Raw genomic sequence first — 57,671 nt, 5'->3', positions numbered from 1 at the left:
CTAACACGAAAATACCACCAACGATAAATGTGATACTTTTTTGATTGTCTTGAAAAGATGAACCTTGTGAAGGTTTATTCGCTTGCCCAGCGGTATTTTGGTTTTGATTCTTAGACATTATTATTTAATGAAAATATAGAGTGCAAAAATACAATTTTACAGTAAATATGCAAGTTTTTGTTATATATAATAAACGTTAACCTTTATTAATGTAGTTGTTCTCTGCCTCAAGTTCTTTATCTATTTGTTCGTAGATAGAGTTTTGACTTTTAAATTCAGGTACAATTTTCTTCATTTCTAAAACAATATCATGCTTATTTTGAAGTTTAATACCCGCGATTAAGATTTCAATATGGTTGTTAACTAGTTTAAAATCATTTTCCCGCACTTTAGCAATCATAATCTTTTTATGATGGGTTGGCATGGTATTTTCTAAATCATTGAGAAGTTCTTCGTATAATTTTTCTCCAGGGCGTAGACCTGTAAATTTAATTTCAATATCCTCATTTGGAACATACCCAGATAGTTTAATCATTTTATTCGCCAATTCCACAATCTTTACTGATTTTCCCATATCAAAAACGAAAATTTCTCCCCCTTCACCCATTGAGCCAGCTTCTAATACCAGTTGGCAGGCTTCAGGAATAGTCATGAAATAACGTGTAATCTCAGGGTGTGTAACCGTAACAGGTCCGCCTTTTTCAATTTGGTCTCTAAACCTTGGGATAACGGATCCATTTGAACCCAATACATTTCCAAATCGAGTGGTAATAAATTTAGTTTTTGCACTTATATCAGCGTTATTCTGAAGGTAATGATTGAAAGATTGCACATATATTTCCGCTATTCTTTTTGTAGCTCCCATAATATTGGTCGGATTCACCGCTTTATCTGTGGAAACAAAAACAAACTTTTCACTGTCATATTCAACAGCTAGATTAGCAATGTTTTTCGTTCCAACAATGTTTGTATGAACAGCCTCGATAGGGTGATTTTCCATCATCGGAACATGCTTATACGCTGCAGCATGATAGACATAATGAGGTCTAAATGTTTCAAACATCAATTTCATTCTTTCTATCTCACGGACATCTCCTATAAAAGAATGATAAACCTGATGTGGAAACTCATCTTGTAAGTCCAATTGCAAGTTATGAAGTGGCGATTCTGCTTGATCACACAGAATAATCATTTGTGGTTCAAATTTTCCTAGTTGTCGCGCGATTTCACTACCAATAGAACCTGCTGCGCCAGTAACTAAAATACGCTTTCCTTTTAATTGATTCAGAATGTTGTCATTGCTGATTTTTATTGGAGCTCTTTCTAAAAGATCTTCAATTTTTATTTTCTGTATTTGATTTGGATTTAATTCCCCATTCATTATTTTCTTAACAGGAGGCAATGTTAAGATGGTTACTTTTTTCTCCAAACAAATGTCAATAATATCGTTTTTTGCTTCCAAAGGAATATTGTGAGAAGCGAAAATAAGCTCTTCAATGTTCAAATTGATAATTACCTGTCCAAGCTTTTTGGGGTCAAAAATCTTGATCCCATCGATCACTTTTCCGATTTTGTATTCATTATCATCTAGGTATCCTACAATTGAATTTTTAGATCGCACATCATGATCTAAAGTTCTTTTAACAGCAATCCCTAAATCTCCAGCGCCGTAAATCAACGTATTTCTTCTTTCGGTTTTTACATTTTTTGTATAAACAAAAAATATTTTGACAAATGTTCTATAGGTTGTCAGTAATAAAAAACAAAATAACGCATATAAAATGATGAGCGAACCAGGTAAGGAGTTCATGTCACCTGTAGCCAGTAATATTGTTTTAATAGTAAAGAAGACAAGGACTGAGAAAACAATGGCAGTAAGGATACGAATGGAATCAACGGCACTTGTATAACGTATAATCCCTGTATGCATCTTAAATAAATAAAAAGAGGCTGCTGTGACGCCTATACAGTAGATTAATCTGATCGCAAAATCAGTCGTCTGTAAAAAAGCGAAATCAAAACTATAATAGATGATATTTGCGAGTATGAAAGCAAAGATTACAGTGAAAATATCTAATACAAAAATAATCCAACGAGGAACAATATTAAGTTTATTAAACATAGTTTCTTTTAGTGCTTAGTTGTACAAATGTAGTTTTTTTTTCTAAACGTAAAAGTATGAATTGGTTTAATTTGTTTTGCCTAGCTTAAATAAAAATAGTAAATTTAAAAAGTAATGAATAGAAGAAATGAGTGATTTAAGTAAATTGGCAAGTCAGGCAATGATGCAGCCTCAAGAGACTTTATTAGCGACCGCTTCCCGAGAAAAAAGATTATATATTGGGATACCAAAAGAAATTGCATTTCAGGAAAGAAGAATTTGTTTAACACCTTTGTCTGTCGGTCTTTTAGTAGAGAATGGGCATGAGGTTGTTATTGAGACTGGGGCTGGGACTGGTTCCAATTTTTTAGATCATCATTACAGTGAGCAGGGGGCTCGGATTGTTTCTTCAAGAGAAGAAGTATATCAGGCAGATTGTATTGTGAAAATATGTGCCCCCACTTTAGGAGAAGTAGAAATGATGAAGAATAATCAAATTTTGATGTCTTCACTCCAACCTTCTCTCTTGGAATTACCCGTTCTCCACGCGCTTATTCAAAAAAAGATCACGGCTTTATCTTATGAATACTTACGGGACGAAGGTGGCTGCCTGGCTGTTGTTCGCGCCATGAGTGAAATTGTAGGTGCCACATCTACACTGATTGCTTCAGAATATTTAAGCAATAGTTTTGGTGGTAAAGGGCTTATGTTGGGCGGAATAACTGGTGTACCACCTACAGAAATGGTTATTATTGGAGCGGGAAGCGTTGGAGAATATGCTGCACGAACGGCAATTGCCTTAGGTGCACAAGTAAAGGTCTTTGATAACTCAATTTATAAGTTAAGACGGTTACAAAATAATTTAGGTAGTCGAGTTTATACATCCATTATACAGCCTACGATTTTAAATAAGGCGGTGAAAGGATGTGATGTGGTAATTGGTGCTTTGCGTTCAAAAAATGGTCGGACTCCCTGTGTAATCTCAGAAGAAACTGTTTCTGAAATGAAACCAAACTCTGTTATTATTGATGTCAGCATAGATCAAGGAGGATGTTTTGAGACATCTGAAATAACATCGCATGATACACCAACTTTCAGGAAGTATGATGTTATTCACTACTGTGTCCCTAATATCGCATCTCGTGTTGCACGATCTGCTACGTATGCTTTGACGAATATATTTACACCAATATTATTAGATATTGCGGAGCAAGGAGGTGTTAAAAACGTGATATGGAAAAATGCTGGAATTAGATGTGCCACGTATTTGTATCAAGGAATATTAACAAATAAGGATATTGCATCCAAATTTGATATGACCGCTAAAGACTTAGACTTGATTATTGTGACCAGTTTGTAGCCGATGAAATTCCCTTTAATGATTGTTTTATTTTCACTTATTTTTCAGACTTCTACGCAAGAAAGGTTAGCCTTATATCAAGATGAGATCCCAAATGCTATTCGGAAAGATACCGCAAAATATAATGCTAATATTCCCGAACTATTTGTTTATAAACCCAATGATAAGAAAGGTAATGGTTTTGGCGTATTGATTATTCCTGGTGGAGGATATGCGCATATCGCAATGGACCATGAGGGACACGATGTGGCAAAGAAATTGACTCAGGCAGGGTTTACGGCTTTTGTACTTAAATATAGATTACCATCGCCTAATATCATGGTCGATAAAAGTATCGGTCCAATACAAGATGCACAACGTGCCATGCAGCTCATTCGAAGCAATTTTCCGTCATTAAGTAAAGTTGGCGTAATTGGTTTTTCTGCTGGTGGTCACCTGGCGTCTACGCTCATTACGAAATCTGATCACCCCTTTATTGCCAACCCGGATCACTTATCTTTAGCACCGGATTTTGCAGGATTGATTTATCCCGTTATTTCGATGACTGATGCTGTTACCCATAAAGGGTCTAAATTAAATTTGTTAGGAGAAAATGCTTCTTTGGAAAAAGTAAATGAATTTTCTGCTGAAAAGAATGTAAACAAAGACGTTTGTCCTGTATTTTTTGTTCATGCAAAAGATGATAAAACAGTTCCTATTGAGAACAGTTATTTAATGATGCGAGCACTTGATCAGGTGCACGTTAAAAATAAATTGTTAACCTATGAAGAAGGAGGACATGGTTTTGGTTTGTTTAATAAAACAAGTTCAGTTGCTTGGCTGGATAGCTTTATCGATTGGACGAATCGCTTATAAAACAGATAGAAATAACCATCATATACCTAACGTTAACAAACTGTGATGAATATTCGACTTATGGTAGCTTCTCACGATTAAAGAACAAACTGAGTTCATTTATGCCGTTGAAAACATACACTTGTAAATAATTATTCTGATGAAAAATATTTTAGGTCTTATTTTTAGCTTCTTGTTTTTTGTAGCAGAAGCACAGATACCAGAAAGTGGGTGGAAAGTAAAGTTGAATGAACCATCTCCTGCATTCGTGGTTCCGAAAAAGAATGGGGAACAGATCACTAACATTGATTTGAACGGAAAGGTTGTATTACTTAATTTTTTTGCCACATGGTGTCCTCCGTGTAGAGAAGAGTTGCCTAGGTTGCAAAAAGAGATTTGGGAAAAATATAAAGACAATCCAAAATTCGCATTATTAGTATTGGCTCGTGAAGAAAATTGGGAAAAGATTGAACCTTTTGTGGCTAAGCATGCGTTTTCTTTACCAATTTATCCCGATTTAAAGCGAGGTGTATTTGGTCTTTTTGCAGAACAAGGGATCCCTCGAAATGTCATTGTAGATACTAAAGGTAATATCGTTTATCAATCCGTTGGCTACGAAGAAAAAGAGTTTAATAAACTGATTTCATTCTTGGATGCTTTGCTTAAAGACTGATATAATGATTGGTCGTGATCTGTACAAATGTACCGATTGGAGGTAAAATAGGAGCCATACTAATAGCATGCAAGTGTACATCATGACCAACAATGACTAATTCATTGTAAAATCCCCTATAACGAATGTCTATCAATTGAAAATCATTGTTCCCATTCGAAGGGGCAACAGTTAACCACTCTTGGTGAATGATGATTGTCGAATCACTCTGGATATTCAATCGCTTGGCTTGTTCGCTATTTAGAATATTACTTTTTGCCAATAATTGTGCTGTATAAGCATTCGTCGGTTTTTCGTAAAGCTCACGTGGATGACCTTGACCTAATATATGACCATTTTTCATGACAATTAGATCGTCTGCTAGCGCCAAAACTTCTGTTGGGTCATGAGAAACAAGTATAATTGTAAGGCCTGTCTCTAACACAATTTGTTTAATGTCTTGCTGTAAAGTATCTCTAAAGGATGCGTCTACCTGATTGAAAGGTTCATCCATTAATAAAACTTGCGGATCATTAACTAAAGCTCTAGAAATGGCTACACGTTGCTTTTCTCCACCACTAATATCTGCAATTCTTTTTTTTGCCAGATGATCAATACGTAATCTTTTTAAAATTGCTGAAGTTTTATCGTGTTTAGCTTCTAAGTTGGTGTTCGGTAATTGTGAGGCAACATTGTCCCAAACATTTGCAAATGTATTCAAATCATCAAATCCTTGTGAAACGAGTTTCATTTCCTGATGACCAGGTATTAGTTTATCTTTTCTTGTAGGAACCAGCCATCCTTTGTACCGAACTTCTCCGGTTGACGGTTCCAAAAGGCCATAAATCAATCTCAATAATGTACTTTTTCCACTTCCAGATTCACCAATAATAGCGGTAATCTTACTCTTTTGTATGGCGAGATTGGCATCTTCTACAGCAAAAAGATCTGACTTTTCTGAAAAGCAAAAACTAAGATTTTTAATATTGATGTAGGGAAGTCCAAGGACCTCCTTATCAAAAGGTACGTATTGACAAGAAGACTGTAACATGTTGTGCAAATAAAAAAGCCGAACGTTTTAATTCGGCTTAAAAATAAGCAATTAATATTATTCTAGCTTAAAAAGCTAAAGTTAGTCAAATGTAAAACGATTAAAACGTCCTGACTGGGTTTATTTTAATAGCTTATTTGTTGACTAGTCGTTGTAAATAAGGTGAAGGAGCTGAAGTCAAGAGAAATAAATGCACAATCAGTTGCTTCGAGTGGAAACTATTTAATCGTTATTTTTCGACTGTTAGGCGAAGTAATTTCAATCTGAATTATTTTAGCATCCTCAGGTAATAGATTTGGTATTTTCTCAGGCCATTCTATAAAACAATAATTTCCTGAGTAAAAATATTCTTCATAACCAAAATCGTAAGCTTCTTGCTCTTCTTTCAATCGATAGAAGTCAAAATGAAAGATCGGTCCTTGGGCGGAGCTATATTCATTAACAATAGAAAAAGTGGGACTTGATGTATTATCCTCGACTTGTAAAGCTTCACACAGAGTTTTTATAAAAGTAGTTTTTCCGGCTCCCATATTTCCATAAAACAGGAAAACGCGATCGCTTGGATATGACTGTAAAAGTAGTTTTGCAGCATGATTTAATTCGGACAGTTGATTGACTTCGATTATCATGCTGCAAAATTAATTATTTGGATGTATAAGTGGCAAAAGGAATAATCATTTCTTCCAATGATATTCCCCCATGTTGAAATGTTTCATTAAAATAATTGACAAATTGATTGTAATTATTGGGGTATACAAAATAAGAATCCTCCTTTGCGAATACAAAACATGAACTCATATGTAGTTTTGGTAATTGTGCATCATGTGGGTTTTTGATTAGGAATACGTCCTTATCAATAAAGTTCAAATTTTTACCTTGTTTATACCGTAAGTTTGTATTGGTGCTTCTATCGCCAACTATTTTACTTGGTTTTTTTACTTTGATTGTTCCGTGATCTGTTGTAATGATAACCCGTACGTTCCGTTGAGATAACCATTTTAATGCTTCAAATAGAGGCGAATGCTCAAACCAAGACAATGTTAAAGAACGATATGCAGCTTCATTATTTGCCAATTCACGAATCATAGCCATATCAGTTCTGGCATGAGATAACATATCGACAAAATTGTAAACCAAAATATTTAAGTTATTTTGGATTAGATTACTCAGATTATCTACGACATCTTTACCTTGATCTAACGTCAATACCTTGGTATAAGAGTGTTTAATCGGTTTACGATAAATACGATTGATCTGATCTTCTAAAAATTTGTCTTCATATAAATTTTTACCTCCTTCATCCTCATCATTTTGCCACATTTTAGGGAATCTTTTCTCCATCTCTAAAGGAGTTAAACCACTGAAAATAGCATTTCGAGCATATTGAGTTGCTGTGGGCAGAATACTGTAAAAAGTATCTTCTTCTTCTAATCTAAAATAATCTGTAATCACTTCGTTAATTACCTTCCATTGGTCATAACGTAAGTTGTCAATCAAAAAGAAAAATGTGGGTTTATCTTCTGTTAATAGTGGGAATACTTTTTTCTTAAATAATTGATGGGATAAGATGGGAGCCTGATCTGGATTTTTCATCCAGTTAATATAGTTCCGCTCAATAAATTTTGAGAACTGTACATTAGCTTCCGACTTTTGCATGGTCAAAATCTCATGCATACCGGCATCTTCTAATTTTTCTAGAGAAAGCTCCCAATAAATTAGTTTTTTATAAGCTTCTGTCCACTGTGTGTAATTCAAGTCATCATTAAGGACCATTCCAAGACTTCTAAAATCTTGTTGATAAGCCATCGATGTTTTTTCGTTTACAAGTCGTCTATTTTCCGTTAGTTTTTTAATTGTCAATAGAATTTGCTTCGGATTTACAGGCTTGATGAGGTAGTCATCGATTTTAGATCCTATGGCATCCTCCATTACATGTTCTTCTTCGTTTTTAGTAACCAGCACTGTTGGAACAGTTGGGTTTATGGATTTTAAGATTGCTAATGTTTCCAATCCTGTTAATCCAGGCATATTTTCATCCAAAAACACAAGGTCAAAAATCCCTTCTTTGAAAGCTTCTACTGCATCGTTCCCGTTGTTTACTGTCTTTACCTTATAACCTCTTTCTTCAAGCAAAAGAATATGAGGTTTTAGAAAATCAATCTCATCATCTGCCCAAAGGATATGTGTTTTTTGCATATTATTTTATTTTTTATAATAAAAATGATTTTATTTTCAACTCTTTTATTATTCAACGAGTTATTTAAAAATCACTTGTGTTGTAGACTTATTTTTTTGAATCCATACGAACTTAAATAAAAATGACTCTATACGTATTCTTTTTAACACTTCTTAACGAGTAATCTAATATATTTGTGTTAATATTTTCCTCTAAGAAAAGGAAAAGAAGCTGGCTCAACTTTAATACATCTTAAAACAATGATATTGAGCTATTGTTTTGTGGCAATTAAAGTAATTCGTTCAAGATTTGAATAAGAAAAAAATAATAAATGATCCTGTTTATGGTTTTGTTTCCATTCCATCAGGTTTAATATTTGAGCTTATACAGCACCCTTATTTCCAGCGACTTCGGTATATTAAACAAGTCAGTATGACACATTTGGTGTATCCTGGCGCATTACATACACGTTTTCAGCATGCTATAGGAGCGATGCATCTCATGTCGCTTGCTATTGATACGCTAAAAGGAAAGGGGATCGAGATTAGTGTAGAGGAAGAAGAAGCTGCCCTTGCTGCTATTTTATTGCACGATATTGGGCATGGACCCTTTTCTCATTCCTTAGAACACACGATTATAGATGGGGTTTCTCATGAACTATTATCGTCTCTTTTAATGGATAGAATAAATAAGGAATTCAATGGTAAACTCGATTTGGCAATTACCATTTTTAATGATCAATATCATCGAAAATTTCTACATCAATTAGTATCAAGCCAATTGGATACAGATCGAATGGACTACTTGAATAGAGATAGCTTTTTTACAGGAGTATCAGAAGGAGTGATTTCATTTGACCGTATCATTACGATGCTTTATGTGATGAATGATGAGCTTGTGGTAGAACAAAAAGGTATATATTCTGTAGAGAAGTTTTTAATCGCACGTCGATTGATGTATTGGCAAGTTTATCTGCATAAAACAGTTATTGGAGCCGAACAATTATTGATTAAAATATTGCAGAGAGCAAAATACCTGTCCAGTATGGGTGTTGAGCTGTTTGCTACTCCAGCATTTCGCTGGTTTTTAACACAAAAAATTGATAAAGATAATTTTTTAGCAGAAGAGTCACACCTCAACTGGTTTACACGTTTAGATGATACAGATATTATGTCTGGGATAAAGACATGGACGCAACATGAAGATCCAATTTTAAGTATGATGTGTCAAAAATTAATGAGTCGAGATCTTTATCGTACTGTCATGAGTGATGAACCATTCTCTGAAGAATTAATGAATGAGGTATATCATCGTGTAAAAACATATTTTAAGCTAAAAGATGAGGACTTACAATACTATGTATTTACGCAAGCGATTCAAAACAGTGCTTACGATACTCATCATGATAATATCAAAATATGGATGAAGACAGGTGAAATTAGGGATATCACAGAGGCATCAGATTTGTCAAATTTAGAAACTTTGGCGAAAAAAGTTCAAAAGTTTGCCTTATGTTATCCAAAAGAGCTCGGATATATAGCAAATCCAGCTAAAAAATAATTAAAATATAATAAAAAAACATAGATTTGTAGCATGCAATTTACTGCTCAACAAATAGCATCCTTATTAAATGGATCAATAGAAGGAAATCCGGATATCGAAGTTTCAAATTTAGCAAAAATAGAAGAAGCTTCTTTGGGAGATTTATCTTTTCTATCGAACCCTAAATATGAGCATTTTTTATACGAGACAAATGCTTCAATTGTTATTGTTAATGAAGAGCAGCAATTATTATCTGCTCTTAAATCGACCTTGACTATCATTCGTGTAAAAAATGCTTATGCGGCATTTTCAACCTTATTAAATATCTATAATGAGGTGCGATTAGATCGAAAAGGCCGAGAAGAACCCTCATTTATTCATTCGAGTACTGAGATAGGAGAGGATGGATATATTGGCGCATTTGTTTATATTGGAAAAGACGGTAAAATTGGCAAAAATGTCAAGATTTACCCACAAGTTTATATTGGCGATAACGTCGTAATAGGAGATAATACGACGTTATTTCCGGGAGTTAAAATCTATCAAGACTGTATACTGGGCAAAAATGTGATTGTACATTCAGGAACTGTTATTGGTTCTGATGGTTTTGGTTTTGCACCCCAAGAAGACGGGACATATGCAAAGGTCCCACAGATTGGTAATGTGGTTATTGAAGATGACATCGAAATAGGAGCAAATACAGTTATTGATCGTGCGACTATGGGATCCACGATATTACATCAAGGTGTTAAATTGGATAATTTGATTCAAATAGCACATAATGTAGAGTTGGGTAAGAACACGGTAATTGCGGCTCAAACAGGTGTTTCCGGAAGTAGTAAAATTGGTGAAAACGTTGTCCTCGGAGGGCAAGTTGGAGTTGTTGGTCATATCAGTGTGGCCGATAGAAGTCAGGTGCAAGCGCAGTCTGGTATTAATAAAACGATAACAGAAGAAAACAAAAAATGGGCAGGTAGCCCTATTTTAGGTTATCAATCCAATATGAGATCGCAAGTAATCTATGCTAAATTACCTGATTTGGAAAAACGCATAACACAATTAGAGCGATTGTTAAAAGAAAAGTTGAAATCTTAAAGAACCGAAGGGTCGTTTTCGATTAAATATATGTTAGAAATGAATGTAAAACAAAGAACCATTAAACAAGATGTGGTTATATCTGGAGTCGGTTTACATACAGGTAAGACTGTATCGATGAAGATAAAGCAAGCTCCTGAAAATCACTGGTATAAATTTAAAAGAATTGATTTAGAAGGTGAGCCTGAAGTATTGGTAGATGCTGAAAATGTAACAGATACATCTAGAGGTACCACCATTTCAGAAAATGGAGCGAGTGTAAGTACGATTGAACACTTGATGGCTGCTTTAGTTGGTTTACAGATTGATAACGTATTAATTGAGATAGATGGACCTGAAGTGCCAATCTTGGATGGTAGTTCAGCAATTTTTGTTGAAAAGTTAAAAGAAGCAGGTTTTGAAGAGCAAGATGCCGATCGGGATTATTATGAAATACCGAGCAATATTCATCATATAGAAGCTGAACGTAAAGTCGAGATCATGGCCATGCCATTAGACGGATATCGCCTTACCTGTATGATTGATTTCAATTCTCCTGTTTTAGGAAGCCAACATGCAGCTATTAATACCATTGAAGATTTCTCAAAAGAAATCTCCTCTTCCAGAACTTTTTGCTTTTTGCATGAGTTAGAAATGTTGGTTGATAATGGATTGATTAAAGGTGGTGATCTGAGTAATGCGATTGTTATCGTTGATAAAGAAACTTCAGCAGAAGAGTTAAAAAAATTATCACATTTGTTCAATCGCAACGATGTGTCAGTAGCAAAAGAAGGTATTTTGAGTAATATTAAATTGCGTCATCAAAATGAACCTGCACGTCACAAGTTATTGGATATGGTGGGAGATTTGGCTTTAGTAGGTCGACCGTTAAAAGGACATGTTATGGCCGCAAGACCAGGACATGCTGCTAATGTTGCTTTTGCTAAAAAAATCAAAGAGCAGATCCGTAAAGATAAAAACACTAAAAAAATAAAGGTATACGATCCTAATATGACACCTGTCTATGACACGGTTCAGATTATGAAGATTTTACCTCATCGTCAACCGATGTTAATGGTTGATAAGATTCTAGAATTAACAGAAAATCATGTGGTGGGATTGAAAAATGTAACAATGAACGAAGATTTGTTCATGGGACATTTTCCTGGAGCACCTATTTTTCCTGGCGTATTGCAGATCGAAGCAATGGCACAGACAGGAGGTATTTTAGTATTAAATACTGTTCCTGATCCAGAGAATTGGTTGACTTTATTTTTGAAAATCGAGAATGCCCGTTTTAAAGTACAAGTAAGTCCAGGGGATACAATTATTTTCAGATGCGATTTAACGGAGCCTATCCGTAGAGGAATTGCAAAAATGAAAGGTGTAGCCATGGTAGGTGAAAAAGTTGTTTGCGAAGCTGAGTTAATGGCTCAGATCGTGAAAGTAAAATAATAGGAGAGATGATACAGCCATTAGCTTATATACATCCAGAAGCAAAAATTGCTCAAAATGTTGTTGTGGAACCATTTGCTACCATACATAAAGATGTTGTGATAGGAGAGGGAACATGGATTGGTTCCAATGTAACAATTATGGATGGGGCACGTATTGGGAAAAATTGTAAAATTTATCCAGGAGCGGTCATTTCAGGAGAACCTCAAGATTTGAAGTTTGATGGAGAGATTACAACTGCAGAAATTGGAGATAATACTACAATTCGTGAATGTGTAACAATCAATAGGGGTACAAAAGATAGATTTCGTACCGTAATCGGGAAAAACTGCTTGATTCAAGCGTATAGTCATATTGCACACGATTGTACCATAGGAGATTATTGTATATTTTCCAATAGCAGCACATTAGCTGGGCACATTACAGTAGGAGATTATGTTGTTTTAGCAGGAATGGTTGCTGTACATCAATTTTGTACCATTGGCTCTCATGCTTTTGTAACAGGTGGTACGTTAGTGAGAAAAGACGTTCCTCCCTTTATCAAAGCGGCACGTGAACCTATCTCTTATGCTGGGATTAACTCTGTAGGCTTGAGAAGAAGAGGATTTACAGAAGAACAAATTGCGGAGATACAAAATATATATCGCGTTTTATTTGTTCAAAATAGAAATCTAACAAAAGCAGCAGCCATTATCGAAGCTGAATTCCAAGCCACGGAAATTCGAGATGAAATCTTAGGTTTTATTCGTAACTCTAACCGAGGTGTTATTAAAGGGTTCAATCAAAGGGCTGTTTAATTACAGATAGTTTGAAGATTATTTTAACAGACGTAGGTCGACGCTATAATCGGGAATGGATTTTTAAGCATATTAATTATGAATTTGAATCCGGCCGATCATATGCTGTACTTGGACCCAATGGCTCAGGTAAGTCTACGTTGTTAAAGATACTTTCAGGAAGTTTAACTCCTTCTGCAGGAAACATTCGCTTTGAGTTGGATAACCGAAGTGTACCTGTTGAAAACATTTTTGAATATATTTCTATTGCTACTCCTTACGTTGAATTAATTGAGGAATTTACGCTAAGGGAGCAAATAAAGTTTCATTTTAAATTTAAGAAATACTTAGTTGGGTATAATGAGGAAGAAGTTGTTCGCTTATTAGGTCTTGAGAAAGCGATAGATAAGGAACTGAAATATTATTCTTCTGGAATGAAGCAACGTGTTAAACTCGCTTTAGCCTGTTGTAGCGATTCTATAGTTGTATTATTAGATGAGCCGACTAGCAATCTAGATACGGAAGGAGAAGAGTGGTATTTAGCATTGGTAAATAATACAAAACATGCTAATCGACTATTCATTATTTGTTCAAATCAAGAAAAAGAGTATATCTTCTGTGATGAAAAACTCTCCGTATTGGACTATAAAAGTTGATTATTTTTAGATTTCTATAAAAAGATTAGATTTCGTACTTTTGTAACTTGGAAAAATAACCATTAAAGTTTAAATCATGGCAAAGGCATCAGACGTTAAGTCAGGAAATGTTTTAAGATTCAACGGAGAGTTAGTCTCCGTTGAAGAATATATACATCGTACACCAGGAAATTTACGTGCTTTCTATCAAGCAAGAATGCGTAATGTTAAAACTGGAAAATTAGTAGAATACCGTTTTCGTGTTGACGAAAGTGTTGAAATTGCGCGTGTTGAAACAAGTGATTATCAATATTTATATGAAGAAGGTGAATTCTTCGTGGTCATGGATAATAGCACTTACGAGCAGTTTAATATCCCTAAATTTCTGTTCGGTACTTCGGCACGGTTCTTGAAAGAGGGTATGAACGTGATTGTAGCATTCGAAAGTGACGAAGCGATCATGGCGCAAGCTCCTAAAAATGTAGAATTAGAAATTACATATACAGAGCCTGCAGTAAAAGGAGATACTTCTACCAATGCATTGAAAAATGCTACAGTTGAAACTGGAGTAGAAGTAAAAGTCCCTCTTTTTATCAATCAAGGTGATAAGGTGAAAATTGATACACAAACAGGTGATTACATCGAACGTGTTAAGTAATATAAAGATTTAGGTTTAGGTTGATTATTCGGTCTTGTAAGCACCCAGCTTCAAGGCCGTTTTTTTTGTATTTATATGACCAAGGCTGAACTAAGGACATATTATCGGGATTTAAGATCTCGTTTGTCTGAGCAAGAAGAAGAGGAGTTAAACAATAGTTTATTCCATAATTTGAAAAAATTGAATTGGCAGCATGTGAAATTTTGTCATGTTTTTCTGCCAATATTGAAGTTTCATGAACCCAATACTTTCTTGCTGATTTCTTATTTCAGAGAAAACTTTCCTGATATTAATCTCGTTATCTCCAAATCGGATATGCTGTCACAGCAGATGACGCATTACGTGTATAATGACTCCTTAGTGTTGGAAAATAATAAGTGGGGAATACTGGAACCTGTAGAGGGAATCGCTATTAGTGAAACAAAACTGGATGTTGTCTTGATCCCCTTATTGATCTCGGATAAACGAGGAAATCGTGTCGGCTATGGAAAAGGATATTATGATCGATTTTTATCCTTATGTAGGTCTGATGTGAAGAAGATCGGTCTTTCATTCTTTGAACCTATCGATTTGATACAAGATGTTGATCCGCATGATATTCCTTTGGATATTTGTGTAACACCTCAAGAAATATATACGTATTAAAAATGAAAAGGAGCTTTAGCTCCTTTTCATTTTTAATATAATATCCGGAATTTAATTGTATTCTGAACCTTCTTAAGTTGCTTGATTAAGTCCTTGTCATATTCTCCTTCAATATCTGTTACCGCATAGCCAATATCTGACTTTGTCATTAAAAATTGCGAAATGATATTGATGCTGTTTTGAGCGTAGACATGGTTCACCTGTGCCATAATCCCAGGTACATTTTTGTGAATGTGAAGTAAGCGCGTTACATTTTTTACTCTAGGCAATAGCAAATTAGGGAAATTTCTACTCATATAGGTATCGCCATTATTGATAAAATCAGCCATTCTTCTCGGAATAAATTCCGAATTTCTTTTTTTATCTTTTTTATCATCAAAGACAACAATTCCCTTTGCGTTACAAATTTCTTTACTCAAATGACCTTTGGCATCTCCCAATACACCGATTGTTTTTAACTTATCCGCCTGCGCTAATTGTTCATCAGAAACTTTGATACCCTTACCTAAAAGAAGCATACCGACATCTTTTGTGTATTTGTCTTCAAAAGTATCTTTGATTCTTATGGAAAAACCATCTCTTTTTAGAATATGTGCCGCAATTTCAGGAACTTCACCAACAATGAGACAAAGGATACGATTTTTAGGATAAGAAATCGCTCTAGGTAAATTATTGACATAGAGAAACTCATCAAAGCTTGGCGTAATGAAGTCAGCCTTGTCAGTGACTGTTTTTCGTGAAATATTCTCCGTAAAAGCAAAGAACTTTTCAATAAGACCCGATTCTTTTAATTGAAAATCGGAATAACCATCTCCAATACCGTAGATCGTTCCATCAATTTTGAGCTCCTTTAAGAGTTTTACTTTACCACCTTCATCAGATAATGGATTAGACTCATCAAAACCAATAATATTATCGTTCTCATCAAATCTAAAGGTATTTGCATAGATGTTTTCTTTCTTGATGTTGTAGGGCGTAACTACTGGTGTAATAAACTCCTTAAATCCACCGGAAACAATCCAGGCAGTATCCGCATTTTTTTTAAAAAACTCTCTGTTTCTGGAAAACGAAGTAGAGACTTTCTTTTTAAGATGGACAATCAGTTTGTCAAGATGACTTCTGTTTGCTTGCAGTAATTGAACACGACCGGCTAACGCTTCGCGAAAAGAAAGTTTTCCTTCCATTGCAAGGTTTGTGAATCGTTCGATTTCAAGATAGATTTTTTCTCGATCAGGATGACCTTCAAGAGATATTTTTGCCAATTCATCCAATGCCTCTACTTGCGTAAAAGTGCTGTCAAAATCAATAATATAGTAATTCTTCACGGTTTAGTTTGTTTTATGCTGATTATATAAAATAGAGATTTCTTCTAAAGTTCTATCTAAAGGTTTATAGTTAAACGGTAAGATTTCTTGTAATTTTTCGGCTGAGTAGGCTAACTTCTCACTCGACGCTCTCGCACTATCTTTCGTGAGCGTAGACTTTTCATTTTTTATGGAAGCAACAAAAGTTGCGATTGTGGAAGCGATATTTAATAGCGTTGGTGATACTGCTATTTTAGGAGCTGTTCTCCCCATTATTGCACTCGCTTTCTCCAATAAATCTTTATTACTCAGATTAACATTATTAATAACAAAGCGTTCTCCGGAGATTGCTTTATTTTCCATCAAGCTACGCATAATCGTAGCAACATCTTCGACATCAACGACACCAACAGTACCAGTAGGATAATATTTTAAACCTTTGTTGACAAGTGAAAATATAGCCCCAGAACCGTTACTGCCTGCAGATGCACCGATGATAACAGATGGATTGACGATGACCGCATCTAGCCCCTCCGCAATACCCCGCCATACTTCCATCTCACTTTCATACTTGGACACCGCGTAATTTGAGGTTGTAGGATGATATTCCCAATAATCTTTCTCGTTAACTGGTGTTTGGGTTTTACTAGAACCCAAAGCTGCTACAGAGCTAACATGAACAAGTCGAGCCTTATGCTCTAAACATAGATTGACAATGTGTGAAGTCCCTTCAACATTTACTTTTTTCATATTTACAGCATCTCTTTTCTGGTAAGAAACAACTGCAGCGCAATGGTATACTTCTGTAATGTTTATGAAAGCCTCTGCTAACTCAAAATAGTCACAAATGTCAGCATCAATCCATTGAATGAGAGATGAAGATAATAGTTGTTGTGGAATAGTTGAATTTGAGCGTTTCAAAGCGACCACATCAATACCCAAATCAATCAATTGCTTGATTAATGTCGCGCCCAAAAAACCGGTTCCTCCTGTTATTAATATCACTTGATAAAGATAACGTTAAAAATAATGTTTTCAAAAGTAAGTTAATAAATGGATATTTGTCTAGGACAAGATTTTTAAATTTTGATTATACCCAATACACATTCATCATATGTCATTATCCGTTTTTTTTACACCAATTGCTACTCAAGAGTTCTTTCCTGAGGAAGGTTTCTTACGTTCTCAGTTAGGAAATGTTTTTCGCATTTATCAAGATCAATTCCCGACATGGGATAGAGAAGACAGGCCACAAGTAGCAATCGTGGGCGTAGAAGACGACCGTGCAGCCGTATATAATCAAGGCTGTGCAAAAGCTCCCGATGCTGTTAGAAAGCATCTTTATACGCTTTACCAAGGAGACTATGCTATAAATGCTGTTGACCTAGGTAATATCAAGGCTGGGGCAAGTTTGGCGGATACATATGCGGCGTTAAAGGCTGTCGTAGAAGAATTGTTAGCTGAAAATATCCTACCGATCATTATTGGAGGAGGCCAAGATTTGACATATGCCCAATATTTAGGGTATCAAAGCCGAGGACAAAAGATAGAAGTTGCTGTTGTCGATGCGCGCTTTGATCTCGATCAAGAAAGCTCCGAACAGGTGGAGTTGAATTCGAACTCCTATTTGAATCATATTATTCTACATGAACCTGATTATTTATTTAACTTAAATAATATCGCTTATCAGACCTATTTAGTAAGTAAAGAGTCGATCAATATGTACGATAAATTGTTCTTTAATGCCACTCGAGTAGGCGCTTTAGCAGGTCGTATGGATCAATCAGAACCATTGCTTCGAGCAGCAGATATGGTTAGCTTTGATATTGGCGCTATTCGTTCTTCAGAAGCTCCTGGAAATGCCAATGCAATGCCAAACGGTTTATATGGAGATGAAGCTTGTCAAATAGCACGATATGCAGGTATGTCAGATAAATGTTCTTCCATTGGCTTCTATGAGGTTAACCCTACTTTTGATCCTATGGAACAAACAGCGATGTTAGTTGCCCAGATGATCTGGTGTTTTATCGATGGTTTTTACAATCGTAAACAGGATACCCCGTTGTTTCCAAAATCTTCTTATATTATTTATCGGACTACCTTGGAAAATGAGGAGCATGAATTGGTATTTGTAAAAAGTAAAAAATCAGATCGATGGTGGATGCAAGTCCCTTATTTTGGTTCACGATCTGTCAATGAACGCTATCACTTGGTTCCCTGTCGTTATGAAGATTATCAAACAGCCGTGACTGGAGAGATGCCCGACCTTTGGTGGCGTACCCATCAGAAATTGCAATAATTTTAATGGTCTAATTGGACCATTTTTCATTTATAAAAGAACCTATGGAAACAGTATATATCATTATCGTCATTATTTTACTGATCGTGTTAATTGTGATTTCTTTAAAAAAGAGAGATTCTGGTCAACCCGATGGTCAGTGGCTTCAAGAAAAAGAACGATTATCAATTGAGCTGGCTAAAGCACAACAACGCGAACAAAGTCTACTACAAGAAAGAACAATGTTGCGAGAGGAATTAGAAAGAGAGCGCGAACATGTATTAATTGCCGAACGTTCTTTAGAAAGCACACGTTCTTTCTATAAGGCTCAACAAGATAAATTTCAAGAACAGAAAGTTGAGATTGCGGATATTAAACGTCAGTTTAATGCTGAATTTCAAGTGATCGCAAATCGAATATTAGAAGAGAAAACACTTCGATTTACAGAAACAAACTCCAAATCAATCGGGCTCATATTAGATCCTTTGAAGGAAAAGATTAAGCTTTTTGAAGAAAAAGTAGATAAAACCTACGCGCATGAAGCGGCAGAAAGAAATTCCTTAAAAGGTGTTGTGCAACAATTGATGGAGCAAAGTCTCAAAATTAAAGATGAGGCTATCAATTTGACTCGTGCACTAAAAGGTGATGCAAAAAAACAAGGAAATTGGGGAGAAGTTATTTTAGAACGTGTTTTAGAGCGTTCCGGACTTGTGAAAGACCGGGAATTTAGACTGCAAGCCTCAGTCTTGGATACAGAAGGTCGACGTATGCAACCCGATGCGATTATCGATTTACCTGAAAATAAACATTTGATTGTCGATTCAAAAGTCTCATTGGTCGCCTATGAACGTTGGGTAAATGCAGAAACGGATGAAGACAGAACCATCTTTGCCAAACAACATATACTCTCTATAGAAAATCATGTCAAGGACCTCTCTGCCAAGAATTATCATGCTTTATATGGGATAGAGTCACCAGAGTTTGTATTACTCTTCATGCCCATTGAATCTGCATTGAGCATGTCGGTTTCAGAGAAATCGGATATATTTAGTGATGCATGGGATCGAAAAGTCGTTATTGTTAGTCCTTCGACACTTTTAGCAACGTTAAGAACAATTGCCAGTATCTGGAAACAAGAACGCCAGACTCGAAATGTTATTGAAATAGCAAAAGAAGCGGGAGCATTATATGATAAATTTCATGGCTTTCTAACCGATATGGATCAAGTACAAGGTCAATTGCAAAGAGCTTTAAAAAGCCATGAAGACGCTTCCAAGAAACTGTCTTTCGGTTCTGGGAATGTCATTAAAAGAATAGAAAACTTAAAAAAACTAGGCGCTAAGGCGAGTAAACAAATTGACCCTAAATATTTAGATGAAGAAATAGAAGAAGAGGACTAAACCTCTTCTTCTATTTCTTCATTCATTTTTTTGAGTCTTTTATTTATGGAAATATCAATAGCTGCATCTTGTAATTTGTCAATAGCAGATTTTTCCGTGTTGACAAATGAATCAGACTCATATTCATCAATAGTCTTTTGATTACGGATAGCAGCATCATAGGCATCTCTGCCCGATAGTAACTTCACAAATACAGGTAAACATTCTAAGAAAATAAATAACAAACCAATGAAAGTAACAGCATTGTCGGTTGCCTGATCGATTTTACCATTTGCTTTAACTTTAAGATTGCCCAATGCAGAATTTCTGTCCGCAAAACCCGCTAAATTGACGGCACTATCCAGACTCGCATTCGATAGACCTTTTTGATTTAAAATTCCTTCAAACCGTTGTTTTTCACGTATCGTATTCTGTTTTTCAAGCACTCTACTTCGAAGTGTATCCAGATAAGCAGTTGATCTTTGTAACTCTAATTCTTTTCTCTTCGCATAAGGACCAAACCCAAGAACCCCAGAAGTTTCCGTCGTTTTATTACCAAAGATTTCATAATTCAATTTTTGACGATCCGTCTTTATATTCGCATCTAATGAATCTCTTTCAGCAGCTAAAGTCTTTAATTGATTGAGCTCAAAAGCATATTTTTTATTAAAAATGATATTCAAGGTATCAACTTTTGCACGTTCATTAGCTAAGTAGGTCGTTTTTAAATTCTCACGAATCTCTTTATCAAATATTTTTAATTCAAGAGGTCTAGAGATAACCATCCCGATCAAGATCGCAAGCAGAATACGTGGTAAAGCTTGTAATAGTTGGAAAAAGCCAGTTTTTGATTTATTGATGCTTAATACAATGTAACGATCCATATTGAAGATCATCAATCCCCAAATAATACCGAATACAATGGCTAATAACCAATCGAGTGATCCCCCACTAAAAACAAAATACATGGCATAGCCACCAGAAAGTGCAGCAAATAGACCAGTGAAGAAAATTGTAGCACCAATAGCGACATATTTATTAAGCTCTTGTGGATATTTTTTTAGCGTTTCTTCGTGTACACCAGCGCAGTACAAGAAAAAATGATTTACATTTTTCATTAATTAGGATTTATTTTCAAAGAGACAATAAAAAAACGAAAATTTTTAATTACCTCTTTGGTTATTACATTATTGTGATAAATATACAATACTTATTTTGATCTCCCTAAAACAGGATTACTTAGTCAAATATTTGTAACTTTGCCCAAATTATTGCGCGAATAAAAAACTATAGAATGAATAAAAAACGACTTTTGCCACTTTTTCTGATTGTGGTAACTGCCTTTGTTGGTTGTGAAGAAAAGAAACAAATGACGGATAATCCGCTATTATTAGCATATGATACCCCATTTAATGTTCCTCCTTTTGATAAAATTAAAGATGAACATTTTAAACCAGCCTTTGAGGAAGCTCTTAAGGTTCATAATTTAGAGATTGACACCATTGTAAACAATTCAGAAGATCCCTCTTTTGACAATACCATATTAGCGATTGAGAATGCCGGTAAATTGTTGAATAATGTATCGACAATATTCGATAATCTAAGTAAAGCGAATACCACTGATACACTGAATGCAATCGATAAGGAAATGGCTCCCCTATTAACGGCGCACCACGATGAAATAGCGATGAATAGCAAATTGTTTCAACGCATTAAAGCTGTTTGGAATAAGAAATCATCATTGGGCTTAGGTCCAGAAGACACAAAATTATTGGAAAACACCTATAAAGATTTTATCCGATCAGGTGCTAACCTAAAAGATAAGGATAAAGAGAAATTAAAAAAAATAAATGCTGAATTATCAAGTTTAACCGTTCAGTTCGGACAAAATGTGCTTGCAGAAACAAATGCATTTGAGATGGTTATTGATAGTGCTTCTCAGTTGGAAGGATTGCCAGAATCATTAAAATCAGCAGCAGCAGAGGAAGCTAAAGCAAAAGGTAAAGATGGTAAATGGTTATTTACATTACAAAATCCTTCTGTCATGCCTTTCTTGCAGTACGCAAAAAATAGAGAACTCAGAAAGCATATCTGGGAAGCTTACCAGATGCGAGGTAATAACGAAAATAAAGCCGACAATAAAGAGGTTTTACGTAAAATTGCTAATCTGCGTTTAGATAAGGCTAAATTATTAGGTTTTCCATCTTATGCAGCGTATGTTCTAGAAGAATCGATGGCTAAGAATCCGACGAATGTATATGCTTTATTGCATAAACTATGGGCACCAGCACTTAATAAAGCAAAAGGCGAGGCCGCGGATATTAACAAAGAAATCAAAGCTGAAGGTGGTACTTTTGAAGTCGCCCCTTATGATTGGAGATATTATACAGAAATCATTCGCAAGAAAAGATTTGCGCTTGATGAGGATGAGATTAAACCTTATTTTAGTTTGCCAACAGTAAGAGAAGGTGCATTTGCTGTCGCCAATAAATTGTATGGATTGACTTTCGTTGCCCTCAATAATGTGCCTGTTTATCACAAAGATGTGGAAGTGTATGAAGTAAAGGATAAAGATGGTTCACATTTGGGTATATTATATGCTGACTTTTTCCCCCGTGCATCTAAAAGTAGTGGTGCTTGGATGACATCCTATCGTAATCAAAGTAAAACGGAAGGAAAACGTAATGCACCTGTCATTTCTATTGTTTGTAATTTCACAAAACCTATCGGCGATCAACCTGCGTTATTGACATTTGATGAAGCAACGACCTTGTTTCACGAATTTGGTCACGCTTTACACGGATTATTGTCTAATGTGAAATATAGAAGTTTAGCGGGTACATCAGTACCTCGAGACTTTGTTGAATTACCTTCTCAAATCATGGAGAATTGGGCAGCTGATGCTTTGGTATTAAAAGACTATGCGAAGCATTACAAAACAAAAGAAGCTATTCCAGATTCTTTAATTGCTAAGTTGGAAAAAGCTGGAACGTTTGATCAAGGTTTTGCAACTGTAGAATATCTTTCCGCTTCATTGTTAGATATGAACTATCATGCTACAACTTCGCCAATCACAGGTGATATCAATGATTTTGAAAAGGGGGCTATGAAAAAAATCGGTTTAATAGATGCGATCATTCCCCGTTACAGAAGTACTTATTTTAAGCATATTTTTGAAGGAGGGTATTCTGCAGGATACTATGCTTATATCTGGTCTGAAGTGCTAGATTCAGATGCTTTTGCAGCCTTTAAAGAAAAATCATTATATGATCAGCCTACAGCAGCATCATTCCGCCGTAATATTTTAGAAAAAGGCGGTACAGGAGATCCAGCTGCCATGTATAAAACATTTAGAGGAGCAGATCCAGATCCTAAATATTTAGTAATAAAAAGAGGACTGAATTAACAAGATTCAAATCGAGAAAAGGAGCAAAAATATTTTGCTCCTTTTTTTTGCATTTATTCGAAAGATTTGGAATTAATTTCTATATTTGATTATTATTTATAATTAATCTAAATAAATATAGTGGTAAATATGTTTTAACTTTAAACGAATTATATGTGTCAATCAGTCATTCTCAGTCATAAAGGAAAATCTCATATTAGTTATTGCACAAAATGTAAGACATTTTATATCTGGCAAGATTCCTTTCTTTTGAGTCTAGGATCCTTACAATTTGAGTCATTTGTTGGTTCTGCAATGCGTAATAATGTAGCGGGTAATTATTACAGTTTTCCAGATGGAGATATGCGGGTATTGATTCAGACACCCTGTCCAGAAATTGTTTTTGTTTTTAATGAAGACGAATGGAATGATTTTTCAGATGCTCTTTCCGAATCATCTTATATGCAAGAAATCTATCAAATGATATCATAGGTAAAGATATAAAGTCCTGTAAGCCTTTTCCATTTTCTTCTTCTATTCTTCTAAAAGGTATTACAGGCACCAATAAAACCCGCTTAAATTTTTCGCAACAATTGTTGTGAAACTGTAGAGCGGGTTCTTTCTCGTCAATAAAGAACAAATTGACTTTTATAAAAAACGGGGTTGTCTAAAAAACAACCCCTTCTTATTGGTAATAAGCTATTCACCAATAGCATAATATTTAAAACCAAGATTCTCCAGATGCTTTCTGTTTAAAAGCTTTCTTCCATCGAACACAAAAGCAGGTCTCTTCATCTGATGTTTGATGGTATACCAATCGTAATTCTTAAACTCATCCCATTCTGTTAAAACAGCAATCGCATGCGCATCATTGCAGGCTGCAATAGGATCATTGACAATTTTTACTAAAGCTCTATTCTCTTCAGGACTTCTCGTATTTAAATAATCAAGATCCGCATAAATACGTTCTGCAGATACCTTCGGATCATAAATCGTAATCTCCGCCTGTTCGTTCAGCAAATAATCAGCAACATAGATTGCTGCAGATTCTCTGGTGTCATTCGTATCTTTTTTAAAAGCCCACCCTAAGAAGGTGATTTTCTTCCCAGAGACAGTATTGTATAAGGTTTGGATAATCCTATCAGCAAAACGCTGCTTTTGGTGATCGTTCATAATGATAACCTGATCCCAATAATCAGCAACTTCATTTAAACCATAACTTCTTGCAATATAAACGAGATTTAAGATATCTTTTTGAAAACAAGATCCACCAAATCCAACAGATGCTTTTAAGAACTTTGCACCGATACGTGTATCCATACCAATCGCTTTTGAGACTTCGTCAACATTCGCTCCTGTTTTTTCACATAATTCCGAAATCGAATTGATGGATGATACCCGTTGTGCTAAGAAAGCATTAGCCGTTAATTTGGAAAGCTCGGAAGACCATAAGTTGGTGGTCAAGATTTTATCATTAGGTACCCAATTTTGGTAAATATCAACAAGAGCATGAATAGCCTCTTGATTCTCACCGCCAATCAAAACACGATCAGGAGCTAACAGATCTTGAATAGCAGTACCTTCTGCTAAAAATTCAGGATTAGATAAAATATGAAAGTTCACCCCATTACCCGTATGGTCTAGGATACTTTTTAAGGCTGCAGCCGTACGCACTGGTAAAGTAGATTTCTCCACGACAATTTTATCGGTTTTCGCAACAGCAGCAATTTGACGAGCACATAGCTCAATATATTTTAAATCAGCGGCCATTCCTTTTCCCTTACCATAGTTTTTAGTAGGTGTATTGACCGAGATAAAGATCATGTCAGCTTCATCTATCGCTTTCTCTACATCTGTTGAGAAAAATAAGTTACATCCCCGAGCCTCAGCAACAATTTCCGCTAAGCCAGGTTCATAAACAGGTAGATTTTCTAAATTTTCATCATTCCAAGCCGCAATGCGGTTCGCATTGACATCAACAATCGTGATTTGGATATGAGGACATTGTTTCGCAACGACAGACATGGTGGGACCACCAACATAGCCAGCGCCAATACAACAGATTTTTTTGATATGAAATGACATAGCTTTATATTCAAGCATTTTTATAGTAGCACAAAAATAGTAAAATAATTAGTTTCGGTAGCAGGAATATAGATGAATTTCATGTTGGAAATGCTTATATAATTATTAATTTTACTTCTTATAAAAGGACAAGAAATTGATCAAACAAGAGATAATAGATAAGGTACTGGATGCTGCTCGCATTGAAGAGGTTGTTGGGGAATTTGTGGATCTGAAAAAGCGAGGCACATCACTTATCGGAAATTGTCCTTTTCACCATGAGAAAACACCCTCGTTTCACGTTTCAGTATCCAAAGGTATCTATAAATGTTTTGGATGTGGAGTAGGGGGAGATTCCTTAAAGTTTGTGATGGAATTGGAAAAGTTTTCCTACCCCGAAGCCATTCGATTCCTTGCAAACAAATATAGCATTGAGATTGAAGAGGTAGAGCGCTCTCCTGCACAATTAGCTGCACAAGATAAACGTGAGAGTTTATACATACTGAGCAGTTGGGCGAGTAAATTCTTCAAAGAAGAGATGTGGACCACAGAACTTGGGCAGGTTATAGGACTTCAGTACTTTAAAGAGCGTGGTTATCGAGAAGATATCATCAAGAAATTTGAACTAGGCTATTCTCCGGATAATTGGACAGCGCTCGTAGATGCTGCGACAAAGGCGGGCTTCCATCCTGATTACCTGAAAGAAATAGGTCTTGCCATAGAGCGTGACGATAAGAGCTTGTACGATCGGTTTCGCGGTCGGGTCATGTTCCCCATACACAATTTGACAGGAAGAGTGATTGGTTTTGGAGGTCGAACGTTAAAAACAGATAAGAAAGTTCCAAAATATGTAAACTCTCCTGAAAGTGATATTTATCATAAATCTGATGTACTCTATGGGCTCAATTTTGCCAAGAAAGCAATCATGGATGATGATAATTGCTATTTGGTAGAAGGGTATGCCGACGTTATTTCCATGCACCAAGCAGCAGTAGAAAATGTGGTATCCTCTTCAGGGACGTCATTGACTACAGGGCAGATTCGTTTAATCGCTCGATTTACAAAGAATGTAACCATCCTTTATGATGGAGATGAGGCTGGTATAAAGGCTTCTCTCCGCGGAACAGACATGTTACTAGAAGAGGGCTTAAATGTAAAAGTGCTGCTTTTTCCTGATGGAAATGATCCAGACTCCTATGTGCAGAAATTTGGATCTACAGCCTTTAAAGATTACATCAAAGCCAATCAACAGGATTTTATATTCTATAAAACAAGAATCCTACTTCGTGATACGAACAATGATCCCATCAAAAGGGCAGAGGTTATTCGAGAAGTCGTTGAAAGTATAGCGCTTATACCCGATGAAATCAAAGTGTCTGTTTTCATTAGAGAATGTAGTACCCTATTGGATATCGAAGAGCGGATCCTGCTTTCAGAACTCAATAAGATTCGTATTTCTAAATCTAAAAAAGCAGATAAAGACTTCGCTAAGAAAAATACAGCAGGAATGGGTGCAACTCCTCCGCCGATGGATGGTCCTCCAGCAGATTTCTTCCTGACCGAGGAGGAGCGAGGAGGAGCGACATCAATCGCTACGGAAAGCCCTTCTCAACAGATTACGGCAGAGATTCTGCAAGAGCGGGAGATTATTCGCATTTTGATCAATTACGGAGATTATTTAGCCACTTGGGAAGGTGATGGAGATATCCCAGTTGCTGGTTTGCTGTTGAGCAATATTGACGATGTCAACTTTGAAGACAAAGCTGCTGCCTATATTTTGAAAGTTTATCGCGAAGCTGTCGAAAAATTTGAAATACCCGAAGTAAAACAATTTTATTCCAATCCTGATTCCGCAATTGCTGAGTTGGCGGTGAATTGCGTCGCATCAAAATATAGTCTAAGTGAAAACTGGAATGACGATAAACGCAAAATATACGTTACTCAAGAACATGAGCATCTTAAAACCCTTGTTGTAACGGCAATTTATCGGATCAAAAAGAGAAAAATTGAAAGAGAGATGGTCAAGATCCGAGAAGAGCTTAAATCAGAGAAAGATGACGCCAATATTGAAGTCTTGATCTTTAAATACCAAAAGCTAAAAGATGCCGAGAAAATGTTGGGTGGATTGCTTGGAAATATTGTGGTGAGGTAATATGGCGAAACATCTTGAGTTTGGAAAATTGGGAGAATTATATGCCGATAAATTTCTTCAAGATTTAGGATGTGAAATTGTGTTAAGAAATTGGCGGTATAAGAATTTAGAAGTAGATTTGATTGTCAAAGATGCTGATATCTTGGTTTTTGTTGAAGTAAAGACACGTAGTCAACTTGATTTTGGAGAGCCATTTGAGTTTGTCGATTGGCAAAAAAAACGAAAACTGACAAGGGCGGCAGATTGTTACTTGAGAAAATATAAGATTACAGGAGAGATTAGATTTGATATTGTCTCCATCTTGATAATGGAAAAAGAAAATGTACAAATAGAACACATTAAAGATGCGTTCTGGAACGAATAAAAGTATTTTTTATATGAAAAAAACAAAGTATATCCTTTTAGGTTTGGTATTGAGTCTGGGAGCTTGTAAGACACAAAAATCAGGTAAATTGGAATTCGCTAAACCTGACGCTAGCCAATCCATCCAACAAGGAGATCCTATTCAGTTGCAATTGAAGTTTACCTCTTCCGATTTTGATTCGGTGGTGTATTATATCGATAACCAGGTTGTTGGTTCTAAGAAAGATACAGTTGCAGTTCAGGTGGACAGTAAGAATTTTACTTTTGGTAGTCGCAATATCTCAGCGAAACTATATCAAGGAGCAAAAGTGGATAGTGCAAGTGGATTGATTTATATTGTACCACAAGCGCCAAAGGAATATGGTTTTGAAGTCGTAAATAAATTTCTGCACGATACGACTGCTTATACGCAAGGGTTACAGTATGAAAACGGTATGCTTTATGAATCTACAGGTAGTGGAAACAACACAATCACCTCATTACGTCGTGTAGATTTAAAAACAGGTAAAGTATTACAGAAAAAAGAATTTGATTCGCAAAAATATTTTGGAGAAGGAATGACGATTGTTGGCGATAAAATCGTGATGTTAACTTGGCAAAACATGGAAGGTTTTGTACTCAATAAATCGGACTTTGAATTGGTCAAAACTTTTCCTTATACCAATAGCAAAGAAGGATGGGGTTTAACCTATGATGGGAAACGCTTGATTAAATCTGATGGATCCAATAAGCTTTATTTCCTAGATGCCAATACACAAGCTGAGTTGAGCTCCATTGAAGTATATGATGAAAATGGTAAAGTTGATGCATTAAACGAATTGGAATATATTGATGGAAAAATATATGCCAATGTATATGAAAAAGATATCATTGTTATTATAAACCCAGAAACAGGAGCTGTAGAAGGTCGAATTAATTTAGTGGGAATCTACCAACATGCCCAATATGATAATGAGTTGAATGGCATTGCGTATGATCAAGCAGGTAAAAGATTGTTTATAACGGGCAAACTTTGGAATACCCTGTTTGAAATCAAAATGATTGCTCGTTAAGCAATCCGGCTAGTTGAAAGAAAAAATAGCGCTATTATACAGCGCATAGAAAAGTACCATAAATTCAAAAAAGAGCATAGACTTAGGTTTTATGCTCTTTTTTTATGTCTTGAAATCCGGTTTTGATGCCTATACACATGTATCCTATATACCTATTTCATACTGGGATAGCGAGATGAATCTATTCAGTTTTTAGCATAAAAAAACCAAAAACAGACAATTACAATTCACATTCCGATAGATCTTAAGATTAAAAGACTAACAACTTCGGAGTTAACTTAGGTATTAGATAGAGATAAGTTGGGTATAGTAGGGGGTTTATAGGGATATACCCCTACTAACCCCCTATTATACCCCTATAAACCCCCTGTTAAACCTCTATTAATAGACAAGTTAATACGACATTAAGGTCAAGTCGTATCAAACGCTATTCCTTCATGCAGTTGGACTTATCTAAAAGTATGGGGTAGCCGTATTTGTCGTTTTTTTAAGGACGAATAGTGTTTGGTTTAACAAAAAATTCCATTTTGTCACTCAAAGGTTCGAACACTTCTTTTTGAGCCTCATCAATTCGATCGGGATATAAGATACCGTAAAGATGATCGACCTCATGTTGGAAAATAACGGATGTAAACCCTTCGATATTCTCTTCAACAACTTTTCCCTCTTTACTGATATATTGTAGCCGTATCGTATAGCTTCGTAATACTTCTTCTTTGCGATTAGGGATTGAAAGACATCCCTCAAAACCCTTTCTCGTGAATTTTGATCTCCAAATAATCTTAGGATTGATATAAAATTCAAACGGTTCTCCTGGTTTATCAAACCGTTGTACAAGAATCATGTTTTTATTGATTCCGATTTGTGGAGCAGCAATACCAACACCTGCATGTTCAGGATCTTGAACCGTAAGAAGCATTCTTTTTTCTAAAATCGAGATGAGAGGATCATCGTATTTGATATCTGAAGATGCAGTGGTAAGTATAGTCAAATCTTTTTTATCTGTAATCTGTAGTACTCTTAACTTATCATTTACCGAGCCTTCGTTGATAATTTTTAAATCTGCTTCACTAAAATTTTGTCCTGTATTCACATCAACAGGTCTTTCATTTTTTGGTTTATGGAATGCTTTTTCTCCAGCCATAATCTTGGTATCTAAAATATTTTCTTTTGGCGGTACAGGACAACGATAGCCATTGCTATACGCGCAATAAGGATTGTAAGCAGTATTAAAATCGATGGTTACTTTACCATCCTTGATGTCTTCGGTAGATAAATCGATATACCGACCACCATTATAGGACTCTTGACCATTTGTTAAATCTAGAAATGGTAAGAATAAGTGGTTTTTGTATAATGGATTTTGAAATAATGCCGCACTTTGATAAACTGTTAAACTATAAGGTTTATTATCCAGCGTAAAATTTAAAATAGCATACCGCTTATAGGGATTGCTGGTACCATCATACGTTGGCATTTTAAAAGTTTCTTCTCCAATTAATAAGGAAACTTCAGCAGTCACTTGATATTCCTTATTAGCAGGGAAATAATCTAAATATTTAATTTGATCTTTAGGTAAAGGACCAAATTTTGTTTTGGATAATTCCAACGCTTTTTCTTCCCTGCTTTTTGTGATGATTGCTTGGTAATCTTGTGCATATACTTGCATACAAAACGCCGATAGGAAAATACTAACTATAATCGAGTATTTCATTTCTTGTTATTTAAAGTCTAGCAAAGTTATAGATTTATTTAATCAATTGAGAATCTATTTACTCATACGGAAATTGTATTTTTGTCAACAGATTCAACACAGGCATCAGTATGAGATTAATGGCTTTTGATTATGGAACGAAACGTATCGGTATAGCAGTAACGGATCCTATGCAAATAATTGCAACAGCTTTGACAACCGTACATCCAGATGACGTTTGGAAATTTTTAGCGGATTATTTTACTACTGAACAAGTAGAAACCTTTGTTGTCGGAAAACCATTGCAAATGGATGGTACAGACTCGCAATCTGCGATACATGTACTCGGATTTGTTCGAAAGTTGAAAAAGACCTATCCAGCAATTCAAGTCGTTGAAATAGACGAACGTTTTACGTCAAAGATGGCCTCTGCTGTGATCGCTCAAAGTGGTAAGAAAAAAAATAAAAGACAAGATAAAGGAATTGTAGACACCATTTCAGCAACTATAATCTTGCAAACGTATATGGAAACTAAAGCATTTTAGAAAATGGCATTAAAAGATATTCTATTCTTTGCAGAAGACATTGAATTTATATTAAAGGAAAAAGCAAAAGTCCGTGAATGGATTTTGGCAACAATCAAATCAGAGGGATTTAAACGGGTAGGAGAATTAAGTTTTATCTTCTGTTCTGATAAATACTTATTGGAAATCAATAAGCAATATTTGGATCATGATACCTATACAGATATTGTTACGTTTGATTCTTCAGAGGATGAAGATGTGATCGCGGGGGATATTTTTATCAGCGTTGAACGTATTGCGGAGAATGCTGAAAAGTTTAAAGTCAGCAGTCGAGATGAATTACACCGCGTGATTGCTCATGGTGTCCTACACTTATGTGGATATTATGATAAAACAGCAGAAGATAAAACTCGGATGACAGCTAAAGAGAATGAATATTTAGAAAAACGTACGTTTTAAAAATAGGTCCTTTCTGTCATTAAGTACTCAAGATTTCATAAAAAAGGCTTCCAACAGCATGTTGGAAGCCTTTTTTATGATGAAACAAATAAAGATTAAAATCTTTCGAATTGAGAAAAGAAAAATGAACCTTCGATTTGTGCATTTTCGTCTGAATCAGATCCATGAACAGCATTTGCATCGATAGATTTTGCATATTTGTTACGGATAGTACCTTCAGCAGCATCAGCAGGATTAGTAGCACCGATCAAAGTACGGAAGTCTTCAACAGCATTGTCTTTTTCTAAGATAGCAGCAACGATAGGACCTGAAGTCATAAAGGTTACTAAATCTCCATAGAAAGGACGTGCTTTGTGTACTTCATAAAATGCACCTGCTGTTTCTGTAGTCAAATGAATATATTTCATTGCTACAATTTTGAAACCACCTGCAATAATATCGTTCAAGATAGCGCCGATGTGACCATTTGCAACTGCATCTGGTTTGATCATCGTAAAAGTTCTGTTCGTTGCCATTAATATTTATTTTTTGCAAAAGTAATGATTTCTGCTAATAACTGAAGCACAAGCGTATTATATTCTTCTACGAATGTATTACTGTAACTTTTTCTTCAAAAAAGTATTTTCTTAGAGTATCAAGAAATGTTTAACTTTGTACTATTATGGCATTAAATCTAACGGTTGATATTGATAAGGATTCAGGATTCTGTTTTGGTGTAGTCTATGCAATAGATATGGCTGAAGAAATTCTTGAAGAAGACGGTTATTTGTACTGTTTAGGTGATATTGTACATAATGATGAGGAAGTTGCGCGTCTTAAGGCTAAGGGACTTCGTATCATCGCACACGATGTATTGCCGACACTTCAACATGAAAAAGTGTTGATTAGAGCACATGGTGAAGCCCCTGAAACCTATAAGATCGCTTTGGAGAACAACATCACCTTGATTGATGCTTCTTGTCCAGTGGTGTTGAAACTGCAAAATAGAATTAAAACATCTTATGATCAAGATGAAAAAATTCTAATTTTTGGTAAACATGGACATGCTGAGGTTGTGGGTTTGCAAGGGCAGACAGATAACGAAGCATTGGTGTTCCAAGATCTTGCTGAATTGGATGATGCGGTTTTGCCAGCGTCTTTTACCCTTTATAGCCAAACCACAAAAAGTGTCGATAAATTCTATGCGATTAAAGAAGAATTAATCAAAAGAGGATATGAAGTCAAAGCGAATGATACCATTTGTCGACAAGTCTCGAATCGTTATGAGGATCTCGTTCATTTTGCGCGACAATACGATAAAATAGTTTTTGTTTCTGGAAAAAAATCTTCAAACGGTAAAGTGCTTTTTGAAGTTTGTCTAAAAGAAAATCCGGACACCTATTTTGTATCAGAAGTCAATGAGATCGATCAGACAATGTTTAGCGAAAATGACCGTGTAGGTATTTGTGGAGCAACCTCAACTCCCATGTGGTTAATGAAAGAAGTGAAAGCTTTCTTAGAGGCGCTATAAGCCTTATTGACAAGTCATCAATATTTCATATTGTCATAGAACGCCTTATCTCCGATGTAATTTCCGTATTTTTGTTTTTAAATGAGTAAGAAAGCTACGAAAGGAATTTTATTAGTTCAACTTGGGACCCCAGATAGTCCTTCTACAGCAGATGTTAAAAAATATTTAACGGAATTTTTAATGGATGGGAGAGTGATTGATATTTCATATATCAAAAGAACTCTTTTAGTGAAGGGAGTTATTGCGCCAACTCGTGCGCCAAAATCAGCCAAGATATATCAGACGATTTGGGATCAAGAGACAGGATCTCCTTTGATGCATTATAGTGTGATACAATGTGATTTATTGCAAAAATCATTGGGAGAGGACTATCATGTCGAATTGGCGATGCGCTATCAAAATCCCTCTATTGAGCAGGCTTTAAAAAATTTAGAAGGTATGATGTTGGATTCCATTCGGGTTATTCCTTTATTTCCGCAATATGCTTCTGCAACTGCAGGATCTGTTATCGATCGTGTGATGGAATTGATCCGCAAATGGAATTACCTGCCCAATATCAGCTTTGTGAGCAGTTACTGTCAAGAGCCATTGATGATCGAAACATATGCAGATCATGCCCGACAACATGATCTTTCTAAATTTGATCATATTGTATTCAGTTATCATGGTCTTCCTGTCCGCCAATTAGGAAAAGTAGATCCAACAGGAACGTTAAAATGTCCAGAGGATGGTTGCGAATCGTGTAAAACCACAGTCAATTCTTTCTGCTATCTGTCACAATGTCATGGCACTACACGTGCTATTGTACAAAAATTGGGATTGGAAAAATCGCAATACAGCATCTGTTTTCAATCAAGATTAGGCAAGGAACCTTGGATTCAACCTTATACATCGAGTTTATTAGAAGATTTAGCAAAGAGTGGAAAGAAAAAACTATTGGTCTTTAGCCCCGCTTTTGTTGCTGATTGCATCGAAACCATCGATGAGATTGGCGTGGAATATGCTAATGAATTTAAGCATTTGGGAGGAGAAGAAGTTCAGCTTGTGGAAAGTCTGAATGCTGATCCCAAATGGATAGCAGCATTGAAGCGATTAGCCTTGAATGCTTAAAACAAATTGAAATAATGATGTTAATTATAAATGTTTTTATATTACTACTATTAGATTTTTATATCTTTTTTGCATTAAGATCAACCAAAATCAAGTTTGCACAAAGTAAACTTTTTACTATTCTCTGGTGGTCCTATTCCATTTTGCTTGCACTAGGCGTCATCATATCCTTTAAATTTAATATTCCGCTATCCATAAGATCGATTCTTTTAGTCACCTTTTTCATGACTGTAGCGTCTAAATTTTTCTTTTTCATCGTCTTACTGATTGATGATCTCCGGAGAGGAGGAGTATGGATAAAAAGGTTGATATTCCCTAAAAAATCAGTTCAACAAGTGGCTGAAGTCAATACGCCTTTGCCAGAAAAACCTGTTGACGGAATTACCCGCTCAGATTTTTTAACTAAAGCTGGAATATTAATAGGCGCTTCTCCGTTAGTTCCCCTAAGTTGGGGTATTATTTCAGGCGCTTATGACTATCGCGTGCGTCGTGAAAAATTGTATTTACCAAACTTACCCGCATCTTTTCACGGGATGACAATAGGACAAATTTCGGATATCCATTCTGGATCTTTTTATAATAAGAAAGCCGTAAACGGAGGGGTTGATTTATTATTGAAAGAAAAGCCCGATACCATTTTCTTTACGGGAGATTTGGTAAATAATGTCGCTTCAGAAATGCGCGATTATCAAGATATTTTCTCAAGAGTAAAAGCTGATCTGGGTGTTTTTTCAAGTTTAGGGAATCATGATTATGGAGACTACTATTATGGAAAAGAAGATTCCCCTGCTAAAAGAAAAAATCTTCAGGACTTGATTGCAACGCATAAAGTCATGGGGTGGGATTTATTGAATGATGAGCATCGTACTCTAAAAGTAAATAATGAAGAATTAGCGATTGTTGGTGTTCAAAATTGGGGAACCGGTCGTTTTCCAAAACATGGTGATTTAAAAAAAGCATTGAAAGGCACAGAAGAACAGGCAGTCAAATTGCTACTTTCCCATGATCCCTCTCATTGGCGGGCGCAGGTGTTGGATACTGATGTAGATGTCATGTTTGCCGGACATACACATGGGATGCAGTTTGGTGTTCGGTTAAAAAATATACAATGGAGCCCAGCCAAATATGTATATCAAGAATGGGCAGGGCTTTATAAAGAACAAGGAAATAAACAACTCTACGTCAATGTTGGGTATGGCTTTTTGGGTTATCCCGGACGGGTTGGTATATTACCTGAAATTACCATATTCGAACTTGTAAAAGGTCATGATCCAAAAGGAATCGTATAGTTGTTTTATAAGCTGATTTCATAAGACTATCCGTATTTATTGGAGGTTGCTATTTAATAAAAGATGCCAATAAAAAAATAAGTATATAATCGCATACTTATTTTTTTATTGGCATTTTCTTTAGTGGTACTATTTATTATCTTTAACAATCAAAGTAAATAAATAAAAAGATAACCATGCAGAAACCATTCGAACTTAATTCGGATCCCCATACCCGGTTGAATATTCTGACAGGAGAACGTGTTCTCGTTTCACCACATCGTAGTAAAAGACCTTGGCAAGGGCAAGTCGAAGATGTGAATCAAGAACAACGACCTGAATATGATGCTCAATGTTATTTGTGTCCAACAAATAAAAGAGCAGACGGAGACGTTAATCCCGATTACACAGAAAGTTTTGTGTTTGTCAATGATTTTTCAGCTCTTTTAAAGGATACTCCCCATGCGGATATCAATGAAGATGAATTATTCATTGCCGAATCGGAAAAGGGGATTTGTAAAGTCATTGCTTTCTCACCCCGACATGATTTGACCCTTCCTGAAATGTCAGTCCCAGCCATCAAGGCTGTAGTCGATGTTTGGCAAGATGAATTTGCGGCGTTAACAAAAAATGAATGGATAAAATACATTCAGATATTTGAAAATAAAGGAGCCATTATGGGCTGTAGTAATCCGCATCCACATGGTCAAATTTGGTCACAAAATCATGTGCCCATGGAGCTTCAGAAAGAATCTGTAAATCAAAAGAAATATTTTGATAAATATGGGAAGACGATGTTGTCGGCCTATATCGATGCGGAATTGAAAAAATCGGAACGTATTATCGAGGAAAACGATTCTTTTGTTGCTTTGGTTCCTTTTTGGGCGTCTTGGCCTTATGAAACTATGTTAATAAGTAAAAGATCCGTTCAAAATATCTTAGCATTTACAGAAAAGGAGAAAGAAGATTTAGCAGCTATTCTGAAATTGTTAACCACTCGTTATGACAATCTTTTCAATACTTCATTCCCTTATTCTGCGGGTATGCACCAATCTCCTGTCAATAGTGGAGATTTTCCAGAATGGCACTGGCATATGCATTTTTACCCACCATTATTACGATCGGCAACCGTCAAGAAATTTATGGTCGGTTATGAAATGTTGGCAAATCCACAGCGTGATATTACACCAGAGTTTGCCGCTCAACAACTTAGAAATTGCTCTACCATCCATTATAAAACCGTTTAAAAATGATAACGAAAGAATCCATAAAAAATAAATTTAAATCCATTTTTCAAGAAGATCCTATTATTGCTCGATCACCAGGAAGAATTAACATCATCGGCGAGCATACCGATTACAACGATGGTTTTGTCCTTCCAGCGGCAATTGATAAAGCAGTTTATATTGCTGTTTCGAAACGAGCAGATGATTTGATCTCCTTGTACGCGGAAGACTATAAAGGGAAATACGAAGTAAATCTGCATGATATTGCTCCAACAGATTTGCATTGGCCTAATTATATATTAGGCGTCGTTGATCAGATCCAAAAAAGAGGATTAACAATTGGAGGATTTAATCTTTATATTGATGGTGATGTTCCTCTTGGTGCTGGTTTATCCTCTTCAGCAGCTGTGGAATGTGCAACTACATTGGCATTGAGTGAACTCTTTCAATTGCATATTGAACGCCTGGAGATTCCTAAAATTGGTCAATTAGCCGAACATACCTATGCAGGTGTTAAATGTGGTATTATGGATCAGTTCGCTTCTACTTTTGGGAAAAAAGATCAAGTGTTAAAATTGGACTGTCGCTCGCTAGAATATGAATATGTTCCTTTAATTCTGGAAGGCTATACCATCATCTTGTTAAACACGAATGTAAAGCATGCCTTAGGAGATACTGCTTATAACAAACGGGTAGAGCAGTGTAAGCAAGCAATAGGGTGGATAAAAGAAAAATATCCAGCTGTAGTGAACATGCGTGATGTTTCTGTTGCTATGTTAGATGAGATGGTAAAGGATAAAGATGCTGAGGTGTATACGAAAACAAGATTTGTGGTAGAAGAAAGTGAACGTGTACATCAAGCTTGTGAAAACTTAAAAGCAGGTAATCTGGTTGCGTTAGGTCAGAATTTATTGGCATCACACCATGGATTGAGTCAAGAATATGAAGTGAGTTGTGCAGAATCTGATTATCTGGTCGAATTTATCATACAGTTTCCTGAAGTACTGGGGGCGAGACAAATGGGTGGAGGGTTTGGAGGTTGTACAATCAATCTGGTTAAAGATGACTTTATAGAAGAACTTATCGCTCAGGTATCGCCAAAATATGCTGAAAAATTTGGAAAAGAATTAACAGTCATCAGCGTAAAGACAGATGATGGAACATCCATTTTATAACCATTTACGATAACGACTTTGAAAACACTCCTATCCCAAGGAGTGTTTTTCTTTTTTGCACTGATTGTAATCTTTAAATTAATGTTTTTCCTGTAAGTCACGTTTATATTTATTATTGGAGGTATATATTTAACCTAATAGTGGTTAAATATCTACATATGTTGTTTTATTTTCTAATAATTTTATTTTTTATTGCACTTTTACAGCTTATATTAACAATTATAAGCATGCTAAAATATTTACTCATTTCAAGTCTCTTTGTTGGGACTTTACAATGCTCTTTTGCGCAGGAGGTTGTTCCTTTTGAGAGCAAAATACAGGAAGTCAAAATAGATCCATTTACTGGAAATATTATTGTAAAAACCAAGGAAGGTATCTCCAGTTTAAATCCGACAAGTAAAAAAATTGATTGGTCTGTTGCCACAGCAACAGTCAATAATGCGACGACCATGTCGAAGCTGTCTAAAGGGGTGAGTGCAATAGAAAATAATGATTTTTTAGCAGCATTTTCGTCAACTTCACAGATAGACTTAATTGCAAATTCTCCTTTTGCAGATGTTAAGTTTGACAATAATTCGGTTGTCGTAAACACAACAGATGGAAAAGTTGTTTATAATGCGGCAGAGCTCGGTTACAATACTTTGGCAGTAACATATATTCCAGAAAAGAAACAATTTCTAATTTTAGGTGAAAAGGATAAAAGTATCGACTTTGTAAATTTGGATTTACTTTCAGGAAAGGTAAATTGGACAAGTAAAGTTGGCGACACAGAATCGCTTTTCAAATCATTTGGAAGTGCATTTAAAGGCTTCTTGAAAGGGGATGTTCTTGTTGCAGATAATAGAGTGATAGTTTCTGGAAACCATATTTTTGCCGCTTTAAAGGGAATTCTATTCAATTTGGATGGAGAAACAGGAAATGTAAAATGGAAAACCGACTATTTGATCAATAATTTTTATGTAAGCGGAAAAGGAGATAAAATCGTTACTGTCACAAAGGGTGGCGGATTACTTTCTAGCAAACAGAATCTGAATATCTTGGATGTAAATGATGGCAATAAATTATGGAAAGATGATATTTCGACAAAATATCTTTCATATTTGGAAGATCAAGGTGATAAATTGTTAGTTGCGCATTCTTCTGGATTTAATTTCTTCGACTATGCTACAGGGAAGAAAGTTTGGAAAAAGGACGCCAAAGGAGATGAAATCAAAGAAGTAATTCCTGTGGGGCAAGACTATTTATATATTGCTGATATTGAAATGAATTTGGTTGATCAGCAAGGTCAAAATAAATGGAAGAAATTTGTGGAGATTGCCGAGGAGTCTGAAGATCGGGTTTACTACTTAGGAGCTGTTAGTAATAATCGTGTGTTTTATTTGACCGATACCTATGGTAATATGGTTGATTACACAACAGGAAAGAAAATATGGAAAAAGAATGCGGAGTTTGATAAAAAAAGACCATTGGTATATGCTGCTGATGGAGATCGGTTTTTAGTTTATAACAATAAGCGCATCTATACATTTGATGCATCCAGCATGGATAGTCCAATGCCGAAAGGAAAAATAGATGTGGAGAATGATAAGACTATTGAAAGTATCGAAGCTTTTGATTGGGGAGTTTGTATCGTAGGACAAAATGATGTCATTGGATTAGACAATGATGGTAAAACTATTTACCAAAATAGTTATAAAGAACCTGGAGAGGCAGGACGTCGTCTATTGAAAACAGGTGGAATTATTGGCTCTTCATTTTTTAGTGTAAGATCTTCATTAAAAAGAGGTGTTGCTGATATGAAATTTCAATATAGAGATGCTGATGGTAGTACTAGAGAGGAATATGTTTTTGATGCGCAGACTGCTAATAGAATTAAAAAATCGGCTAAAAATGATGATCAATATTCCGATGTCATTGATAAGAATCTGACCGCTAAAGTCGCTAAACGTTTCAACGGTTTAAAGCAAAACAGTGAATTTGCCTTTGTTTTAGCAAAGGGTGCTACTAGTCCTGAATTGATTAAAGTCCGTAAAAAAGATGGTAAAGAAGTAGCGAAAATTGAATTAGCAGGTAATAAACCGATCTATGAAGTTGATCCAATTGATGGAAGTCTGTACTATGCACAAGATTCAGAGTTGAAAATTTATAGCAACTAAATCTTTAGGAAATAACTAAAAAAGACGTCTTCATAAGTGATTAAGCTTATGAAGACGTCTTTTTCGTAATAGCGTACTTATTCCATTTCTTTTAACAGTTTTAAGGCATAGCTGATGCTATTGACATTGCTTAATGCCAACCGCAGCTGTCCTTTGATTTCTTTTAGATTACTGATCTCGGGATGTTGTTGTACGAAGGCCAATACTTTTCCAAATTGATCCGATTCGAAATAGCTCGATTTAGGATTATTGATAAAGTATCCTTTCAAGGTATTTTTCTTGTATGAGATTTTTTCAAATCCAACGTGTTTACCGAACCATTGTAGTCTTAAGGTATTGAACAGTTCAAAAACTTCATGAGGTACCGGTCCAAAACGATCCTCTAGTGAAACTGCAAAATTGGTCAATTGTTCCTCATTCTCCAGTTTTGATATCTCCGTATATAAATTGTAGCGTTCACTAATATTGGTCACATATTCATCTGGAATCAAGACCTCCATATCCGTGTCTATCTGAGTGAATGAAACATAGTGATGATCTTTATCGTTAGCAAAAACCTCTGAGAATTCATCTTCTTTTAATTCTTGGATCGCTTCATCGAGAATTTTATGGTACATTTCAAATCCAATTTCAGCAATAAATCCGGATTGTTCTCCTCCCAATAAATTACCAGAACCACGAATGTCTAAATCTCGCATCGCGACATTAAATCCAGCTCCTAATTCAGAAAATTCTTCGATCGCAGATAAGCGTTTATATGCTTCTGAAGTTAGCGTTGATAACGGAGGACTTAACAGATAACAAAAGGATTTTTTATTGGAACGCCCCACGCGTCCTCGCATTTGATGCAGATCACTCAAACCAAACATATGCGCATGATTGATGATGATGGTATTTGCATTGGGAATATCCAGACCTGCTTCAATGATAGTGGTAGCAACCAGAACGTCAAATTCATGATTGATAAATTTCAACATCACATCTTCCAGATCATCTCCCTCAAGCTGTCCATGGGCTATACCAATACGTGCATTTGGAACCAGTTTTTGAATCATTGCGCCCAGTTGCTTAAGATCTGCGACACGATTATGAATGAAAAATACCTGCCCTCCACGGTCCAATTCGTAGGACACCGATTCTTGGATCAATGTCTCGTTAAAAACATGTAATTCTGTTTGTACGGGTTGTCGATTTGGAGGAGGAGTGGTGATCAAACTTAAATCTCGAGCCCCCATAAGGGAGAAGTGTAAGGTACGAGGAATTGGGGTCGCCGTTAATGTCAACGAATCGACGTTTGCACGTAACACCTTCAATTTCTCTTTAACAGAGACACCAAATTTCTGTTCCTCATCAATAACCATCAATCCCAGATCCTTGAATTTGACATCTTTACTGACTAATCGATGTGTGCCAATGATAATATCAATCTTGCCATCCGCTAATTTGGCTAGTGTTTCTTTAATTTGTTTCGCTGTTTTAAAACGGTTGATGTAGTCTATGTTACAAGGTAGATCTTTTAACCGTTCGGTAAAGGTGCGGAAATGTTGAAGTGCCAAAATGGTTGTTGGAACGAGAACCGCAACCTGTTTACTATCGGCGACTGCTTTAAAGGCTGCTCGAATCGCAATTTCTGTTTTTCCAAAACCAACATCACCACACACCAATCGATCCATCGGATGTGGCGATTCCATATCACGTTTGACATCTGCTGTTGCCTTTTCTTGGTCAGGAGTATCTTCGTAAATAAAGGATGCCTCTAACTCATTCTGTAAATATGTATCTGGACTAAAGGCTGTACCTGTTTGTGCTTTACGCTTTGCATAAAGCATAATCAGATCTCGTGCAATATCCTTGACCTTTTTCTTCGTTGTCTTCTTCAGCTTATCCCAAGTGTCTGTTCCTAATTTATTCATTTTCGGAACAGAGCCTTCTTTACCGGAGTATTTAGAAATCCGATTTAATGAATTGATGTTGACATATAAAAGATCATTATCAGCATAACTCAAACGGATCATCTCTTGTGATTTTCCATTCACTTCTACTTTTTCAAGACCTGCATATTTTCCGACACCATGGTCAATGTGGGTGATATAATCTCCTGGTTTAAGATCACGTAAATCTTTTAAGGTGATGGCTTGACTTTTCTCGTAACCTTTTTTGCGTTTATATTTATAATACCGATCAAATATTTGATGATCAGTATAGCAAGCGAGTTTCACATTATCATCTCGAAATCCTTCACGGAAACCCTTATGAATAGGAATAAAAGAAACCGAACCATCGATATCTTCCAAGATCTTAAATATTCTTTCGATCTGTTTTGGCGAGTCTGATAAAATTAAATTCTCAACTTTATTTTTTTCATTCTCCTTAAAATTATGAATCAGGAGATTGAAATCTTTATTAAAAGAGGGTTGTGGGTGAATGTCAAACTTAATGATCTCGTCTGCTTTGTAAAAAAACTGCTTTCCAAATTCTACGATAGGGAAATCAAATAATAAAGCATTGAAATTCTTTTCATCCGAAAATCCATATTCGGGATTTATCCACTCGGGGTTATCTTTTTTCTCTTTCTCGGAAAGTGCCTTCCAAAATTCTGTCGCTTTCTTGTTTCCATCTTTGATGGTATCCAAGGTAAATTGAACATCTTTAACCCAAATGACAGAATCGCGATCGATGTATTCCAATAAAGAAATGTTTTGAGCGGTCAAAAACTTCGCTTGTACATTGGGAACAATGGTTACTTTATGAATTTTAGAAACGGAGAGCTGGGATTCAATCTCAAATGTTCGGATACTTTCAATATCATCACCAAAAAATTCGATACGGTAAGGTAAGTCATTGGAGAAGGAGAAGATATCGACAATTCCTCCACGGATGGCATATTGTCCAGGTTCGTAAACAAAATCTACACGATCAAAATCATACTCAAATAAAAACTCATTGATGAAGTCGATGCTTAATTTTGTACTTTCCGTTATTTCTAAGGTATTTTTTTCTAAATCACTTCTATTGATTACCTTTTCGGCAATAGCCTCGGGGTACGTAACGACCATTTTAGGGAGTTCAGAGGTATGATTCAGCGTGTTGAGGGTTTCTGCTCGTTGTAAGACATGTGTAGCATCCAATTGCGTAAAGTCAAATGCTTTACGGTATGAGGATGGGAAGAATAAAACCTGCTTGTCTAATAAACTTTCAAGATCACTTAAAAAGTAAGATGCATCTTCATGTGTCGGTAGGATAAAGATGTAAGGTCGTTCTTGCAAGGTATAACTTGCAACAGCCACCACGGCATCAGATGAGCCGATAAGGCCTTTTAATTGAACCTTTGGATTTTTAGCTTGTATCGCTTTTGTCAAAGTTTGGGTTAACTCACTTTGACCATATTTTTCTATAATTTCTTTAATTCCCACGCGTTCACTATTTTGGAATACTGCGAATTTAGTCAAAATCATGGGTTGTTACAAGATGAACACACCCGAATAGCCGGATATAGTCACTAAAACATGATCGTTAATGATTCAGTACGTATGTACTGATCGTTTCTCCCTGAACTGAAAAATTAAAACTTACAACTATTCATCGGTTTTTGACCAATTACAGGTTTGTATTGATATTTAAGACTTTGATATAATCATGTAGTGCGGTATCCTTCGCTGTATCAAGAATAAGTTGAAAATGTTCTCTAAAATCAAATTGATGGTCTTCATGAATCTTTTCGTATTTAGCGACAGCATGTTTTATTCGTCCTGCTATATATTTTTGTAGTTTATGGGCAGCAGATTGATAAGAGGAGCTGAAAAGGTGTGGATAGTTCATGATCGCTCTTTCTAAGATATATATCCGAAACTCCACTTCACTTATTTTGTCTTTTGTTACTTTCTCATGCTCATTGACCATCCCGCTTGCTTGTTTGACCAGCTTGCTCAATCCAACAAAATTACTCATGTTCGGCGAATTGAATACTTGAGAGGCACCAATATCAAAGAGTTGTTGTAAGTGTTTTCTTAGATTTTCAATGCGTGCTTCCAAGTCAGATTCATCTTCCAAAAGCTGAAAATGTAATTGCTTGACCAACATTTTATCTTTGCTAATCAAACGTAATAACAATTTATCTTTCTCCTTTATCGGGAGATTTAGCACTGCTTTTTTTAATTCTGGATCTTGATGAATGGACATGGTTTAAAGATAGTAGAAATTTAATGGTTTTAAAATAGATTCTAGATCTACGGTAGCCGTAGAAAAATGTCTTATTTTCTCTTTTTAGGAATATAGTTTAAACTGTATATTTAAGAAAATTAAAACCAGACCGATGATGCTTAGAAAACTACTTCTTCTTACGTTTATTTTTTTAGTGATAGGTGCATATGCACAAAAAAAGAAATTAAAAGTCTTTCAATTAAATATTTGGCAGGAAGGTACTGTCGTTCCAAACGGTTTTGAGGCCTTAGTCGATGAAATTGCTTACCGTGATGCAGACCTTGTTGCGCTTAGCGAAGTTCGCAATTACGACAATACGAAATTTCATGAGCGCATCGTTTCAGCTTTGGCAAAAAGAGGTAAAGTTTATTATTCTTTTTTTAGCGATGATAGTGGTATTCTCAGTAAATATCCAATTCTTGAACATGCACAGATTGGTTCTCCTCAAGAATTTATAGGAACTATTTACAAAGCCGTTGTTTCCTGTAATGGAGCGGAAATCGCTTTCTACACAGGACATTTGGAGTATACCAAAGGGGCTAATTATTTGCCTCGTGGTTACCATGCTGACACATGGGAAAAGTTGGAAAAACCTATTGTTGACGTGGATTCTATCTTGGCCAATAGTCTATCTTCAAGTCGAGATGAAGCCATTTCGTTGTTTTTAGCTGATGCGACTTTAGAGGAAAAGAAGAATCGTTTGGTTATTTTTTGTGGTGATTTTAACGAGGCTTCTTATTTAGATTGGACTTCTCGAACTAGTAACTTATTTGATCACAAAGGCTTAGTGATTCCTTGGCAAAATACAAGTATACTTGCAAAGCAGGGCTATGTTGATGCGTTCAGAAAAGTTTATCCAGATGAGGTCCGCTTTCCAGGATTTACTTTTCCAGCTTATAATAAAGATGTTGAAATTAAAAAATTAATCTGGGGTGCGGATGCCGATGAACGGGATCGTATTGATTTTGTCTTTTATAAAGAGAATACAAGATTAAAAGCAACCAAAGCTTATATTGTAGGGCCTAAAGAATCTATTCTAAGAGGTAAAATGGCTGTAGAACAAGATGAAAGTCAGTTTCTATTGCCAAGAGGAATTTGGCCTACGGATCATAAAGGGGTATTGGTGGACTTCGTATTACGGAAATAATCGACTTGCTACTAGAATGAAAAAGGAGATGACTCAATACAGTCAGCTCCTTTAGTTTTTTAAACGATTGGATTTTCTTGTAGATATTTCTCCCATTTCCAGGCACTATCCATCATTTCGAAGATCCCTAGTTCTGCTTTCCAATGCAATTCATTGGTAGATTTAGTTGCGTCACCATATACTTTTACGATATCACCTTCACGACGAGGACCAACCACATAGTTCAGTTTTTGACCAGATGCTTCTTCAAAAGCCTTAATCGCTTCTAAAACAGAGTAACCTTTTCCAGTTCCAACATTAAACACATCATATTTACCTGCTGGATTACCTTTTTCTAATAATTTGATCGCCGCAACATGTGCTTTTGCTAAATCAACAACGTGAATAAAATCACGCACGCAGAATCCGTCTGGTGTTTCAAAGTCATTTCCAAATACCGTTAATTGCTCACGCTTACCGATCGCTGTCTGTGTGATAAATGGTAATAAATTTTGAGGAACTCCTAAGGGTAATTCTCCAATTAATGCTGACTCATGAGCGCCTACTGGATTGAAGTAGCGTAATGCAATGATATTGAAGTTATCATAAGCCTTTGCTGTTTCTTCTAATATTTCTTCTGCAATTTGTTTGGTGTTACCATAAGGAGAAGTGGCTTTCTTTACAGGAGCTGCTTCGTCAACGGGTAAATAATCCGGTTCACCATATACGGTACAGCTGGAAGAAAATACAAAATTTACAGGCTTCTCACGATAAGCTTCCAGTAGGTTGATTAATGAGAAAAAGTTGTTATGATAATATTTTAAAGGATTTTTAACAGATTCTCCTACAGCTTTAGATGCTGCAAAATGGATAACACCACTAATATCACTATTGTTTTTAACAAATTCTAGAACCTTTGTATCATCACATAAATCAAATTGATGAAACTCTGGTTTTACCCCTATGATTTTCTCAATTTGATCTAACATTTTGATGCTAGAATTAGATAAGTTGTCAACGATAATAGGTGTATAGCCTGCATTGTGTAATTCAACAACGGTATGCGAACCAATATAGCCTGTGCCGCCTGTTACAAGTATTTTGCTCATTGTTTATAATTATAATATGTAAAGTCTTTATGTTCTAAATTTTCAATAGATAACGATTGATAATAAGCAATCGTACTTTTCAAACCTGTTATTCTCGAAGTCAGCGGTTCCCAGTTTAAAATGCGTTTTGCTTTTGAAATATCAGGTCTCCGTTGTTTAGGGTCTTCTGTTGGTAAGGGTTGGTATACTAATTTTCCTTTTGCTTGCGTAATTTCCAAAATTTCCTGAGCTAACTGGTTCAGCGTAATCTCTTCCGTGTTTCCGATATTGATAGGTTCGACACAATCAGCATGTAAGGCTTTAAAAATGCCCTCGATCTGATCAGAGACATAGCAGAAAGACCGTGTTTGCTCTCCATCTCCAAATAAGGTGATATCTTCTCCCAATAACGCTTGTTTAATAAAGGTCGGAACAGCACGTCCATCATTCATACGCATGCGCGGACCAAACGTATTGAAAATACGAACAATCCTTGTCTCTAAGTGATGGAAGTTATGGTAAGCCATCGTGATGGCTTCCTGAAAACGTTTAGCTTCATCATAAACTCCACGAGGGCCCACAGGATTAACATTCCCCCAGTAATCTTCCGATTGTGGACTTACTGTTGGATCTCCATAGATTTCGGATGTAGATGCCACTAAAATTCGCGCTCTTTTTTGAAGGGCTAAGCCTAATAAGTTATGGGTGCCTAAAGAACCAACCTTTAGTGTTTGAATAGGAATCTTAAGGTAATCTACTGGACTTGCAGGAGAAGCAAAATGTAAGATGTAATCCAAATGTCCTGCTACATGTACGAACTTGGAAACATCATGATTGTAAAATTCAAAATTGGAAAGTTTAAATAAGTGTTCAATATTACGAATATCTCCCGTTATCAAATTATCCATACCAATAACATGGTAATCTTCTTGAATAAAACGATCACAAAGATGAGAACCTAGAAATCCTGCAGCTCCAGTTATTAATATTCGGTTGCGTATCTTATTTTCCACTTATTTCCAACAATTAGAAAAGGGTTTAATATCTTTGACGAATATAAGTATTATTTTACGAACATGCGCCTTATTTATTCGTTAGGAATTTATCTTTATGGGCTTTTATTACGCATAATCGCACCTTTTCATCCCAAAGCGAAGCTATGGGTAACAGGTCGTAAGGACTGGTATGCGCGCATGAGTCAAACGGTTGAAGTTGGTCAAAAACACATTTGGTTTCACTTTGCATCCTTAGGTGAATTTGAACAGGGGAGAGCGGTTTTGGAAGGCATAAAAAAAGATTTTCCATCAAAAAAAATCGTCATCACTTTTTATTCTCCTTCCGGATATGAAATTCGGAAAAACAGCAATTTAGCAGATTATGTGTTTTATCTGCCTGAAGATTCAGCGAAAAATGCCAAGCTTTTTGTCGATTTAATTAACCCTGAGTTTGTTGTCTTCACCAAATATGAATATTGGCATTATTATTTTGCTGAATTGAAAAGCAGAAATATTCCTTTGTTGATGATCTCTGCGATCTTCAGACCTAATCAAGTTTTCTTTCAATCTTATGGAGGATTCTTTCGTAACATATTATCGGCAGTGACCTATTTTTTTATGCAAAATGAGGAAAGTGTGCACTTGTTGAAAGAACACGGATTTCGAAACGTCGGCTTAACGGGCGATACCCGTTTTGATCGAGTGGTTGAATTGCCAAAACAGCAAAAGCAGATCTCCGAAATCGAGCAATTTGTGAGAGGTTTTCCAGTGTTAGTCGCGGGCAGCACCTGGCCAGAAGATGAAAAGCTGTTGAAAGATTTAATGGAAAGATTCTCAGAATGGAAATTGATCATAGCACCTCATGAAATCCATGAATCACATATAGCAGCTATCATCGCTTTATTTCCTACAGCTTTACGATTCTCACATTTTAGTCAATATGATCAACAACAGATAAAAGATGCACAAGTATTCATTATCGATAATATAGGTATGTTGTCTTCTTTATATGGCTATGGTAAGATTACATATATTGGAGGTGGTTTTGGTGCTGGCATTCATAATACATTGGAAGCAGCTACTTATGGACTGCCGGTTATCTTTGGGCCGAAATACCATAAATTTCAGGAAGCTAAAGATTTGATTGAACAGAGAGCTGGATTTTCAATTCAAAATACAACAGAATTAATAACGATATTTACTCAACTGCAAGATGATATAAACCGACTAGCCGCAGGAGATCAGGCAAAATGCTACGTGCGACAACATGCAGGCGCAACGGCTATCATTATGAAATATTTAAAATCGAAAGAATTGTTGAAATGATGATGATAAAAACTTTTGTTGCTATAGCATTGTCTTTTTGCTTTTTCATTCTGAAAGGGCAAGAGAAACTCTATTATGTTATGTCTGCCGACAGCACCAAGGTAGGCGTGCGCGATGAAAAAGGAACTATTGTTATTCCACTTCTGTATCCAGTATACCAAGATTATGATTTAAATACTCCTATTGAGGAACCCCTTATTGAATTTATTGGTGTCATGGAGCAAGAAGATTATGACAAAGATAGTCCTGCTTTTGCTGTAGCAACCGTATATAACAGAAAAGGACAATTATTGTATTATCCTCAATTTTTTGATAATGGATCTGATTATTGGTCTGAAGGTTTAAGACGTTATGTTGAAAAAGGAAAAATCGGGTTTGTAGACTTTTTAGGAAATAGAATCACAGCAGCAAATTGGGGTTTTGCAGTACCTTTTAATTATGGTTATGCAACGGTATATGAAGGTAAGATGAAAAAACAATATGAAGCAGGGGGCGAACATTGGACTGTCATTCCCGCTGATGAGCATGTTAAAGAATACCTGATCAATAAGAACGGTGTTCGAGTAGAACCACTAAAAACAAAGCAACATGCCAAAGATTACCGCTATGATGGCGAGTATTATCCCAACCCGTTTCAGTATAACAAAGAAGAGCAGGCGATTTTAAATAGATTGAGTCGATATGAAACAGCGATTACCCTATTATTTAAACTCAGCTCATATCAATATGAATACGAACCTTTACAGTTGGAAATAGTAGAAAAGCCAAATCACTCTTTGCCTTATTATGTTATTGAAGCTTATGATGATCAACGTCGGTTGGATGATTACGAAATTCTTTTCGATGAAAAAACGGATAATTTTTTCATCAGCCGATGGTCTTCCAGAACTGAACTTGTTCCGTTGGATGAAATGTTGATGTCAAGTATACAAGATGATCTTCAACGAGATCCAGACTATATCAAACCTGAAACACGAAAATTGGCAGAAGAGGAGTGGCTAAAATTAAAGGCGACACCCAAATAGCTTATCGTTATTCGTATTCAGAATTGTCGTCCACAATAAACAGTTCTGACATAATATGATCGGCCATTAACTTTCCTGCATCCGTAAGGGTAAGTTGGTTTTCTAGATGTGTTAATTGCTTGTTATAGATAAATTCCTCTGCAATTTTCAATAGCTGATTTTTAACATCAGTACCAAATTTATCTTCCACGACTACGAGATTAATTCCCCACATCGTACGAAGGGAAGTCATCGTATATTCATTGAGACGATCATGTGTGGATAAGTTTTCCGTTTCTAATGGAAGCGTATTTTCTGAAATATCATGGATGTATTTTGCATTATTTGCAATATTCCAAGAACGGGAATTGCCATTGAAAGAATGTGCTGATGGTCCAATACCGAGATAATGTTTTCCTTTCCAATAGCTGGTATTGTGTTTGGCATACATGCCATTTTTAGCAAAATTGGATATTTCATATTGCTCAAAACCTTCATTTTTTAAATAGTCAATGAGCATCAACATATGATCGGCAGCCTGATCACTATCGATAGCAGGAGCTTTACCCGTTTTGATCATATGATCCAATGCTGTTTTCTTTTCCACAGTCATCGAATAAGATGAAATATGGGGGATTTGAAAATCGACTAATTTCTGCATATTCGATTTCCACTTTGCATTGGTCAATAACGGATATCCATAAATGAGATCACAGGTAATATTTTCAAATCCTGCGTCTTGTACACGCATGATACATGATTCTGCTTCTTGTTGGTTATGGGCACGATTCATCCACCTCAGGTCTTCTTCAAAGAACGATTGAATGCCTATGCTAAAGCGGTTGACTTCAGTTTGGCGTAGTTGTTCTACTTTTTCTCGATGCAGATCATCTGGATTGGCTTCCAATGTGATTTCTACATCAGGATCAATATCAAAATGTTTGGATACTTTATCGATTAATCGAGAGATATCTTCAGCGGCTAAGATAGAGGGTGTACCTCCTCCGAAATAGATGGACTTGACATTTCTGTCTTCCAGGTAATTGGATCGAAGTTCTATTTCTTTTTGAAACATACTGAGCATCTCGTCTTTATATTTCAACGAAGTGCTGAAATGAAAGTCGCAGTAATGACAGGCTTGCTTACAAAATGGAATGTGAAAATAGATCATGGAGCAAATATACGGATAGATAAATTATTGAGCATCGTTCAATTTTAAATATCAATATATCATCATACTGTTTCTTTGCTATACTGCTTGAGGTTTTTTTCAATCCTTCGTTTGATACGCTCTCGTAAATGCCGAGGTGCAATAACTTCCATATTTTCTCCGAAACCCAAGATCTCTCTTTCTAACTCAAAGTTCAGAACAACATCAAGTCTGATCAGTATGCAACCGTTATCATCTTTGTCTATGATTTGTTGTGAACTATGTATTGGTTTGGTTTCTACATAAGGAGCATTGTAGGCATCAATTTTTAAAATCACCTTTTGTCCTCGGTCTTTTTGAGTTTTTGTAACCCCTATGGTGTCAGCAAAGTAACGTTCGAAATCGATACCTTCATAAGGGATAAATCCAGCTTTTGCCATTTCATCAATATCTTCGATACGATCCAAAGCTAATGTTAATAATAAAGTTCCTTTTTTTGGTTTACAGATCAAAAACCAGCGATTGCGATATTCTTTCAGCAGATATGGGTAGTAAACAGCTTGTGTACCTCCCAATGATTTAAAGGATTTGTAGGTGATGAGTAAAGGAATCTCTTCCCGAATAGCATGGTGTATAATGGTAATCCAGTTTAAGCCTTTTAATAACTTATTGCTTTCCATCTGTACAACTGGTTTCTGTGCACCTTCAGATTTGATTAAGTTATTTTCTAAACGCACGATCATATCGCTCATCTCATCGAAATACGAAAAACCATTCAAATGCTTCAATAGATCTACTGCCTCCTTCATCTTTTCCATATCTAAAGAGGTGATTGGAGAATTGCTGATGCTGTATTTTGAATCAGCATAGCTGTAGAATTTTCTATCCGTAACAATAATAGGTGCATTATACCCCAATTTATTACTGCGCATCAGTTGAATATCTCCTTGAATGGTTCTTCTACTGATACCGTTATGGATTCCCTCTAACTCGTACAAGTTTTCTGATACTTTCTCAATAAGATCATCTAACGTCCATTTTCGGTGACGCTGACATAGGCAGTTGTCAATGGTTTTGTAGCGAATTAAAGCAAGTTTATTGATTGACATCGTATTCTTTAATAAAAAGGGTGTACTTAAAAATAGGTAATCCAATTTTACTACGCAACTTATTTGCGCATTATGACTGTTTTTTATTCTATCAGCAAAATAATGTAAAATTATTTTGCTGATTTATAGTTGTTTATTGTTTTTTCATTCTCTTTTTTAATAAAAACAGTTACTACGCAATAAGACTGCGTGATATGCCATGCACATTTGTAATGTCGGTAAGACAATAAGTTCTTTGAGAAAACAAGCGAATAGCTTTTTAAGATATATACTCGTAAGAGTATAGGACAAGGTGAGGAATTGAAGTCCTGGTTTCCTGTTTCTGTATAGCAGGATAGTGTTGGTTCTATAGAATACAATATACTGACTGAAAATAAATCACATTGTCGGATGTTGGGGTCGTAGGTTCGAATCCTACTTCCGCCTCAGGCGGAATAACTCAGAGGTAGAGTACAACAAATAAGGTGGGTTCGAGTCCCACGCACATTTCAACGTGTGTCTTTGGTTGGAGGAACGAAAGTTCCATTTTAAGTTATGACTTTCTTCAAAAAAGTCCTTAGATAAGCGCTTCGTCTCTTGTTCAGTCTATCTCTACTTTAAAAAAAATAGAATAGACAATTGAATAGCGTCTTTGTGATATAAAACAAGTCTAGTTGCAAAATTAATTTCGAGTATAAAGAGATTATTGAAAAATACATCTTAGGATGTATGGAATAAAATATCAAATTATACACAATTTATTTTTCTGTTAGACTCCTTTTATATTCCGGCTTTGGACAATGAATAAGACACGAAGTGTTTTTTAAACTAGTATAATGATTAAAAATAAAAGAATTCAGATATGAAAAGAGTAACGATAAATACAAATGAAATAGGATTGGTTATAAAAAACAATGCAGTTGTGCGTGTATTGACAATCGGAAAATATTGGTTAGGTTTTGGTGAAAAATTGGACGTATATGATCTATCAAAACCTGTTCAATCTACATTGGATATTGATGTATTGTTGCAGGTGTCAGGTTTTGCTGAGCATATTGAATTGGTAGAAGTGGCGGATACAGAGATCTGTTTGGTTTTTGTGAATAATAACTTCAAACAAATGCTCGCTGCAGGAATACATGTGTTCTGGAAAGGTTTACAAAATTATCGTTTCCAAAAGGAAGATATTACAAACATTGAGATTGGTGCAACAGTAAACAAACAACTATTAGAAAAACAAACGTTGTTGTATTATGTACGCCAATTTAAGTTGGAACCATCTGAAAAAGGATTGTTGTTTCTTGACGGGGTCTTTACGAAAGTATTGGATGCAGGAACATACTACTGGTGGAAAAATGCAACATCGATTGCAATTTCAAAAGTAGATATGCGGTTGACGACAATGGATATTGTGGGACAAGAGATCTTGACAAAAGATAAAGCACAAATTCGGATCAACTTCTCTATACAATATCAAGTTGTTGATGTGTTGAAAGCTTTATTGGAGAATAAAGAGTTTGAAAAGCAATTGTATATGTTGATGCAATTGGCATTGCGTGCTTACATTGGTCGAATGACGTTGGATGAATTGATGGAGAATAAATCTGAAATCAATACGCAAGTTTTATCGGAAACAGCTGCACAAGTGGAATTGTTAGGTGTGAAGGTATTCCATGCGGGTGTGAAAGACATTATCTTGCCAGGGGATATCCGTGAGATTATGAATCAGGTCTTGGTGGCAGAGAAAAAAGCACAGGCCAATATCATCACACGTCGTGAGGAAACTGCTTCGACAAGAAGCTTGTTAAATACGGCTAAGTTGATGGAAGAAAATGCAATGTTGTTTAAATTGAAAGAGATGGAGTACGTGGAGAAGATTGCCGAGAAAATAAATAATATCTCAGTGTCTGGAAATGGACAAGTGGTCGATCAACTGAAACAATTGTTTGTGAAATAATCCAAAACGGCTCATCGATCATTATAATGGTAGTGAGGTGATTGATGAACGGAAACAGAAAGAGGTGCAGGGGGCAACGGTAAAGAGGTGTTGTCCCTTGCTTAAAGAAAAAAATAGAATTAATACAAGTATATTATAGGAATACAATGACGATTCCTATCAGACAGGATTAAGGTACTCAATGAACAATAGAATTATGGAAAATAAAAGAATAAACGGTAATGACTTAATTGCCTTAGGATATAAAGAAAATTTTGCTTTAGGAGAAGCGTTAAAAATCAATAAAAAGAGATTGGGTTTTACACGAGAGCAAATGATAGTAAAATTTACAGAAGTGTTGACCAACCCTGATGCTTATCTAGAAGATGCAATATTTCAACCGTTAGTCGCAGCTCTTTTAAATGTGGATGAAGTCGCTAAAAATGTCATCACTTTAAAAGAAGGAAAACAAGCATATAAGATCTATGGGAAGGAGCAAATTGAAGATGGAGCATTGCTTCAAATGGATGTTGCCATGAAACTTCCAGTAGCTGTGGCAGGAGCATTGATGCCAGACGCGCACCAAGGGTATGGATTACCTATTGGCGGGGTGTTGGCAACAACCAATGCTGTAATCCCATATGGTGTAGGTGTTGATATCGGATGTCGTATGGCTTTATCGATCTTTGATGTGCCAGAAGAGCATTTGTATGTGCATCATGATTTTTATAAAAAAGTGTTACTGGATCATACCAAATTTGGAGCGGGTCACGGTTACCTGAAACATGAACGCGTTGATCATGCTGTCTTGGAGCATCATGCTTTTGAAACCAATGACTTTGTTCGTCAATTGAAAGATAAAGCGTGGACACAATTGGGATCTTCAGGAGGTGGAAATCACTTCGTTGAATTTGGAATCATGGAGTTTAAAGAATCAGATATGGCTTTAGGTATAGAAAAAGGTCGATATGTCGCTTTATTGACGCACTCTGGATCTAGAGGACTGGGAGCAACCATTGCCGATCACTATACAAAGTTGGCCAAAAAAGTTTGTCAGTTACCTTATGAGGCTCAAAATTTAGCTTACATGGGCTTGGATACTGCAGAAGGACAAGAATATTGGTTGGCGATGAATTTAGCGGGTGACTATGCCTCTGCTTGTCATGAGGTGATTCATGAAAAAATTAAAACTGCTTTGGGCGCAGAACGATTGGCGATGGTGGAGAATCATCATAATTTTGCTTGGAAGGAATTATGGAAGGGAGAGGAAGTGATCGTTCATCGTAAAGGAGCAACGCCAGCTGCCAAAGGTGTCTTGGGAATTATTCCTGGTTCTATGGCAACAGCAGGCTTCTTGGTAAGAGGAAAAGGAGAGGAAGCTGCTATACAATCTGCTTCACATGGAGCAGGTCGATTGATGAGTCGAACAAAAGCGATAAAAACCTTAGCTCCTGATGCTTTAAAATCAATGCTGCTTGACCATGGAGTTACGTTAATAGGAGCGGGTATGGATGAGGCGCCTATGGCTTATAAAAATATCCATGAGGTCATGGCTGCACAAGAAGATCTTGTGGATGTTATTGCGAGCTTCTCGCCAAAAATTGTTCGTATGGCGGATGATGGTAGCCGTGAAGATTAATGGCAAAAAAAGAGTCCGATTTAATTGTCGGACTCTTTGTGGTTATTATTTCTTTTCCCAAGTATTGTTGGCAGATTCAACATCTGCTAAACGTAGAGAGGGATCGATGATCACTTTTTTAACTTTTTTAGATACGGGAATACGATAAGCAGGTTGAGTCCAATTCCAATCTTCCAAAACAGTTCGTTTAAATCCTTCGTATATGTTGAAATGCTCAGTTGGTTTTTCTCCTCGCATTTCACGCAATGGGATATAAAAAAGTTCTTTTGAACCGTCTTCATACTCGACAGATAAATCAATCGGCATAGCAAAATCCGATTTGTTTTGTAAGGTAATTTCTTTATCCGTAACGTTTTCAATAGCATAATCAATTTTACGAGTGGTATTAAGGAAAAGATTGAAATACCACTTTAAATTAATACCAGAAACGTTCTCAGCAATTCTTTTGAAATCATTTGGTGTTGGATGTTTGAATTTCCACTGTTTATAAAATTCTAAGAAAGTTTTATCTAAGTTCTCCTGTCCAATGATGTAACCTAATTGCACGGCCAAAACCTGACCTTTATTATACGCTTCATTGCTATAAGCATAGTTGGTGTTGTAATAATCTGCTAAGAGACTTGCAGGCTCTTCTTTGCCCGATAATGCTAATTTGTAGTAAGCACGATACGCCTCGATAGAGGGGTTTGCTTCGATAGCACCACGTTTTTCAAATAGATGTTGGAGTGCCAATTCTTCTACATAAGAAGTAAATCCTTCATCAAACCATTCGTCTACTGTCTCATTAATACCAAATAAATGTTGATACCAAGAATGCGCTGCTTCATGGAAAATAACACCTACCAAACTCTTTAAGTTACGACCTCCTGTCACTAATGTTGCGGTTCCATATTCCATGCCACCGTCACCACCTTGAATAATCGTGTAGTTCGGCCAAGGATAGGCACCAAATCTGCTTGAATTGAAATCAAAAAACGCTGTTGCTAATCCCAATGCCGTTTTCCAATTTGTTCTAACAGAGTCGTCTTGTGGGATAAAAACCGTGTATACATGTACACCCCCTTTACTTAAAGCTGAGTCCACTGCAAATTTTGGATCGGCAGCCCAGACAAAGTCATGGATGTTTTTCGCAACATAATGCCATTGTACTTTATTGTCTTTTGCCTTTAATTTTGGTCTTGAAACGTATCCTTTTACTTGATTTGGATTTTGAAGAACGCCAGAAGCTCCTAAGACATAATTTTTATTGATATTGATCGTGACATCAAAATTGCCGAATGGAGCAATGAATTCACGTCCAATATATTCATCTAGATGCCATCCAAATTCATCAAAATGAGCCATTTTTGGATACCATTGTGCCATTGAAAGTGCTACTCCTTCTTTGGAATTACGTCCAGATCTTCTGATTTGTTCTGGAACTTGTGCTTCCCATTTCATTTCAAAAGTTGCCGTTTCTCCGTCTTCAATTGCATTTGGAAGTGTCACTTCTAAGATCGTACCATCTACTTTAAAGGTGGTATTATTGCCATTCATCGCTAACGACTTTATTTTTTGATAACCAATTTGTTTTGGTGTCAAAACAGCTATGCGACTTTGGTATTGTGGTTTTTCTTTCGTGCCTATGTTGGTCGTCATCCTTTTATCTGGATCGATAATGTTTGACAGTCTGTTATCCATCATGGATCCTGGTTGAAAGGCATTGAAATATAAATGGAAATATACTTTGTTTAATGACTGACCAGAATTATTCGTGTATTTCAACTGCATGAAACCATCATATTGATATGTTTTTTCATTCATATCAATATCCATTTTGTAATCTACAGCTTGTTGCCAATAGCCTTTTCGTTGCGCATTTGTCGTTTGGATGAGGAATATTCCTATGATTAATGTATAAAGGTATTTTAAATTCATAGTTCAAACATACAAAAATGATTAGAAATTAGGGGAATGGATTCTTCGGATCTTTTGTAAAAATAGTTTGATAAAAGGTTGTTTTTATTTATTTGGATTGCTATTTTAGAAATATTATTAACCAAAAGTTTTATGGAAGAAATAT

The 57,671-nt window shown here is 35.9% G+C and carries 49 protein-coding genes (2 of these 49 only partly in view); 31 read left to right on the top strand and 18 right to left on the bottom strand.

What is annotated here, in order from left to right:
* Together LZQ00_RS15145 and LZQ00_RS15140 are read right to left on the bottom strand one after the other, a co-directional pair.
* Positions 1-118 carry the start of a tetratricopeptide repeat protein gene (locus tag LZQ00_RS15145; protein WP_234510102.1) on the bottom strand. The gene continues 560 nt to the left of window position 1, outside the view, so 118 of the gene's 678 nt are visible here — the first part of the coding sequence; its start codon is at positions 116-118; its stop codon lies beyond the left edge, outside the window.
* A 78-nt stretch (positions 119-196) separates the two neighbouring features.
* Complete coding sequence (locus LZQ00_RS15140) at positions 197-2,122, bottom strand: polysaccharide biosynthesis protein (RefSeq protein ID WP_234510101.1); 1,926 nt, start codon at positions 2,120-2,122, stop codon at positions 197-199.
* Positions 2,123-2,249: 127 nt separating this feature from the next.
* On the opposite strand from LZQ00_RS15140, the gene LZQ00_RS15135 reads away from it, so the two are divergent.
* From LZQ00_RS15135 to LZQ00_RS15125, 3 genes are all read left to right on the top strand, one after another.
* On the top strand, positions 2,250-3,461 hold the full coding sequence (locus LZQ00_RS15135) for an alanine dehydrogenase (protein WP_234510100.1): 1,212 nt from the start codon (positions 2,250-2,252) through the stop codon (positions 3,459-3,461).
* Positions 3,462-3,464: 3 nt separating this feature from the next.
* Complete coding sequence (locus LZQ00_RS15130) at positions 3,465-4,316, top strand: alpha/beta hydrolase (protein WP_234510099.1); 852 nt, start codon at positions 3,465-3,467, stop codon at positions 4,314-4,316.
* Positions 4,317-4,455: 139 nt separating this feature from the next.
* Complete coding sequence (locus LZQ00_RS15125; protein WP_234510098.1) at positions 4,456-4,968, top strand: TlpA family protein disulfide reductase; 513 nt, start codon at positions 4,456-4,458, stop codon at positions 4,966-4,968.
* On the opposite strand, the gene LZQ00_RS15120 is transcribed toward LZQ00_RS15125, so the two are convergent.
* The 3 genes from LZQ00_RS15120 to LZQ00_RS15110 form a co-directional block, all read right to left on the bottom strand.
* Entirely contained in the window at positions 4,958-5,998 is a 1,041-nt protein-coding gene (locus LZQ00_RS15120) for an ABC transporter ATP-binding protein (protein WP_234510097.1), read from the bottom strand. The two genes, LZQ00_RS15125 and LZQ00_RS15120, sit on opposite strands and share 11 nt — an antisense overlap.
* 218 nt (positions 5,999-6,216) lie before the next feature.
* The gene (gene tsaE, locus LZQ00_RS15115) at positions 6,217-6,627 is read right to left on the bottom strand and encodes a tRNA (adenosine(37)-N6)-threonylcarbamoyltransferase complex ATPase subunit type 1 TsaE (protein ID WP_234510096.1); all 411 of its coding nucleotides are present in this window, start codon (positions 6,625-6,627) and stop codon (positions 6,217-6,219) included.
* Between the two features lie 13 nt (positions 6,628-6,640).
* Positions 6,641-8,194, bottom strand: a complete 1,554-nt coding sequence (locus LZQ00_RS15110; protein WP_234510095.1) for a bifunctional response regulator/alkaline phosphatase family protein — start codon at positions 8,192-8,194, stop codon at positions 6,641-6,643.
* Between the two features lie 289 nt (positions 8,195-8,483).
* Between LZQ00_RS15110 and LZQ00_RS15105 the strand changes: the two genes are divergently transcribed.
* The 7 genes from LZQ00_RS15105 (at position 8,484) to LZQ00_RS15075 (ending at position 14,959) form a co-directional block, all read left to right on the top strand.
* A complete protein-coding gene (locus LZQ00_RS15105) occupies positions 8,484-9,734 on the top strand; it encodes an HD domain-containing protein (protein ID WP_234510094.1) in 1,251 nt (416 codons plus the stop codon).
* Positions 9,735-9,767: 33 nt separating this feature from the next.
* Positions 9,768-10,811, top strand: coding sequence for a UDP-3-O-(3-hydroxymyristoyl)glucosamine N-acyltransferase (gene lpxD / locus LZQ00_RS15100; RefSeq protein WP_234510093.1), 1,044 nt, complete (start codon positions 9,768-9,770; stop codon positions 10,809-10,811).
* 39 nt (positions 10,812-10,850) lie between these two features.
* Entirely contained in the window at positions 10,851-12,245 is a 1,395-nt protein-coding gene (locus LZQ00_RS15095; protein ID WP_234510092.1) for a bifunctional UDP-3-O-[3-hydroxymyristoyl] N-acetylglucosamine deacetylase/3-hydroxyacyl-ACP dehydratase, read from the top strand.
* Positions 12,246-12,253: 8 nt separating this feature from the next.
* Positions 12,254-13,042: an acyl-ACP--UDP-N-acetylglucosamine O-acyltransferase gene (gene lpxA, locus LZQ00_RS15090; protein WP_234510091.1), complete on the top strand. Its 789-nt coding sequence runs from the start codon at positions 12,254-12,256 to the stop codon at positions 13,040-13,042.
* Between the two features lie 11 nt (positions 13,043-13,053).
* A complete protein-coding gene (locus tag LZQ00_RS15085) occupies positions 13,054-13,677 on the top strand; it encodes an ATP-binding cassette domain-containing protein (RefSeq protein ID WP_234510090.1) in 624 nt (207 codons plus the stop codon).
* A gap of 76 nt (positions 13,678-13,753) precedes the next feature.
* Positions 13,754-14,314, top strand: coding sequence for an elongation factor P (gene efp / locus LZQ00_RS15080; RefSeq protein WP_234510089.1), 561 nt, complete (start codon positions 13,754-13,756; stop codon positions 14,312-14,314).
* 75 nt (positions 14,315-14,389) lie between these two features.
* Positions 14,390-14,959 (top strand): 5-formyltetrahydrofolate cyclo-ligase, encoded by a 570-nt coding sequence (locus LZQ00_RS15075; RefSeq protein ID WP_234510088.1) that lies wholly within the window; start codon positions 14,390-14,392, stop codon positions 14,957-14,959.
* A 32-nt stretch (positions 14,960-14,991) separates the two neighbouring features.
* Here the strand turns inward: LZQ00_RS15075 and LZQ00_RS15070 are convergent, their stop codons facing one another.
* On the bottom strand, positions 14,992-16,284 hold the full coding sequence (locus LZQ00_RS15070) for an HAD-IB family phosphatase (RefSeq protein WP_234510087.1): 1,293 nt from the start codon (positions 16,282-16,284) through the stop codon (positions 14,992-14,994).
* A gap of 3 nt (positions 16,285-16,287) precedes the next feature.
* Entirely contained in the window at positions 16,288-17,268 is a 981-nt protein-coding gene (locus LZQ00_RS15065) for an NAD-dependent epimerase/dehydratase family protein (RefSeq protein WP_234510086.1), read from the bottom strand.
* Positions 17,269-17,377: 109 nt separating this feature from the next.
* Between LZQ00_RS15065 and LZQ00_RS15060 the strand changes: the two genes are divergently transcribed.
* Together LZQ00_RS15060 and LZQ00_RS15055 are read left to right on the top strand one after the other, a co-directional pair.
* Entirely contained in the window at positions 17,378-18,562 is a 1,185-nt protein-coding gene (locus LZQ00_RS15060) for a formimidoylglutamase (protein WP_234510085.1), read from the top strand.
* 44 nt (positions 18,563-18,606) lie between these two features.
* A complete protein-coding gene (locus LZQ00_RS15055) occupies positions 18,607-19,941 on the top strand; it encodes a DNA recombination protein RmuC (RefSeq protein ID WP_234510084.1) in 1,335 nt (444 codons plus the stop codon).
* On the opposite strand, the gene LZQ00_RS15050 is transcribed toward LZQ00_RS15055, so the two are convergent.
* Complete coding sequence (locus LZQ00_RS15050; RefSeq protein WP_234510083.1) at positions 19,938-21,038, bottom strand: DUF4407 domain-containing protein; 1,101 nt, start codon at positions 21,036-21,038, stop codon at positions 19,938-19,940. The two genes, LZQ00_RS15055 and LZQ00_RS15050, sit on opposite strands and share 4 nt — an antisense overlap.
* A gap of 176 nt (positions 21,039-21,214) precedes the next feature.
* Here LZQ00_RS15050 and LZQ00_RS15045 point away from each other — a divergent pair, with 176 nt between their 5' ends.
* Both LZQ00_RS15045 and LZQ00_RS15040 read left to right on the top strand, forming a co-directional pair.
* Complete coding sequence (locus tag LZQ00_RS15045) at positions 21,215-23,326, top strand: M3 family metallopeptidase (RefSeq protein WP_234510082.1); 2,112 nt, start codon at positions 21,215-21,217, stop codon at positions 23,324-23,326.
* A 153-nt stretch (positions 23,327-23,479) separates the two neighbouring features.
* Positions 23,480-23,797: a DUF6686 family protein gene (locus LZQ00_RS15040; RefSeq protein WP_234510081.1), complete on the top strand. Its 318-nt coding sequence runs from the start codon at positions 23,480-23,482 to the stop codon at positions 23,795-23,797.
* A gap of 207 nt (positions 23,798-24,004) precedes the next feature.
* Here the strand turns inward: LZQ00_RS15040 and LZQ00_RS15035 are convergent, their stop codons facing one another.
* Entirely contained in the window at positions 24,005-25,408 is a 1,404-nt protein-coding gene (locus tag LZQ00_RS15035; protein ID WP_234510080.1) for a nucleotide sugar dehydrogenase, read from the bottom strand.
* 118 nt (positions 25,409-25,526) lie between these two features.
* On the opposite strand from LZQ00_RS15035, the gene dnaG reads away from it, so the two are divergent.
* The 3 genes from dnaG to LZQ00_RS15020 are packed head-to-tail and all read left to right on the top strand — an operon-like array spanning position 25,527 to position 28,936.
* On the top strand, positions 25,527-27,521 hold the full coding sequence (gene dnaG / locus LZQ00_RS15030; RefSeq protein ID WP_234510079.1) for a DNA primase: 1,995 nt from the start codon (positions 25,527-25,529) through the stop codon (positions 27,519-27,521).
* A 1-nt stretch (position 27,522) separates the two neighbouring features.
* Positions 27,523-27,885, top strand: coding sequence for a YraN family protein (locus LZQ00_RS15025; RefSeq protein WP_234510078.1), 363 nt, complete (start codon positions 27,523-27,525; stop codon positions 27,883-27,885).
* 13 nt (positions 27,886-27,898) lie between these two features.
* A complete protein-coding gene (locus LZQ00_RS15020) occupies positions 27,899-28,936 on the top strand; it encodes a glutaminyl-peptide cyclotransferase (protein WP_234510077.1) in 1,038 nt (345 codons plus the stop codon).
* A gap of 487 nt (positions 28,937-29,423) precedes the next feature.
* On the opposite strand, the gene def is transcribed toward LZQ00_RS15020, so the two are convergent.
* Positions 29,424-30,650 carry a peptide deformylase gene (gene def / locus LZQ00_RS15015; RefSeq protein WP_234510076.1) on the bottom strand — a complete coding sequence of 409 codons (1,227 nt, stop codon included), beginning with the start codon at positions 30,648-30,650 and terminating at the stop codon, positions 29,424-29,426.
* Between the two features lie 110 nt (positions 30,651-30,760).
* Here def and ruvX point away from each other — a divergent pair, with 110 nt between their 5' ends.
* Entirely contained in the window at positions 30,761-31,174 is a 414-nt protein-coding gene (gene ruvX, locus LZQ00_RS15010) for a Holliday junction resolvase RuvX (RefSeq protein ID WP_234510075.1), read from the top strand.
* A 3-nt stretch (positions 31,175-31,177) separates the two neighbouring features.
* Positions 31,178-31,612, top strand: a complete 435-nt coding sequence (ybeY, locus tag LZQ00_RS15005; protein ID WP_234510074.1) for an rRNA maturation RNase YbeY — start codon at positions 31,178-31,180, stop codon at positions 31,610-31,612.
* A gap of 95 nt (positions 31,613-31,707) precedes the next feature.
* Here ybeY and LZQ00_RS15000 read toward each other — a convergent pair whose 3' ends face one another.
* Complete coding sequence (locus tag LZQ00_RS15000) at positions 31,708-32,127, bottom strand: nucleoside-diphosphate kinase (protein ID WP_234510073.1); 420 nt, start codon at positions 32,125-32,127, stop codon at positions 31,708-31,710.
* Positions 32,128-32,273: 146 nt separating this feature from the next.
* Here LZQ00_RS15000 and LZQ00_RS14995 point away from each other — a divergent pair, with 146 nt between their 5' ends.
* The 6 genes from LZQ00_RS14995 to LZQ00_RS14970 all read left to right on the top strand — a co-directional run bounded on the left by LZQ00_RS14995 (position 32,274) and on the right by LZQ00_RS14970 (position 40,057).
* Entirely contained in the window at positions 32,274-33,122 is an 849-nt protein-coding gene (locus tag LZQ00_RS14995; RefSeq protein WP_234510072.1) for a 4-hydroxy-3-methylbut-2-enyl diphosphate reductase, read from the top strand.
* Between the two features lie 81 nt (positions 33,123-33,203).
* The gene (hemH, locus tag LZQ00_RS14990) at positions 33,204-34,232 is read left to right on the top strand and encodes a ferrochelatase (RefSeq protein ID WP_234510071.1); all 1,029 of its coding nucleotides are present in this window, start codon (positions 33,204-33,206) and stop codon (positions 34,230-34,232) included.
* A 17-nt stretch (positions 34,233-34,249) separates the two neighbouring features.
* A complete protein-coding gene (locus LZQ00_RS14985) occupies positions 34,250-35,521 on the top strand; it encodes a metallophosphoesterase (protein WP_234514822.1) in 1,272 nt (423 codons plus the stop codon).
* A 176-nt stretch (positions 35,522-35,697) separates the two neighbouring features.
* Entirely contained in the window at positions 35,698-36,747 is a 1,050-nt protein-coding gene (locus tag LZQ00_RS14980) for a UDP-glucose--hexose-1-phosphate uridylyltransferase (RefSeq protein WP_234510070.1), read from the top strand.
* A 2-nt stretch (positions 36,748-36,749) separates the two neighbouring features.
* Positions 36,750-37,901, top strand: a complete 1,152-nt coding sequence (gene galK / locus LZQ00_RS14975) for a galactokinase (protein WP_234510069.1) — start codon at positions 36,750-36,752, stop codon at positions 37,899-37,901.
* Between the two features lie 227 nt (positions 37,902-38,128).
* Entirely contained in the window at positions 38,129-40,057 is a 1,929-nt protein-coding gene (locus LZQ00_RS14970) for a PQQ-binding-like beta-propeller repeat protein (protein WP_234510068.1), read from the top strand.
* Between the two features lie 77 nt (positions 40,058-40,134).
* On the opposite strand, the gene mfd is transcribed toward LZQ00_RS14970, so the two are convergent.
* Positions 40,135-43,470 (bottom strand): transcription-repair coupling factor, encoded by a 3,336-nt coding sequence (gene mfd, locus LZQ00_RS14965; RefSeq protein ID WP_234514821.1) that lies wholly within the window; start codon positions 43,468-43,470, stop codon positions 40,135-40,137.
* A 184-nt stretch (positions 43,471-43,654) separates the two neighbouring features.
* The gene (locus LZQ00_RS14960) at positions 43,655-44,236 is read right to left on the bottom strand and encodes a hypothetical protein (RefSeq protein WP_234510067.1); all 582 of its coding nucleotides are present in this window, start codon (positions 44,234-44,236) and stop codon (positions 43,655-43,657) included.
* 133 nt (positions 44,237-44,369) lie between these two features.
* Between LZQ00_RS14960 and LZQ00_RS14955 the strand changes: the two genes are divergently transcribed.
* The gene (locus tag LZQ00_RS14955; RefSeq protein WP_234510066.1) at positions 44,370-45,404 is read left to right on the top strand and encodes an endonuclease/exonuclease/phosphatase family protein; all 1,035 of its coding nucleotides are present in this window, start codon (positions 44,370-44,372) and stop codon (positions 45,402-45,404) included.
* 59 nt (positions 45,405-45,463) lie between these two features.
* Here the strand turns inward: LZQ00_RS14955 and galE are convergent, their stop codons facing one another.
* Both galE and LZQ00_RS14945 read right to left on the bottom strand, forming a co-directional pair.
* A complete protein-coding gene (gene galE, locus LZQ00_RS14950; protein WP_234510065.1) occupies positions 45,464-46,492 on the bottom strand; it encodes a UDP-glucose 4-epimerase GalE in 1,029 nt (342 codons plus the stop codon).
* Positions 46,489-47,484, bottom strand: a complete 996-nt coding sequence (locus LZQ00_RS14945; protein WP_234510064.1) for a UDP-glucuronic acid decarboxylase family protein — start codon at positions 47,482-47,484, stop codon at positions 46,489-46,491. Before LZQ00_RS14945 ends, galE begins: the two co-directional genes overlap by 4 nt.
* A 63-nt stretch (positions 47,485-47,547) precedes the next feature.
* On the opposite strand from LZQ00_RS14945, the gene LZQ00_RS14940 reads away from it, so the two are divergent.
* Complete coding sequence (locus LZQ00_RS14940; RefSeq protein WP_234510063.1) at positions 47,548-48,792, top strand: 3-deoxy-D-manno-octulosonic acid transferase; 1,245 nt, start codon at positions 47,548-47,550, stop codon at positions 48,790-48,792.
* Complete coding sequence (locus LZQ00_RS14935; protein ID WP_234510062.1) at positions 48,789-49,817, top strand: hypothetical protein; 1,029 nt, start codon at positions 48,789-48,791, stop codon at positions 49,815-49,817. Before LZQ00_RS14940 ends, LZQ00_RS14935 begins: the two co-directional genes overlap by 4 nt.
* Before the next feature lie 7 nt (positions 49,818-49,824).
* On the opposite strand, the gene hemW is transcribed toward LZQ00_RS14935, so the two are convergent.
* Both hemW and LZQ00_RS14925 read right to left on the bottom strand, forming a co-directional pair.
* Positions 49,825-50,952, bottom strand: a complete 1,128-nt coding sequence (hemW, locus tag LZQ00_RS14930; protein ID WP_234514820.1) for a radical SAM family heme chaperone HemW — start codon at positions 50,950-50,952, stop codon at positions 49,825-49,827.
* Between the two features lie 77 nt (positions 50,953-51,029).
* Positions 51,030-52,055, bottom strand: coding sequence for a helix-turn-helix transcriptional regulator (locus tag LZQ00_RS14925; protein WP_234510061.1), 1,026 nt, complete (start codon positions 52,053-52,055; stop codon positions 51,030-51,032).
* A gap of 841 nt (positions 52,056-52,896) precedes the next feature.
* On the opposite strand from LZQ00_RS14925, the gene LZQ00_RS14920 reads away from it, so the two are divergent.
* Positions 52,897-53,991 (top strand): slipin family protein, encoded by a 1,095-nt coding sequence (locus LZQ00_RS14920; RefSeq protein WP_234510060.1) that lies wholly within the window; start codon positions 52,897-52,899, stop codon positions 53,989-53,991.
* Between the two features lie 181 nt (positions 53,992-54,172).
* Positions 54,173-55,609 (top strand): RtcB family protein, encoded by a 1,437-nt coding sequence (locus LZQ00_RS14915; protein WP_234510059.1) that lies wholly within the window; start codon positions 54,173-54,175, stop codon positions 55,607-55,609.
* 45 nt (positions 55,610-55,654) lie between these two features.
* Here the strand turns inward: LZQ00_RS14915 and LZQ00_RS14910 are convergent, their stop codons facing one another.
* The gene (locus LZQ00_RS14910; RefSeq protein ID WP_234510058.1) at positions 55,655-57,526 is read right to left on the bottom strand and encodes a M1 family metallopeptidase; all 1,872 of its coding nucleotides are present in this window, start codon (positions 57,524-57,526) and stop codon (positions 55,655-55,657) included.
* A gap of 132 nt (positions 57,527-57,658) precedes the next feature.
* On the opposite strand from LZQ00_RS14910, the gene LZQ00_RS14905 reads away from it, so the two are divergent.
* Positions 57,659-57,671: the start of a hypothetical protein gene (locus LZQ00_RS14905; protein ID WP_234510057.1), read on the top strand. It continues 848 nt past the right edge of the window; the window shows 13 of its 861 coding nt (coding positions 1-13); its start codon is at positions 57,659-57,661; the stop codon falls past the right edge of the window.

Source organism: Sphingobacterium sp. SRCM116780 (genome assembly GCF_021442025.1).
Lineage (GTDB): Bacteria > Bacteroidota > Bacteroidia > Sphingobacteriales > Sphingobacteriaceae > Sphingobacterium.
Note: the sequence above shows the minus strand (reverse complement) of the source record. Positions and strands in the feature narration are given on the sequence as shown.

Bases quoted from the DNA above. Each gene is read 5' to 3' on its own strand.
- LZQ00_RS15140 (WP_234510101.1), bottom strand. From the start codon at position 2,122: ATGTTTAATAAACTTAATATTGTTCCTCGTTGGATTATTTTTGTATTA.
- LZQ00_RS15135 (WP_234510100.1), top strand. From the start codon at position 2,250: ATGAGTGATTTAAGTAAATTGGCAAGTCAGGCAATGATGCAGCCTCAA.
- LZQ00_RS15130 (WP_234510099.1), top strand. From the start codon at position 3,465: ATGAAATTCCCTTTAATGATTGTTTTATTTTCACTTATTTTTCAGACT.
- LZQ00_RS15125 (WP_234510098.1), top strand. From the start codon at position 4,456: ATGAAAAATATTTTAGGTCTTATTTTTAGCTTCTTGTTTTTTGTAGCA.
- LZQ00_RS15120 (WP_234510097.1), bottom strand. From the start codon at position 5,998: ATGTTACAGTCTTCTTGTCAATACGTACCTTTTGATAAGGAGGTCCTT.
- tsaE (WP_234510096.1), bottom strand. From the start codon at position 6,627: ATGATAATCGAAGTCAATCAACTGTCCGAATTAAATCATGCTGCAAAA.
- LZQ00_RS15110 (WP_234510095.1), bottom strand. From the start codon at position 8,194: ATGCAAAAAACACATATCCTTTGGGCAGATGATGAGATTGATTTTCTA.
- lpxD (WP_234510093.1), top strand. From the start codon at position 9,768: ATGCAATTTACTGCTCAACAAATAGCATCCTTATTAAATGGATCAATA.
- LZQ00_RS15095 (WP_234510092.1), top strand. From the start codon at position 10,851: ATGAATGTAAAACAAAGAACCATTAAACAAGATGTGGTTATATCTGGA.
- lpxA (WP_234510091.1), top strand. From the start codon at position 12,254: ATGATACAGCCATTAGCTTATATACATCCAGAAGCAAAAATTGCTCAA.
- efp (WP_234510089.1), top strand. From the start codon at position 13,754: ATGGCAAAGGCATCAGACGTTAAGTCAGGAAATGTTTTAAGATTCAAC.
- LZQ00_RS15075 (WP_234510088.1), top strand. From the start codon at position 14,390: ATGACCAAGGCTGAACTAAGGACATATTATCGGGATTTAAGATCTCGT.
- LZQ00_RS15060 (WP_234510085.1), top strand. From the start codon at position 17,378: ATGTCATTATCCGTTTTTTTTACACCAATTGCTACTCAAGAGTTCTTT.
- LZQ00_RS15055 (WP_234510084.1), top strand. From the start codon at position 18,607: ATGGAAACAGTATATATCATTATCGTCATTATTTTACTGATCGTGTTA.
- LZQ00_RS15050 (WP_234510083.1), bottom strand. From the start codon at position 21,038: ATGAAAAATGTAAATCATTTTTTCTTGTACTGCGCTGGTGTACACGAA.
- LZQ00_RS15045 (WP_234510082.1), top strand. From the start codon at position 21,215: ATGAATAAAAAACGACTTTTGCCACTTTTTCTGATTGTGGTAACTGCC.
- LZQ00_RS15040 (WP_234510081.1), top strand. From the start codon at position 23,480: ATGTGTCAATCAGTCATTCTCAGTCATAAAGGAAAATCTCATATTAGT.
- LZQ00_RS15035 (WP_234510080.1), bottom strand. From the start codon at position 25,408: ATGCTTGAATATAAAGCTATGTCATTTCATATCAAAAAAATCTGTTGT.
- LZQ00_RS15025 (WP_234510078.1), top strand. From the start codon at position 27,523: ATGGCGAAACATCTTGAGTTTGGAAAATTGGGAGAATTATATGCCGAT.
- LZQ00_RS15020 (WP_234510077.1), top strand. From the start codon at position 27,899: ATGAAAAAAACAAAGTATATCCTTTTAGGTTTGGTATTGAGTCTGGGA.
- def (WP_234510076.1), bottom strand. From the start codon at position 30,650: ATGAAATACTCGATTATAGTTAGTATTTTCCTATCGGCGTTTTGTATG.
- ruvX (WP_234510075.1), top strand. From the start codon at position 30,761: ATGAGATTAATGGCTTTTGATTATGGAACGAAACGTATCGGTATAGCA.
- ybeY (WP_234510074.1), top strand. From the start codon at position 31,178: ATGGCATTAAAAGATATTCTATTCTTTGCAGAAGACATTGAATTTATA.
- LZQ00_RS15000 (WP_234510073.1), bottom strand. From the start codon at position 32,127: ATGGCAACGAACAGAACTTTTACGATGATCAAACCAGATGCAGTTGCA.
- LZQ00_RS14995 (WP_234510072.1), top strand. From the start codon at position 32,274: ATGGCATTAAATCTAACGGTTGATATTGATAAGGATTCAGGATTCTGT.
- hemH (WP_234510071.1), top strand. From the start codon at position 33,204: ATGAGTAAGAAAGCTACGAAAGGAATTTTATTAGTTCAACTTGGGACC.
- LZQ00_RS14985 (WP_234514822.1), top strand. From the start codon at position 34,250: ATGTTAATTATAAATGTTTTTATATTACTACTATTAGATTTTTATATC.
- LZQ00_RS14980 (WP_234510070.1), top strand. From the start codon at position 35,698: ATGCAGAAACCATTCGAACTTAATTCGGATCCCCATACCCGGTTGAAT.
- galK (WP_234510069.1), top strand. From the start codon at position 36,750: ATGATAACGAAAGAATCCATAAAAAATAAATTTAAATCCATTTTTCAA.
- LZQ00_RS14970 (WP_234510068.1), top strand. From the start codon at position 38,129: ATGCTAAAATATTTACTCATTTCAAGTCTCTTTGTTGGGACTTTACAA.
- LZQ00_RS14960 (WP_234510067.1), bottom strand. From the start codon at position 44,236: ATGTCCATTCATCAAGATCCAGAATTAAAAAAAGCAGTGCTAAATCTC.
- LZQ00_RS14955 (WP_234510066.1), top strand. From the start codon at position 44,370: ATGATGCTTAGAAAACTACTTCTTCTTACGTTTATTTTTTTAGTGATA.
- galE (WP_234510065.1), bottom strand. From the start codon at position 46,492: ATGAGCAAAATACTTGTAACAGGCGGCACAGGCTATATTGGTTCGCAT.
- LZQ00_RS14940 (WP_234510063.1), top strand. From the start codon at position 47,548: ATGCGCCTTATTTATTCGTTAGGAATTTATCTTTATGGGCTTTTATTA.
- LZQ00_RS14935 (WP_234510062.1), top strand. From the start codon at position 48,789: ATGATGATGATAAAAACTTTTGTTGCTATAGCATTGTCTTTTTGCTTT.
- LZQ00_RS14925 (WP_234510061.1), bottom strand. From the start codon at position 52,055: ATGTCAATCAATAAACTTGCTTTAATTCGCTACAAAACCATTGACAAC.
- LZQ00_RS14920 (WP_234510060.1), top strand. From the start codon at position 52,897: ATGAAAAGAGTAACGATAAATACAAATGAAATAGGATTGGTTATAAAA.
- LZQ00_RS14915 (WP_234510059.1), top strand. From the start codon at position 54,173: ATGAACAATAGAATTATGGAAAATAAAAGAATAAACGGTAATGACTTA.
- LZQ00_RS14910 (WP_234510058.1), bottom strand. From the start codon at position 57,526: ATGAATTTAAAATACCTTTATACATTAATCATAGGAATATTCCTCATC.